The organism is Pontibacter sp. E15-1 (assembly GCF_022601975.1).
GTDB lineage: Bacteria > Bacteroidota > Bacteroidia > Cytophagales > Hymenobacteraceae > Pontibacter.
Genome location: NZ_JAKVIR010000015.1, coordinates 114,177 through 159,612, shown reverse-complemented (window position 1 = coordinate 159,612; position 45,436 = coordinate 114,177). Strand labels below are relative to the sequence as shown.

Here is a 45,436-nt window from a genome sequence, read left to right as displayed (position 1 = left end):
GGGAGCGCCGATGGTACTGGGGTCACACCCGGGAGAGTAGGTGGCCGCCAACCCCACCACGGGCGGGGCAGCATCCACACAAGGACGCTGCCCCGCCCTTTTTTTGTGCCCGCCCGGGCGGGGAGCTACAAGGAGGCAGTATAGAACAGGAAAGCCGCAGTCACTGATAAGGTGGCTGCGGCTTTTCCTTTATGGGTATACTGTGGTCCCAGAGATTTTCGCAGCTAGGCCAGCTTACTTAAAAGAAATAAAAAGCTAACTAGCCCTGACCCCAAAGGTAGAGCTGTTTTATTCTAATACTATTATCAATCGATTGGTTCGCATAGATCTGCTCTATGGCGTCCCGAAAGCTTTCGGGGTGCCTTCCCGTGCAATGCATCCCACCTGCCGCACATTATATGGAAGCACAAGCGGACGCTTACGCCAGTGTTTACAGTTTCCAAATTCACGAAATGAAAAAACTCCAGTACACAGAATCCATTCGATAATGGTATAATATTGCCATTGCTCGCGTGTAAAAGGAATAATTTGGCCTCTGGCGCAGTTGAGTTACAAACGCGACATTATTTTTAGACACCCCGAAAGCTTTCGGGGCGCCAGTAAAGTCTTGCGTTAGAAAAAATAGAGGATAAAGAGGCCCTGCTCCAGGAGGGCAATCTTATAATTTGAAATGGAAGGTTATACCAGATAGTCAACAGATAGGGCATGTGGTATAGGAAGCAGCTTTATTTCTGCAATTCAAGTTGTTCGCAAACAGGTATAAAGAGAAAGGCCCTGGATGCAGCTGCATCCAGGGCCTTTCTCTTTAAATTTGTTCTGAATTTATGCTTTTCGGCCAGCCACAGCAACGAAAAGATCCTCTGGCTGGAGATAGCGTTGTGCCAGGGCTTTTAGCTCCGGAGCAGTGGTTGTGCGAATGGTTGTGACGAAGTCATTGTAATGGTTTTGCGGAAGGTCATATAGCACGATCTTCTTGTAGCGGTCACACTGATCGAAGATCGTGTTGATGTCGTTCAGGAACTTGCCCAGCATATAGTTTTTCACGGTTTGGAGTTCATCTTCCGGCACTTCCTCCTGCTGCAACAGCGTGATCTCTTTGATAATCTCCTCAATCGTCTTGTCCGTTACGGCGTAATTCACGTCAGTGCCGATGTAGAACATACTGTCCTGCTCTTTCGGGGAAATGACAGAGTAGATGCCATAGGTATAGCCTTTATCTTCCCGAATGTTGCGCATAAGCCTTGAGCCAAAGTAGCCACCGAGTATCTCATTGAGCACGGCAAGCTGCAAATAGTCTTTGTCTGTGATCAGTGGAAACCTGCGTCCCATCCTAATTGAAGACTGTAGACTATTCTCTACCAGCACCAAACTCGATTTTTTGCCTGTGTCAGGATGTATGGCGATCTCCTTTTGAGCACTTGTGTGCGATGCTTTCGAGGGCTGCAATTGCAACTGCTGAATCTCATGCTCCAGATAGCGTTGCGTTTGTTCATTGATGTCGCCACACGCCAACACCTCTAACTCCTGGGTCAGGAACCTGCTTTTATAAAACTGGTGTAAATCCTCCTTCGTAAGTGGCTCCAAGGCTTCTTCATCAAACCCAAACACATAGGGATGCTGCTCTCCGAAAACATGTTCTGTGAAACTGTGGGTGGCAAGGTAGCTGGTTTTCTGCCGTTGTACTTTTATGTTCTGGGTAGTGCGCTGCTTCAGGAGTTTGTATTCTTCCTCCGGGAAAACCGGGTTTTGTAGGACATCTAGAACGAGGGGAAGTAGTTCCTCTACGTATTTTGAAAGGCAGTACAGCGTGAACTCCGTTCGGTCGTAGCCGTGGCTATTTTCAAAAGAAGCACCGTAAAAGGCAATTTTGTCTGCTATTTGTTTCGCCGTATGATTCAGTGTGCCCTCTAGCAGCATTCTCACAGCCAGGTCCGACTGGCCCACCTTCTCTTCAAACCATTTACCGGCCTTAAAAACAAAATCCAGCCTGATGACAGGCTGGGTTTCGCTTTTGATGAGATGTAATTTCGCTCCGTTGCTTAAGTTTGTCACTTCAGCTATCTGCAGCGTAATGGCATCTATTTCGTATGTTTCTGGTGCTTTTGTTCTATCCAGCATTCTATATTGTTTAATGTCTAGTCAAGGTTCAGGGCCAGTGTAAAGCGCCAGGTGTCGGCCAGCGGGTTGCTTTGGTCGCTAGGCACAAGGTATGCAGCGTCCAGACCAAACTTCTGATAACGCAGTCCTATACCTGTGGAAAAGTACTTCCGGCCACCCTTTTCCGGGTTTTCATAGAAGTAACCGGCACGGGCCGCGAAAAGTTTGTTATACCAGTACTCCACACCTGCTGATATATTCACTTCTTTCATTTCCTCGCTTGCGCCGCCCTCTGCATCAGAGAAAGAGGAGAAAATACCGCTTACAACACTTTGGTTGCTGTCAGCGCCCGGAGAGGGTACCAGAAGTTTGTTGGCATCTACCACCAGCGTAAGCGAGTTATACGCATCCAGGTTATACGTGACAGCCGTACCGACTTTCAGGTTGGTTGGCAGAAAACTCTTATCCTCGTTCTCAGAATAGGCTATCTTACCGCCGATATTCGAGATGTTGGCAGCCAGGCCAAGGTTCAGGTTCTGGCCAAGGTCTTTGTTATAGTATACGCCTACATCCACTGCGGCCGTGTTTCCGGGCTGCGACTCTATGTTGCTTCCGCTCACGTTCACGTCACCGGCAAGGTTGGAGTGAATAAAGCGCGCGCCAACTCCCACACTGAAGTTCTCGCTCAGCGCCTGACCATAGGCCACAGACAATGCATATTCTTTCGGATTGTAGTTCTGCAGCGGTGCCTGGTTTGCATCGATAAACTGGATCTCACCCAGGTCAAAATACATCAGGGAAGCAGAGATTGCCGAGGTTTCGTTCAGCTTCTTGTAGCCAGACAAATAGTTCAGCGACATGTCGTCCACGATATTGCCGAGCCATTTGGCATAAGAGAAGGCAATACTCGCATCGTTCTCCACAAAGCCAAGCTTGGCAGGGTTCCAGTAAGCCGCGTTCGCATCCGGCGACAAGGCCACGCCAGCGTCGCCGAGGGCTGCCGAACGGGTGTCAGGGGCCACGGTCAGGATTGGAACGGCTGTGGTAACGGCGTTTAGGTTAGAGCCTGTTGAGGTTGCAGGAGGTGGAGTGGTCTGTGCAAAAGCAGCAGGGGCTGAAAATAAGGCGAAGGCAAATGCTGAAGCCTTTAGAATCTGACGTTTATTGTACATATATAAGGTGAATAGCTGTATCAAATATAGAAATTAAGAATAACTATGTTAATTTAAAATTACGAGTTTGTCAAATTTGGATGTTTTTGAGCCATCCTGCTGCGACCGCACACTCATTCTATACACATAAACGCCGCGGGCCAGTGTATCATTGTATTCGTCTCGGCCATTCCAGGATAAATCGGCCACATGCGCCTTGCTGGCATACGAGGTAGTTTGCAAGGTTTTTATGAGCTTGCCAGAGATGGTATAAATCTGCACCTGAATGTCAAGGTTTTCACCGGCCCTGTTGTGGTCAAAATGGAAAGTGGTGTGTGTCGAAAAAGGATTTGGATAGTTCAACACATGCTCTAACGCAAGATTAGCGTCATTAGATACAAAAAACTCTATATATTCTTCGGAGGAATTATTATGGGTGTCCCACGCTTTCAGTCGCACAGAATGCGGTCCGGCTTCCAGGTCTTTCAGGGTGTATTTTATCTGTCCTTTCTGGTAGTTGTTCTGCGTTGCGGTATAGTAATCGTTTAGCACGATCACATTGTCGCGGTTCTCATCCAGTATGGCCGTAATCTCATGCCCGATGCCCAGGCCAGCAGTGTTGATGCCATTGTCGTCGAACAGGTTTGCCAGCAGGACGGTGGTTTTGCCTGTGCTGCCCCCGTTCGCAAACGACTCGTCGTCCATATACAGGTTAACGGTGGGCGGCGTGTTGTCTGTGGGCACATTGGTGGCGGTGCCGCCAATCACCACAGATTGGTTGGCACCCATGGCATCGGAGGTGCTGTTGCTGGCATACAGGGCTATTTTCCCGGTACCATAATTATAGGCGATGTCCTTGGGCACCACAAACGTGACCGTGAACTGCCCCTGCTGCACGGAGGCTTTGCCGTCATAGATCACGTTCTCGCGTACCTGCACCGGCACGACCTGCGAGTTTTCGTCGCCCAGGGTATACCGCGTGGTCGACTTCTCATACACGGTCAGGCGCAGGTCGCCGCTGAAATCGGAGGCAAGGCTGCCTGCGCCCGTTACTACCTGCCCCTGCAAGGTTACCTTGCCCAGGGCGCTGAGTGTGTCTGTGGCTGTCTCAACGCCGTTGATGTGCGTCAGCTGCACCTGCAGTTTTGGATAAGCCAGTTGCAGCGAGGGGTCGCTGAGGAGGGAAAAGTTGCGGTTGTTTACTCCCGTTGAGCCACTTACATTATCCGTGATGCTGTTGTTCTTGGTATGGAGCACCAGATCGCCGAGGCGGGGCATACGCCCGTCTAGTGGCGTGAAGGCGCTTTTAAAGAAGTTCCGGTTGAGTACCCGGTTGCCGTTGGAGTACACAGGACGCGTGGTGGTGACAAGGCCCACGGCTCCGCCGCCTTCGTGGAGCAAGGCTATTTCCGCGCCCGATGTGCGGGCAGGGTCGTCATAGCGGCCAAACTCGCAGGTGGCCGTCAGGATAAAGGTCAGGTTCTCCTTGTTCGTCCAGCCTTTGATCTGCTGCAGGGTCAGGATCTGCTCCTCCGCCAGGCTTACCTCATTGCCGTGGCCGGTATAGTTCATGATGAGCGACCCTTGCTCTACCGCTTTGTTGATGGCAGCCGTGGCAGCAGGCACACGCTGCCCGTTTGGCAGTGCCTGCTGCGGGTATAGATCCACGTATATTTTGTTGGGGGTATACACCGGAAAAGTGCTCTCGATGTAGTTGGCCAGGTACTCAGCGTCTTTCTGGTGCTCATTATAATCACCGTCGTCGGCCATAAACGTGATCTTGCTGCGCCAGCCCCCGAAATGGCTCGGGCTGTCGTAGGCGATGATTTTGTCGACCACAGTCGCTGCCTCTGCCGCCGACTTTACGGGCAGCCGCCCAATGCCAATGTCCAGCAGGTGATCCCCGAACGAGTCTTCTGCCCACTCACCCTCATCGGCATCCAAGAACCCGTAATAGTCTTCGGAGGAATAACTGGCGATAGGGTGCAGCGACTGCCGGGACTCATAGATCGGCACAAAGTTCGTGTTGTTGCGGGAGCGGTCTTTATAATCGTAGGAGGCATCGCCGAAAAGCAGGAGGTACAGCGCCTCGTCGCCACGCTTGGCACTGCGGCTGTGCACCATCCGCATAAAGTCGCGGATAGCCGTCACGTCCTGCGCGCCAGAGGAAAACTCATTGAAGATTTGGCCTGGCGTAACCACTTCCACCCGCATGTTGCTGTGCTGCGCACGATGGGCCGCAAGTCGGTTCGCCTCCTGCAGAAACGCCGGGTGCGCCACAATCACAAAGTCCAGGCTGCCGTCCTCGTTCAGGCGGTGCAGGTTCTGGTTGGCCACTTTGCCAAGGGCTGTGGGCCGCGTGCTGATGTTGCCGCCCTCAAACACCACAAACTCCCGGAGCGTGGCGGTAGGGGCGCTAAAGCTGCCATTGCTGAACTGCCGTGCCTCGGGCCGTTGCGGCTCGGTTACATCCCACACGGTGGCGCTGGCCGCTGCCCCGGCTATGCGGAAGTCACTGACAGGCGCAGACAGGCTTTTCAGGGACCGGAAACTGGTCTGCTCGCCATAAAGTTTCAGCTGCCGCTCATACGCAAGCTCCAGATAGTTTAGGTAGCCGACGGAGGAAGAGCTGCCGCCGGGGCTGAAGGTCAGCTTTACCTCATAGGCTGGCACATTGCCCAGCTTCTGTTGGCCGATGCTGTAGGTATGGGTGCTGTTGGTGCCCTCGGGGTGGTAATTATAAGTGCCCCTCGAGGGAATCGTTTGGGAGCCAAGCGCCTGGTCGTTGAGTCTCAGGCTAAAGGAGCTTTCGGCAGGCGAGTTCGCCATGAGCGCAGCCGTGAGCTTTACCGTTGCGTTTGGCACTGCGTCGGATACGGCAAAAGAGACACTGCGGGAAGGGGCGAAGCTGCTGAAGTCCTCGCCATACCACTCCCTGCCCGAGTATACCATGTTTTTCAGGTCCTTTTCGTGGAACAGGCGCTCGTTATACGTGCTGATTGTCTGGGAAGCCACCGAGACGGGGCTGGCGGAAGCAACGCGCATGCCCGCGGAATGGTTGACGCGGAGGAAGTAATAGGCCGTGTCGGAGTAGAGGTTATAGGTATGCTCAAACTGCTCCTGGGTTTCGTTGTAGGCCCAGGTATGGGGCCCCTGGGCATAAAACAGGGCATAGTCTGCATCGTCAAACTTCCCGTCAGTCTCTCCGGCCACCCAAATGGCGTTCTCTACCAGGTCGTCGGGGCGCGGGGCGCTGTTCGGTTGTGGCAGCATGCCGCCGCCGTTACCAAATACCTGTATTTTTTTTGGGTCGATGCTTTGGGTGCTGAGGCCTAGCGTCTGCAGCACGCTTTTGTCGATTTTGTATACCCCGGAGGCGGTGACGGCCAGTTTATACCAATCGCCGGTGCTGAGCACTGAGTTTGTGGCAAAGCTGCCAGCGGAGCCAGTGCGGGCATTGGTTGCGTTGGTGCCGCCGGAGGTATAGGTATACCTGAAGCTGACCAGTTTCTCCAGCTGGTTGCTGCCGGGGTTAAGCCGGACAGGAAGAATAGCGATCAGGCTTGCGGGCACTTTGTTCTGCATGCCCTGCCGCACGTGCACCTGCGGCTCTGCCGGAAACCTGTACGTGCCAAACAACTGCTGCTCGGCTGCACTGAAAGGCTGATACTGGGGTTCTGTCAGTTGAAAGGCGCTGGCGTGCACTCCGGGCAACTGCAGGCGGTAGTATGGCAATCCCTCCACAGGGTCTATTGAGGCACCTGCAAACGTGGGCACCTTCCCGTCGGGGGTGCGGGTGGGGAGTATGGCAGCCTGACCTTCCCACTGCAGCGTTACGCTTTCGGTGGGTGCCTGTGCCCCGGCCTGCATTGTCAGTAAGCTCAGCAGAACCAGCGCGCATACAGAAACAAGTCGGGAAGGCCACATCATAAAATCTGTGTAGTATAATAGGGAAATCAGCCTGCCACAGATAGAGGCCGTGGCAGGCTGATTTCTTTTAAGATACAAAATACGGCTGAAAAGTGCTACGCCGCCGGAGTTTATGCCTGCTGCAGTTCATACGCAAACGACTCCATGATCAGGTTGGCCAGCAGCTTACTACAGGCTTTGTCCACCTTCTCACGGGCAATTTCCTCTGTTTCGGCTTCCAGGTGCAGGGTGATGTGCTTCCCGATGCGGACATTGTTGATCTGGTCCAGGCCAAGGTGCTCGAGGCCAAGTAGTACCGCTTTTCCTTGTGGGTCCAACAGTTCCGGGCGGGGCATTATATCTATTTCGGCTACAAATTTCATGATGAGTGCGATGTTTTTTTGATGATGGACAAAAGTATATACAGAACGATAATCAAAGGTATCGCTGCGAATTTAAGAAGAGCCACCAAGATAACCGACAATCCGAGGAAAATAAACCGCATGGAGTTGTCCTGCCACCTTAGGTTGGTGAACTTGAGCGCAAACAGCGGCAACTCCGCCACCAGCAGGAACGAGAGCAGAACCGTGAGGGCCAGCAGCACCAGCGGGTTAAGGATAATCTCGTAGTGCAGCAGGCCGCCATACTGCAAAATAAGCGGCAACGAGGCTACAAAGATGGTGCAGGCTGGCGTGGGCAAACCGATAAAGGAAGTGGTCTGGCGGGTGTCGATGTTGAACTTGGCCAGGCGCAGTGCCGAGAAGATCGTGATCAGGAAGCCGAAGAAAGGCAGGATGTCGGAGGGTATACCCAGCACCGAGGCATCGGCGCGCTGCAGCAGCATAAACATCACGGTGCCCGGCACCACGCCAAACGACACCATGTCGGCGAGCGAGTCCAGTTGCTTCCCGATCTCGGAGTAGGCTTTCAGCACGCGGGCCAGCATCCCATCCAAAAAATCGAACACGGCGGCAATGCCCACCAGGTAAGCCGTGTATACCAGTTGATCCTGGAAGGCAAAGTACAGCGCCAGGCAACCCGAAAAGAGGTTGAGGCAGGTAATGGCGTTGGGGATGTGTTTTTTCATGTATGGTCGGGTTGCAGCAAGCGCTAGCGCAGGAACGGGTTGTGTTTCTTTTCGTGCCCGATGGTCGTCTCGGGGCCGTGGCCAGGGTATACGGTTACCTCGTCGGGCAGGGCGAACAGCTTGTCTTTTATACTATTTATGAGCGTGTCGAAATCGCCGCCCGGCAGGTCGGTGCGCCCGATGCTGTTCTGGAACAGCACATCGCCCCCGATGCAAATCTTCTCGGGGCCGTTGTAAAACACGACATGCCCCGGGGCATGGCCCGGCGTGAAGAGCACCTGCAGTTCCGTGTTCCCGAACTTCACCGTGTCGCCCTCCTTCAGGAAGGCGGCAGGCAGGGCCTCGGCATACTTCGGAAAGCCATACGAGGCGGCATAGGTTGGCACGGCGCGCAGGGTCTGCTCATCTTCGGGGTGTATCTCGAGGCCAACCCCGTAAGTGTCGGCCACAAACGCGTTGCCCAGCACATGGTCGATATGGCAATGGGTGTTGAGGAGGCGCACTACTTTCAATCCATTCTTTTCGATGTAGCCTCTCAGCTGCTCCTGCTCCTGCCGCTCGTAGCAGCCCGGGTCTATCACCACGCACTCGTTGGTGTCGTCGTGCAGCAGGTAGGTGTTTTCCTGGAAGGGGTTAAAGGTAAAGCGGGTCACTTTCATGGTTATGCTGCGTTGAGGGGCATGTACAAAATTGGCTTTCAAAGTTACTAAATTCACCTGTACATCTCGTAACTTGCTTTGATGAAATACGATTTTATAGTGGTAGGGCACGGGTTGGCCGGTGCCATACTGAGCTATACCTTACGCAAGCGCGGGCATCGGGTCTTGGTTATAGACGAGCCGCGGCCGAGCAGCGCCTCGCGGGTGGCGGCCGGCCTGCTGAACCCCGTGGCGGGCAAGCGCTTTGCCAAGTCGTGGCTGGCAGACGAGTTTATACCTGCCGCCGATGCCTTTTACGCGGAGCTGGGCACCCACTTTGGGCGCGAGCTCTACACCCATAGGCCGATCTATAAAATCTTCTCGACCATTGAGGAGCAGAACACGTGGATGGCAAAATGCGCCAGTGAGGGCTGGCAGGACTATATCCTGGGCACTTATACCCAGGGCGCAAGCCAACCGGCAGTGCAAAACCCCCACGGCGGCATCCTGATCGGGAGGGGCGGGAGCCTGCTGGTGGCCGAGATGCTGGACCTGCTCACCGCAGAGCTGCTGGCGCAGAACCTGCTGCTGCCCGAGCGCTTTGAGATGGACCAGCTGCAGCTGACCGGGCAAGGCGTGCGCTATAAGAATCTGGAAGCCGGGCATCTTGTGTTCTGTGAGGGGTTTCAGGTAGTAAACAACCCCTACTTCAAGTGGCTGCCCATTCAGCCCACCAAGGGCGAGGTGCTGGAGGTGCAGGCCGATAATTTTAACCCAGATTGCATCTATAACAAAGCTGTTTACGTTGTTCCGGTAGGTGCAGGCCGCTTTCGGGTGGGGGCTACGTACAATTGGCGGGAGCCCAACGAGCAGCCCACCGAGGCAGGGCGGCAGGAGCTGGAAGAACGCCTCAGTCAGATCACGCCAACGCCTTTTCGTACCATCCGCCACTTGGCAGGCATCCGGCCAGCCGTCCGGGACCGTAAACCACTCATAGGGGTACACCCGCAATTCTCTCAGTTAAGCGTTTTTAACGGGATGGGGTCGAAGGGGGTACAGATGGCGCCCTACCTGGCGCAGCAGTTTTCCGCTGCCCTTGCCGGGGAGGCGGAACTGCTGCCAGACATACGAATTTCGAGGTATTTATCGTTATATTACGACTACTTAAAACACCAAAACACTCAACTGTAAGCGCATGCGTTTTTCTACAAGGTTTCTGCTGCTGTTCGTGCTATGCTCCCTGCTGGGGGCCACCCTGCATGCGCAGCCAAACCGGGATACGTTCGGCAAAAGCCGGATCCAATACAAGAACTTTGACTGGAAGCTTTACGGCACGCAGAACTTCAACATCTACTTCTACCAGGGTGGGGAACAGACGGCCAAAAACGCGGCTGAGTATGCCGAGAAAGAGCTGCGGCGCGTCACCAGCCTGATCGGGTACTATCCCTACGCCAAGGTCACGCTGATCCTGTATAACTCGCCCACCGATTTATTGGAGAGTAACATCGGCCTGAACAACGACCAATACCAGACGGGGGGCGAAACGCTCTTCATGAAAAACAAGATTGAGCTTGCGTTTCAGGGCACCCAGACGGAGTTTAAGCGCGACCTGAGCTACCAGCTCACGCAGCTGCTCATGAACGATATGATGTATGGGGGGAGCCTGAAAGAGGCCTTGCAGAGCAGTTACCTGCTGCGCCTGCCCGAGTGGTTTATTGGCGGTGTGGCGGCTTACACGGCAGAGGGCTGGAGCGTGCGGATGGACAACTACGTGCGCGATATGCTGCTGAAGCAGGGACAGAACAAGCAACGCCCCGAGAAGCTGTTCGCCGTGAACGCGGAGCTCACCGGCCAGTCCGTCTGGAACTACATCGCGGAGCGCTACGGCTACACGGCCATCCAGAATATCCTTAACCTGACCCGCATCACCCGCGACGTGGAGATTGGCATTACCAGCAGCCTCAACATCCCGTACAAGCGTTTCCTCCAGGATTGGTATAACTACTACGTGCAGATAAACACCAGCGCAGACAGCCCGCTGGCTTCGCTGCAGGACGCGAACAAGCTATTCAAGAAAAACAAAGAGGGCCATTACTACGGCGAGCCTGTGCTGAACCCAAGCGGCACGCTGCTGGCCTACGTGAAAAACGACAACGGCATCTTCAAGGTGTTTGTGCAGGATGTGCGCACCCGGAAAGACAGGGTGGTATGGCGGGCCGGCTACAAGAGCATCGACCAGGTGGTGGACTACAAAATGCCGGTGCTGGCCTGGCGCTCCAACACCCAACTGGGCTTTATCGAGGCCAGGAGAGGCAAGATGATGCTGCGGCAGGTAGATGGCCGTAGCCGTTATTCCTTTATTCCGTTTGTGGAGAACCTCACTACGCCGGGAAACATCCTGGAGCAGTTCTCGCAGGTGCGCAGCATGAGCTACTCCGAGAACGGCAGCGAACTGGTGGTGAGCGCGGTGCGCAACGGGCAGACCGACCTGTTTTTGCTGCGCGCCGATGGCCGCCTGCAACGGCAACTCACCAACGATATTTATGACGATATCGACCCTGTCTTCCTGAAAGGGGCTAGTGGAATTGCCTTCAGCTCCAACCGCCTCCCCGACAGCACGGGCCTTGCGGCAACGGCTACCTTCAGCAGTGTGGTCAACAATTACGATATCTTCCTGCTGCAGCAGGAAAACGCGGATGCCCGCATCCGGCAGCTGACAAGCTCCATCGCCAGCGAGCTGCAGCCCCGGGCGACACAGGACGGCAACCTGGTATACCTGAGTGAGCAAAGCGGTATCCGTAGCCTGTATAGCTATAACCTGAGCACGAACAGCAGCACACCGGTCACCGGCTTTGTGCAGGGCATCGAATCATACGATTATGTGCCGTCGGCCAACGTGCTGGCCCTGGTGGCCAAAGACGAGTCCAGGAGCTTTGTGTACCTGCTGCCGCAGTTTACGCCCTCCACGCTGGCGCAGCTTCCGCGCACCTCCCGGCAAATCATCCTCGAGACCCGCGCCCGCACAACAAGCAACGCAGCCTCCGGCACCCGCAAGCTGATTGAGGAAGATAACACCACCGTGAAAAGGCGCTCCAGCCCGAAGCGCAAGAATGGCGAGGTAGACATCGATGACTATGCGTTTGAAACAGACTCTGCTGCCACCGCCGATACCCCCAAGACAAGCGCCAAGGCTCCGGTGCGGAGAGTGACCACCGCCAAGCCATTTCAGATGACCGGGCCTCAGGAGTATGATTTGCGGTTTAGCGTGCAGGAGATCGTTACCTCGGTGCATGCTGACCCGCTGCTGGGCTTTGGCCTTGTGGCAGGCGTAAACATGAGCGATCTGTTTGAGAACCATCACATACAGGGCACGGCCTTTATGCGCACCGACCTGGGGGCCAGTAACTTCTGGGCGCAGTACATGAATCTGAAAAACCGGCTGGACGTTGGGGTGGAGTTTGAGCGCGAAACACTCGAAGGAGGCTTCCGGAACGTGCCGAGCTCGCAGGTGCGCTTTACCAAGAACGAACTGAGCCCAACCGTCGTGTTCCCGCTGAGCCACAGCACCAGCATACATGCCATCCCTAAGTTCGTGAGCACGCGCTTCACAAACATGAGAGATTTTATCACGCCGGACAGCGTTGAGAATTTCTGGGGCGGAAACGTAGAGCTAGTGTATGACAACAGCGTGCGCACAGGCATCAACATGCTGGAGGGAACCCGGCTCAAGGCAGGGTTCCTGTCGCTGAAGGGGTTTAACGGAGCCAGCAGCAACTTTAACAAGGTATACATCGACTTCAGGAATTACCTGAAGCTGCACCGGCAGATCGTGCTGGCCACACGCATTAGCTACGGAGCCTATTTTGGCAATTCGCGCAAAAAGTTCCTGATCGGGGGTATGGACAACTGGCTGCTGGCCGACCAGGACGAAAGCGCAGAGCTAAACGACGTGGAGATCAACGCTCCGGCCGATCTGTTTTACCTGGAGTACATTACCCCGATGCGGGGATTCAATTACAACGTGCGAAGCGGCAGCCGCCACCTGCTGGCCAACGCCGAGCTGCGCGTCCCGATTGTGCAGTATATTTACAATGGCCCGATTGCCTCCGGCTTTTTCCGAAACCTGCAGCTAACGGCCTTCGCCGATGCCGGTTCCGCTTATGACGGCGCCAACCCCTTTACCGGGAACAACTCCATCAACACCCGGGTGATTGGCGGCGTCATCAACGAGGCGCAGCAGGATCAGGACCCTTTTGAGATTACTGTCGTGAACTACCGCAACCCCTTTTTGGTGGGGTATGGCGTGGGCGCACGCACCACCCTGCTCGGGGTATATGGCAAGCTCGACATGGCCTGGGGGCAGGCGGAAGAGAACCGTACCGGGCCTAAGTTTTATGTAACCCTGGGTTACGACTTCTAACAGACGCTATATGAGCCGCAAAGCCAGGCGATTTGGTATAGGTGCAGTATTGGTGTTGGGGCTGCTGGCCTCGTGGGTGCACATGGCCGATAAGAACTATGTGTACAAGGCCGTTTTCTACAACTTTGCCGACATAGACGACAACAGGATATTTGAGCAGCGCGAGATTACAGCCCCTGTAACAGCGCAGCCGTGGCCTCTCGCGGCAGCTTACAATACCCTGGAGCTACCGGAAGAACTGGAGCGCCTGCACCGGGACTTGGAGTCGGTGGCGTTTCTGCTGATCAAAAATGACTCCATCCTGTATGAGCAGTACTGGCAGGGCTATTCGGACGCGTCGCTGAGCAATTCTTTCTCGATGGCCAAAAGTGTGGTGAGCATGCTGCTGGGGATTGCCATCAAGAACGGGGAAATCAAGAGCGTGGAGCAGCCCGTAGGCGATTTTTTGCCCGCGTTTAAGGAAGGGGCCAAAGCGAAAATAAAGATCAGGCACCTGCTCTGGATGAGTTCCGGCCTTAACTGGGACGAGTCGTACAGCAACCCCTTCTCGATGACCACCGAAAGCTACTACGGCACAGACCTGAAAAAAGTGATTGACCGACTGGAGGCAGTAGAGGAGCCCGGCAAGGCCTATACCTATAAAAGCGGCGACACACAGGTGATTGCCTTTGTGCTGCAGGCGGCCACCGGAAAAACCCTGAGCGAGCAGGCGGAGGAACGGCTCTGGAAGCCCTTGGGCGCAGACCACAACGCAGAATGGAGCGTGGACGAGCTGCCCGACGGTATAGAGAAAGCCTACTGCTGCTTCTTCTCCAACGCCCGCGACTTTGCGCGCCTCGGTAAGTTATACCTGCACCGCGGCCTCTGGAACGGCGACACCATCGTGCCGCCCGCCTACGTAAAGGCCTCGCTCACGCCGAGCGGGCTGCCCAAGGCCGACGGCGGTGGCAAAGTCGATTTTTATGGCTACCAATGGTGGCTCATGCCAGGCTACAAGGGGCAGGATATTTTCTACGCGCGCGGCATTCTGGGGCAGTACATCATCATGATACCGGAAAAGGAACTGGTGATTGTGCGGTTAGGGAAAGAGCGGGGAGAGATGGTAGACAACCACCCAGCCGATGTACGAGTACTTGTGGATGCGGTGAACAAGATGGTTGAATAGCGGCAGACAACATGTATAAACCGAAAAAACGGCCACGGATCCAGTAAGGATCCGTGGCCGTTTTGCATGTATAACGGGCAGGGGTTAGTCGCCCATCACCGCATAATTCGGATCTTCCAGGATATTGACGTCAATCACCTGATCGGCATTTTTAAGCAATACCAGACAATCCGGGCTCAGGTGCTTCAGGTGCAGTTTCTTGCCAGCTTTGTGGTAGCGCTCCGTCAGCTTGTTCAGCGCCTCTATACCCGACATATCCGCCACGCGGCTTTCCTTAAAGTCGATAATCACTTCCTGCGGGTCGTTCGGCACATCAAACTTTTCGGTGAAAGCGGCCACAGAGCCAAAGAAAAGCGGCCCATACATCTCGTAGTGTTTCACGCCCTGGTTGTCTACGTATTTTCGGGCCCTGATGCGCTTGGCGCTCTCCCAGGCAAACACCAGTGCTGCGATGATCACACCAATGAGCACGGCCAGAGCCAGGTTGTGCAGCCAGATGGTGATCACAGCCACCAGAATGCCCACAAACACATCATGGCGCGGCATTTTATTGATAATCTTAAAGCTGATCCACTCAAACGTACCAAAGGCCACCATGATCATCACACCTACAAGGGCAGCCATCGGCACGCGCTCAATGATCGGGCCCCCAAAGAGGATAATAAGCAGAATGGTGAAGGCAGCTACGATCCCAGCCAGGCGCGCCCTTGCCCCGGCCGAAAGGTTTACCAGCGTCTGGGCAATCATGGCGCAGCCGCCCATCCCGAAGAAAAAGCCATTGAGGAGGTTGGCGCTGCCTTGGGCCACGCACTCTCTGTTGCCGTTGCCGCGTGTGCCGGTAATCTCATCCACCAGGTTCAGGGTCAACAAACTCTCCGTCAGGCCCACGCCCGTCATGATCAGGGCGTAAGGGAAGATCACCTGTAGCATTTCCATGGTGAGGGGCACCTCCGGGATATGGAAAGGAGGGAAGCCGCCACTTACGGAGGCGATATCGCGCACAATCTTCGTGTCGATGCCAAAGCCAAACACGATGGCAAACACTACGATGATGGCCACCAGCGAGGGCGGCACGGCCTTGGTTACTTTCGGCAGCAGGATGATGATGGCGATGGTAAGGGCCACCAGGCCAGCCATGATGTATAACGGGGTGCCCGACATCCAGGAAACCTCGCCATTCACCACCGTCTTAAACTGCTCGATCTGCGACATGAAGATGATCACGGCCAAGCCGTTCACGAAGCCGAACATAACCGGTTGCGGCACCAGCCGGATAAACTTGCCCAGCTTGAAGATGCCGATGATGATTTGCAGCACACCGGCCAGCGCCACGGCGGCAAACACATACTCCAGGCCATGCGACTGCATGAGGGCGATGAGCACCACCGCGGTAGCACCCGCGCCACCCGATACCATACCTGGCCGGCCACCCAGCACCGCAGTAACCAGGCCCATGATAAAGGCAGCGTATAAACCGACGAGGGGAGGGAACCCGGCTAGTATGGCAAAGGAGAGGGACTCGGGGATCATGGTCATGGCGACGGTGAGGCCAGCCAGGATCTCAATTCTATAATCGACTTTTTGGCTGAAGTCGAAGAGGCGTAAAATAGGTTGCATCCTTAAAACTTAAAGAATATTAAAAAAGGGAAAACAGGTTCAGCGGCACGCAGCCAGTGCTGATAGTATGGGTGACCGGGGGAATGTTCTTCAGTGCCAGTTTAGTGCAGCACTAAAAAAGAAAAAAGAAGGTACGCAGCAAGAGCTCACGGTGGAGTAACTGTCAGAAATGGCGTTCCTTCTTTCATAGCGGGTGCAAAGGTAGGGCTTTTCAGCCGAATACCGAAGGGGTGTTTTCAGGAAGACATGCCAGGCGCCTGTACAACCCCCTGAAAAACAGCGCTCCCCGCTTGCAAAAAGGCAGGCGGGGAGCGCTGAAGAGGTATAATCGGAGAACTAGGCGTTCACCAGGTTAAGAATCGATTCGAAGATGGCGAGGCCATCGGTGTTGCCCAGCTCAGGGTCTACGGCGCGCTCGGGGTGCGGCATCATGCCAAACACGTTCTTTTTGGCGTTGCTCACACCGGCAATGTTCAGGAGGCTGCCGTTGATGTTGTACAGCTCATGCGTGTCGGCCACGTTGCTGCTGTACTTAAACATGATCTGGTCGTTATCCTGCATTTGCTTCAGCGTTTCCTTGTCGGCATAATAGCAGCCTTCGCCATGCGCCACCGGTATCTTGTAGGCCTTGTTCACGTCCAGCAGCTGCGTAGGCAGCAGGTTTGTGGTCACAGGCTTGATGTATACGTTGTCGCAGATAAATTTCTGGTTCACGTTGCGCAGCAGCGCGCCCGGCAGCAGCCCGGCCTCAGTCAGAATCTGGAAGCCGTTGCAGATGCCCATCACGTACCCGCCGCGTTCGGCATGCTGGATCACCTCCTGCATAATAGGCGAGAAACGCGAAATAGCGCCGGAACGCAGGTAATCGCCATACGAGAAGCCACCTGGCAACAGTATAAAATCACAGCCTTGCAAATCGTGGTCTTTGTGCCACAGCTTTACAACTTCTTGCTGCACGCCAATGCTGATGGCATCAACAAGGTCTTGGTCGCAGTTGGACCCCGGAAAAACGACTACACCAAATTTCATACGGCAAAGTTAAGCAAAATATGCTAGGCTACACACTTGGAGAAGCGCTTTCGTGCAGGCAGCCAAGCAAAACTGGATAAATTTCCTTACTTTGCAGTGTATCATCTGATGATTAGCTTATGTTGCAGTCCATGACAGGCTTTGGCAGTGCACGCCTCGATGCCGACCAATATTGCATATCCGTTGAAATCCGCTCGCTGAACTCGAAGAGTATGGACCTGAGCGTGCGGCTCCCCAAGTTTCTTTCAGACAAGGAGTATGATATCCGGAACATGGTGCAGAAGGCGTTGGTGCGCGGCAAGGTGGGTATTAACATCGAGTTCTCGAAAAACAGAGCCCAGAAAGCGAAGAACAACATCAATAAAGAGCTGCTGCAGGCTTACTACAGCGAGCTGAACGCCGCCGCCGACATGCTGGGCGCGTCGAAACACGACCTGTTCCGGTTGGCGCTGCATATGCCCGAGGTACTGCAGCAGGAGCAGGAGGAGGAGGTAACCGATGCCGACTGGGCCAACGTGCAGCCGCTGGTTGAGGAGGCACTTCACAACATCAATGCGTTCAGGACCGACGAAGGCAAGGCGCTGACAGCCGAGATCATGTCGTATATAGACAGGATCCGGATTCTGCTGGCGGAGATCGACAAGCACGACCCGGCGCGCATGGAGCATATCCGGGGCCGTATCCGGGGCCATCTCAATGAAATCTCCACATCAGAGCACTTCGACAAGAACCGCTTTGAGCAGGAAATGGTATACTATATCGAGAAGCTGGACATTGCCGAGGAGAAAGTGCGCCTTGTCAACCACCTGCATTATTTCACGGAAACGGTATACTTGCCAGAGCCAACCGGCAAAAAACTAGGCTTCATCTCTCAGGAAATCGGCCGCGAGATCAACACCATCGGCTCCAAAGCCAACGACGCCACCATCCAGCACCACGTGGTGGACATGAAAGAAGAACTGGAGAAGATCAAAGAGCAGATCAACAACATTCTTTAAAACAGACACAAGACGTTAGACACAAGACACAAGACTTTTGCCCCCATACTAGGGGCAAAGAAGGACTCCTCCAAAGACCTCACAGTGTTTGCAAAACCTGTGAGTGTCTGACGCTAGTATCATGTGAGTGTCTGACACTAACATCAACAGCAAAGCCACTTTCACACTTCATATATGGCCTGCTATAATATATAGATTATTATATATGGCTTGCCTAAACCCAAATCACTCCAGATTCGTCTGCATCAGGATATATGGAGGATTGATTACCCGACACGTCTGACACAAAATTGTTCTTTGCCCGACCGATAGAGGTATTAAAATAAGAGTCGGCTTCATACCACCTGAACCAGGGCTATACCTCCTTCCCTTGAATCCTGCTAAAGGCAACTACTCCTGCAGCCTCTCTGCAAAATCTACAATCAGCTTAAACACATTTTCAAATTTGGTGAGGGGCAACTGCGTGGCGTAGTCGTTGGTGTTGTGGTAGGCGGCGGTGCCCCCGAGGGTATAAAAGAAGAAGGCCGGAACACCTTTCTCGGAGAACGGGTAGTGGTCGGAGTTGGCGGCTTTACCCCGTGCCTTTAGCTGGGACAGGTATTGCTGCGCCTCATTCAGTTGTTGCAAAAGCCTGAACTCAGCTTCGTGCACTTTCCCGTTCACTACCATCATCCCTTCGGAGCCAGTGCCCAGCAGGTCTAGGTTTACCAGGAAACGGATACGTTCAAGCGAAAACAGCGGGTGCGTGGTATAATAAGTGGAGCCCAGCAAGCCCGCCTCTTCGGCGGCGAACGCGATAAACGCGATGCTATAGCGGGGCCGGTGCTGCGGCTGACTGTAATAGGCCGCCAGTTCGAGCAGCATGGCCGTGCCGCTGGCGTTGTCGTTTGCCCCCGGGAAGTATACCTCCTTTCCCTGGCCGCCGAGGTGGTCGTAGTGCGCCGTGAAAACCAGAAAGGAATCGGGTTGGGCTGTGCCTTTTATATACCCCACTACGTTCTGTGCCTCATGCTGCGGCATTAGCTGGGCTTGCACAGCGAACGTCAGGTTTTTAGGGCTGGTAGGCCAGGCTGACTCCAACACCTCCAGCACTGGCAGCGGCGCCTGCACCTGCGCCACGGAAGTGAGCAGCGCCTTTGGCTGCAGCACTACCTGCAACTTGGCCTGCTGTAGTTGCTGTTGGTATGGCTGGGGCAACTGGCTGATGCGCTTCTGCTCGCGCTGCCGATACACGATCGCCTTGTCCTTGAAGTTTTGGGAGAAGAACTTGCGGGCAGCGGCGGCATCACTGAAAACGGCCGTGTCCAGCGGAAGCACTTGGGTTTTTCCTTTGCCAGATGCGGAGGCAGCGTTTGCCACAAAATCCTGCCCAGGCCTTAATACGCAGCCCGCTACCTTTAACTGTGGCGTTTCTACAATTGTATTCACCGGGAACCGGAACGGCTGGAAGTAATCCTGGCTTAGCGCCTGTAAGACCAGTTGCCTGAACCTGTTTTGTATATAACCGGCTGCTTTGGCATCGCCCTGGTATATATAGCCCCGGCCATGCATGGCGGCGGAGGTGAGGGTGTCGATGGTATGGCGCACGCGCGGCATGTCCTGTGCCATACCAGTGCTGGCTGCCATGCAGAGCAGTAAGAGCAGGGGAAAGAGTCGCTTCATCTCCTAAAGATAGGATTTAGCGGGCAATACTACAGGATACCAGGAAGTAGCCTTTGGAGGTATGGAAGTAAATTGTAATCGGTTATGCTGGGGGTATAAACGCACAGTGGGCCTACCAGACGTATACCCACTTAAACAGCACGATGCCGATCAGGCAGCCAAAGGTGTTGGCCAGCACATCGTATATGTCGCCTTGGCGGCCAGGGATGAAAAAGTGCTGCAGCAACTCAATGCTGATGCCGAAGGCAGAGCTGAATAGGAGGGCGTAGCGGATGGGGTAGTGCTTTATCCGTAGAAAGGTAAACTGCTTGGCCAGGCCCACAATCATCAGGAAAATGAGGATGCTGAAAAGGAAGACGTGGGCAAAAGAGTCGAAAGAGAAAAGCGCCCAGACAGAAACAGCCGGTAGGGAAGATGAGGGCAGCAGTGTTGTCAGCAAAATCACTGCTGCCCACAAAATTGTAAATAGGTTGTATCGGAGTATCAAGCCTGAGCCGTGTAATGTTACTGCCCTATTGCCTCACGGTAGCCTTCTGCCGTCAGCAGGCTGTCCACCTGACTTGCGTCTGCAACAGACATCTTGATGATCCATCCGTCGCCGTAAGGGTCAGAGTTCACCAGCTCGGGGCTGTTCTCCAGTTTCTCGTTCACTTCCAGCACGGTGCCGTTCAAGGGGCTGAAAAGGTCAGACACGGTTTTCACGGCCTCCACTGTGCCGAAGACTTCCTCCTGGCTAACTTCTTTGTCCACGGTGTCGATATCCACATACACAATGTCGCCTAGCTCGCTTTGGGCAAAATCAGTGATTCCAATAAAGGCTACGTCGCCTTCAACGCGCACCCACTCGTGGTCTTTTGTATACTTTAGGTTGTCAGGTAGATTCATGAGTAATTATGTAAGATTTTAGTTGATGCCCAAAATTACGGTCTTTTTCAGAATGCGAAAACTTTATTGCAAACTAACTCGCAACTGCACGCCCCCCTCCGTCACGCTGTTGCGGAACGAGGTGGAAATCTTCGGGTCGGACACCGTGCGCAGCACATAGAACTGCAGGTTCACGCGCTGGCTCAGCACGTAGTCTACGGTGGGGCGCAGCTGCAGTTGGCGCGTACCGTTGGTAATCTGGTTTTGAATGCGCTCCGTGCCCTCGTCGTCCGTGGAGATGGCCCGCTGCACCGTCTGGTTGTCGCGCACCGACATGTCGAGGCGCATCGTCAGCTCATTGTCCAGCACTTTGCGCTCCCCGGCGATCTTGAACGGGATCCGGAAGTTGTTGGTGGTATAGCCAAAGCCGATCACGTAGTCCTTCACGTTGGTTTCCGTCACCTGCGCGTTGGTCAGGTTCAGCGAGAGGTTGCGTTCAATCTTATACTCGATGCGACCCGTCAGGTTCGTTTTGGTCCGGAAATTTATACCTAGCAACGGGGCCAGTCGCTCCACCACCGTCAGTTGGTTCACGATGTAATACGGCTCCACGCGGCCAAACTCATTGAGCTGTGATGGGAAGCCGCCCGGTTCCTGGGTATAGATCAGCGAGGTGCTGAAGCTGGTGATGTTGTAGCTGGAGTTATACGCGTGCGAGATGTTGATCTGGCTGAACCACTTGCTGAATAGCGGCAGGCGCTCCAGTCCGTTGTAATCCACGCGCCAGTTCGGAATCGGGAGGCGCTTGAACGGGCTCTCGGCCTTTGCCTGGTACCCGTTGATGTCGCGGCCCTGGTAGGCATACAGGAACGATTTCATGAGCACCTCCTGCGAGTTGAGGGTATAGCCCGAATCGCCTGCAAACTCGTTGGCCAGGCTCAGCTTGTCGCGCACGTTGCGGCGGTAGGCCACAAAGTTGTCGAAAGCCGCCGACGTGCCGTCGCTGGTAGACTCAAACAGGGTGCCCAGCGCCATAAACGAGGTGCTGAAAGCCCCGGAGGTAAACGGGTTCTGGCGCATGTCCATCTCGCTGATGTCTCCGAAATCGTCAAACTCCTTGCGGTAAAACACCTCGTCTATTACTGATTTGGTGCGCCGCGCATCCAGCTGCACGTTAAAGTTGCGGAACGGCTCCAGGTTGGCGCGCGCTGTAAAGGTCTCGGTGTTGAGGGCGCTGAACGGCGTGTTGAGGTACTGGCTGCTGTCGGTATACCAGCCGTTGCTGAAGGCGCGGTCATACAGCTCATTCAGCGGATACTGCTTGCCCAGTATAAACGGCAGCCCCGGCGCGTCGAATCCGTCATCGAAGCCAAAGAACGACGATTTGGGCAGGTAGCCCGGCATCATCGAACCGCGGTTCTCGAGGTAGGTCACGTTCAGGGAGCGCGTCATCATCAGCAGCCTGGCCAGCGTCTTCAGGCCCTTCAGCTCGGGCTTTGGCTTTTCGGCGATGGCTGCGGAGTCGGTTGGGAGCGGGGCGGCCGACGGCTTGGCAGCCGTCGGAGAGTTCACTGCCTTCAGGAACTTCACCTTATTGTAGAGCTTCACCATATCGATCTTGCCGTTCACGCTGAACTCGGAGCTGTTCTCGGCGGTGTTTCCCAGCCGGAAGGTCGTGTCCTGGTTCAGGGCCGTGGAGCCAGCCGTCCAGATATAGGTGGTGGCGTAGCGCGTCTCGGCGTTCAGCCAGTCAGTGAGCGGAAACTTGTCCAACGGCAGCTTATAGTTCAGGGCCACCAGTTGGTTGAAGTTGGTGTTACGGCCACCGTCCAGCAGGTTGTTCCAGATCACCTTGTTCTTGTACTGCAGCGAGTCGATCTCGTTGTTGATGCGGGCGTATGGCTCGTCTACCACGGCGCGGTTGGTGGCCGTGTAGTCCAGCGACAGGCTTTGGGTCAGGTCCCAGCGCATGTCGTAGATGCGGTTGAAGTAGAAGTACTTCTGGAAGGTTGGCGCAATGCCGCGGTTGGTCACAAAGCCCGTCTCCGCATCGGGGCGCTGCAGGTATACCTCGTTGTAAAAGCGGTTCAGGTCGGCGCGCACGGCAAAGCGGCTTGGCACCAGCGAGAAGTTAAAGTCCTTGATCGGGCGCAGGTACGGCGACTTCAGCCCCTCCAGGTCGGCGAAGGGGGTATAGTTCTTCGGCGTGTTGGTATAGGTATAGGCCACGCCGCCGGTATAGGTCTTGCTGTAATCGCGGTCGGTTTCGATGTTGGTGAACAGGCGCTCGGCATAGGAATAAGAGAAAGCCAGGTTCTCCACATCATACAAATGCACTTTGGCCTCCGGGTCTACCCGCTCTTTGCGCACGTTCAGCAGGCTGATGCTCTTGCGGGTCTCGCGGGTGGTCACTTCCTGGCGGTAGGCTTTGCGCTCCTCAGCCGTCTTAAACTTAGAGAGCGACTGCTCCAGCGGAACGTCTTTGTCGAGCGGGTCAAACTGCGGCTCGCTGTTCATGGCCCCGTACTGCACGGTGAGCGGCACCTTCACGCCCCACTTCTGCGGCAAGAACTTGTCCATCACCACGTTGGCGCTCACGTCAAAAAGGGCCGTGTTCTCGCGGGTGCGCTGCGCTATTTTCTGCTGCAGCCCGCCAAAGCCGATGGTGGTATAGGCGCCGGTGGCGGTGATGTTGGCGAAGTCGGCCAGCTTCGTGTTCAGGCGCGCGTTTCCGGCCCACCCGGTCTGGTTGCGGAAGTCGGTCACGCGCAGCTCATCGGCCCAGATACACACCGAGTGGGCGCGGCCGTCGCTGTTTGGCTGGCGCGGGTTGCGCACCCCGATCATGATGCCCTCCACCTCGCTGAAATCTGGGTTGCCCACCACGCGTATCAGCTTTCCGTCCGGGAGCGGCACCTCGTACGGCACATAGTTAAAGGTATGGTCCGGGTCGTTGTTGCGGGCCACTTTGGCATCCACGAGGGCCTGGATCGCAATCTCAATCTGGTTTCCCTCCGGCCATACAGCCCGTTCGTCGCTGCTGCCGGCAGGGGTCAGCTTCAGGGGCACCACATACTCATAGTAGTTCTGGGTAAAGTCGGTACCGATGCGGATAAAGGCCTGCACATCGCCGTCCTGCGTAGACGGGTCGCTGGACTCGGCGTGGATAAACATCTTCAGCTGCTTGTAGATGAGCATGTCCAGGGAGATGTTTTTATATACCGCTTTGGAGAAGGAGTCCTTTAGGTCTTCGACGCAGATTTGCAACGACTGCTCGTTCTGGCGGCGGTTGTTGGTAGAGGCATAGTCGCGGAGGCGGTCGATGCCCGGGGGCACCCGGTATGGCGTGTTGTTAAGGCCTTCCACTGCCTGCCCGTTCTCCTCAATGTTCACGGTGGAAACGGTAAAGCTGCGGGCATCGTCGGTACAGGTCAGGCAGGGGCTGCCGTCGGTGATGGGCTGCTCGAACTTGCGCCACTGGTTGGCGATGAACTGGAACTGCACAAAGCGGAGCACCACCGGGTCGGCAAACTGCGTGAGGTACATGCGCATAAACCGGATAGACTTATACCCGCTGATGCCGCCTACCGCGTTGGTAGGCTGGCGCACCGGTATACGGAACTGGTACCAGGTGGCGTTCTTGTCCTCGCTACGCACAGCATCCACAATGTAGTTCTGCCCGATTTCCAATTGCCCTGGCTTCAGGTTGATCTTATACTCATAGTACTGCTCCAGGTCGTTGATCACGTTGTCGCGGTTCAGGTCCTCCTTGTCCGGAAAGGCGTAGTTGGCCAGGCGGCTGTCTTCCGGGGAGTTGTTCTCCATACCGTTATAATTCTTGTAGCGGGCAAGGATGCCTGCGTCTCGCTGGTCATACACGGGGTCCAGGTGGTGCAGGAAATTGTCGGCGGAAGGGTCGTCGAAGACAGACTGCGGCGGCGTGCCCGGTATCTGGTTCAGGAAACCCTGGAAGTAGGTTCTTTCGGCGTCGTTGTTCAGTCCGTCAAGGCCCACATCCTGGTTGTTGCGCGCCCCCGGTATGGCGGAGAAGGCATCGGTCAGGAACTGCTGCTGCGTCACGCGGCCCCAGATCGTCTCCTTCACGTTTTGCAGATCCGTGGAGGAAGTGGGCAGGCCATTCTCAAAGGCATATTCGTTGTCCTTCAGGATGTCCTCAGATATGTTGCCCAGGTTCAGGACCAGCTCTCCGCCCTCGTTGTTCGTGATCTCGTTGCCCTGCGCGTCCTTTCGGCCGTTTGGCCCTTTAATGAACGGGTCGAGGAGCCAGAATTCCACATACTCGATGTTGGCGTTGTCGAAGTCGGTGTCAAAGGCAATGTCGCGGCTTATACCTCCCCAGTTGTTGCGAGGGTTGTCAGCCAGGTTGCCCTCCTGCGTCAGGTTCGGGTTATAGTTATACTGCCCCCGCTCAGCTGGGTAGTAGGCCACATCGAAGGTATACTCAAACGTGTTGGATGTCTCGGCGTCTCGGCCCGGGAACACCTCTGTGCGCCTCACCGGGCGCACATACTGGTTCTCCAGCTCTTCCTTTCCGATATTGCTGGGCTTCAGGTTGTCGCTGTTGCGGTAGAAAATCTGATCGATGGTATACCAGGCGATCTTCGCGCGATTGTAGGAGTACTGGATGCCCGGGCCTGGCACCAGCGGGGCCGGGGTGGCCGCCAGCCGCCAGTTGGTGTTGTTAAAGCCGCCGAGGCTGTAGGGTGTTTCCGATCCCTCAAAGTCGTCTATGTAAGAGGCACCGTTCTCGTTGGCGTTGGATTTCGTCTGGCCCGGTATGAGTTGCGCGAACTCGCCGCTGAAGGTAACCAGCGATGGCTCCTTGGTCTGGATCAGCGGAATCGCGTCGGTCATCTTCGTCAGGAAGCGCGACTCTTTCTGCAGGTTCACATCGAAGCCGTAGATGGTGTTGTTGGTCGGCTCGTCGCCGATGCTCACGCGGTTGATGTAGGCCTGCTCATTGATGTGCAGCACCGTGGCACCCAGGTTCACGTCATCATTCAGGCGGTAGTCGAAGCGGGCCCCCAGCATGGTGCGGGGCTGGATGTTCAGCAGCTCGGCCTTTTCGTAAGTGATGCGCAGGTCGTTAGCCGAACTGATATAGCTCGGGTTCAGGATTTTGATGCGGCCCAGGTCGTAGAACACCTGGTAATCGGTGCCCTCCACCAGGCGCGTGCCGCCAGAGTATACCGCCACAGAACCCTCCGCAATCCGGAAGCCCGGCAACATGATCTCGTCGGCGGAGGAGGCCTGAAAGCGGCCATTCAGATAAAATTTGGCCTTTACGTTGTTCTGCTGCGCATCGGTCTGTGTCTGCTCATACAGCTCCCGGAACACGTATTTCTCGATCAGCTCAGGGCGGCCCTCCAGCTTCGAGGCGAGGTAATCGCCAAACGGCTCCACCTGCGGGAAGAAGATGCGGCCCGTCTCCGGGTCGATGGTGATGCCCGACAGGAAGTCGAAGTTTCCGTCGCTGGGTTTGTCGTTGTTCGTGTTCACGTTGTCCAGGTTCATCACCTCCACCAACGGGATGTTCTGGATAGGGCTAGGCTCTTTTATACTGGTAATGTCCACCCCGGACTCATCGTCCTTGTAGATGATCTGCAACTGGAAGTTCTCGCGGTTGAGCTGCGTGGCGTCTAGGCTGTAGACGTTCTTCATCATCAGGTCCCAGGTAGGGTACTGCAGCGAGGGGTTGGTGGCGCGCAGCAACTTCATATGGATCACCTGCTCCGCGTTCAGGTTCTGGTAGTCGTCCACCAACTCACCCACCTGGTAGGTCTTTCCGTTGTAGGTATACTCAAAGGCGATACCCAGCACCTGGTCCGGCAACAGCACCGTGTTCAGGGAGATGTAGCCCAACTGTGGGTTGAATTTATACTCCCGCGGGTCCAGCTTGCGGGCACGCACGTGCTCGAAGTCAACGCCCTTCTTCAGGCCAAGGCTGTTCAGATAATTGTCTACCTGAGAGTTGTCGCGGGCCTGGCTGTTGCGGGCCACCTGGCCATACAGCGTGTTTGCGCTGTTGTCGGCGGGGGCGGCGGCTGGCCGGCCGTTGCCAAACTGGTCGCGGAAAGGGTCGGCCTCGCCCAGGTCCATATAGGCCACCATGTTGCGCAGGTTCTCGGTCGAGCGGTTGTTGTTGGTCACGTACAGCTCCAGGCGGCGGATCACGATGCCCGAGTTGACCAGCGGCAGGTTGCGGAGCGACTGGTCGTAGCGGCCCCTGAAAAACTGCGACAGGAAGAAGTGGCGGTTGTTGTCATACTCATCCACCCGGATGGAGAAGCGCCTGTTCTGCGCCCCGTTCTGCACCACCACCTCGTCGTTGGTGCCGCGCACGCTACTGGCGATGGTGGTCACGCTCAGGCGGCCGAACTGCAGCTGGGTTTTTATGCCGAACAGGTTCTGCGCCCCCGAAATGAGCGAGTTGTTAAGCGGCAGACTCACGTTACCGGCCTCCACCTTGCGCACGATCTCCTCCTCGTAGCCGGTATAGTCCAGCTTCATGTTGTTCTCGAAGTCGAAGTTGGCGTTGTTGTCCCAGTTAAAGTTGAGGCGCATCTTTTCCCCGATCTGGCCCACCAGGTTCAGCGAGATGTTCTGCTCGAAGTCGAAGTCGCCGGTGCGCTGCTGGCTGAGCGGGATGCTGGGGTTCTGGTTGCGGTTGAAGCGCGCCCCGAACTTGAGCGACACGTTGCCGTTGGGCTGGATGTCCACGTAGTTGCCGCCGAAGATGCGGTCGAACATCGGGCTGATATATAGCTTCGGGATCAGGCGGTTGCTGCTCACCACGCTCTCGCCGTCGAGGCCACCGGACTTGGCGCGCCAATAGCTGCGTATGGCCTCGCGCTGCTGCCACTCCGAGTACTCGCGCAACGACATGGTGGAGGGCGGCCTGTAGTTGATGTCGCCGATAGTCTCCGATATTTTGTACTGCTGCAGGCTGTCGTCCAGCTCCACGTTCAGCTTGAGGTTGCTTGGCTGCCCCAGCAGCAGGGGAGAGGTACTGGGCCGGGTGCTGAACGGGCTGCCGCGCCTGTCAGAAGGGGTATAGGTCGGCCTCCGGCTCGGGATGTAGGGCTGCACCTTGGCGGTATCGGTGCGTGCCGTGTCCTGTGCCAGCAAAAGGTTTTTAAGAATGATGGATCTGAACCGGCCTGACGCGCGCAACTCTTCCGCCTGCGACCACCAGCCCAGCATAGAAATAGTAGCAACCGTGGCCCACAGCAGGTTGTTCTTAGTGCTCTTCCAGATCAAAATAGGATATATTCTCTTATGAAGATTTCAACGCAAACTTAATCAACTCCTCCACACTCAGGTTTCCGCCTTCTCGTTTAATGATGGAGTCTAGCGTTTTCTCGGCCACGTTCTTGGCAAAGCCCAACGTCACTAGTGCTGATAACGCTTCGGCCCGGTTTGTATTGTGCGCCACGGCATGGCCCGCAGAATCCGTGAGCAACACGTCTTTGCGGACTTTGTCTTTCAGCTCCAGAATGATGCGCTGCGCCGTTTTGGCCCCGATCCCCTTCACGTTCTGAATGGTGCGCACATCCTCCCGCACGATCGCCTGCTGCACCTCGTCTACCGAGAGCGAAGACAATACCATCAGCCCGGTGTTGGGGCCCACGCCCGAAATCGAGATCAAAAGCAGGAACAGGTCTTTCTCGGCCACCGTGGTAAAGCCATACAGCGTGTGCGCGTCCTCCTTGATGTTCAGGAAGGTATGCAGCTTGCACCGCTCCCCGCCTGGCAGCGACGAATACGTGTTGAGGGAAACCTTAATCTGATAACCAACGCCACCTACGTCGATAATGACGTAGGTGGGATCTTTATACGTTAGTTTACCGTCAATGTAAGCTATCATTTATATATGCTGGTTGTTATAGTTCTGCGCATCTACCACCGCGATGGACACGATATTCACAATCTCCCGGATGGAGCTGCCCAACTGCAGAATATGCACCGGCTTTTTCATACCCATCAGCACTGGGCCGATAACCTCTGCGCCACCAATCTCCTGCAGTATTTTGTAGGCGATGTTGCCGGATGCCAGATTTGGGAACACCAGCGTGTTGGCGCCCTTCTCGGCCAGTTCGCTGAACGGGTAATGCTCGCGCAGCAGGTTGCGGTTCAGGGCGGTGTTGGCCTGCATCTCGCCGTCAATCAACAGGCTCGGGTAACGCTCCTTGGCCTTGCGCACCGCCTCTGCCGCCTTGTCGGGCACCTCGCCGCGCACCGACCCGAAATTAGAGTACGACAGCATGGCCACGCGGGGCTCCGTGTCGAAGAACCGTACCGTGCGCGCCGTCAGGCCAATGATGTCAACCAATTCATCGGCGGTAGGGTTCAGGTTCACTGTGGTATCGGCAAAGAAAAACGGCTCGCGTTGGCTCAGGATGATGTACATACCGGCCACCTTGTTGATGCCTTCCTCTACGCCCACCACCTGCAGTGCCGGGGTAATGGTTTTAGAGTAGTCGCGGGTTAGGCCGGAGATGAGCGCGTCTGCCTCGCCACTGTTCAGCATCATGCTGCCAAAGTAGTTGCGGTCGCGCATCAGGCGGTTGGCGTCGAACAGCGTCAGGCCCTTGCGCTGGCGCTTCTCAAACAGCAGCTGCGCGTACTCGGCGCGTTTCGCCTCCTCCAAAAACGGATCGATGATGGATACGTCTTGCAGGTCCATATTGTTCTCGGCGATGATGGCCTCAATTTTCTCGCGGTTACCCAGCAGGATCGGCTGCGCAATGCGCTGCTCTTTCACGGTCTGGGCGGCCTTCAGGATCTTGTAGTTGTCGGCCTCTGTAAACACCACCGTTTTCGGGTCTTTCTTGGCCTGGTTGGTGATGCGCGTCATCAGCTTCTGGTCGATGCCGATGCGTTCCTTCAGTTCCTGCTCGTAAGCCTCCCAGTCGATGATGGGCTTTCCGGCCACGCCACTTTCCATGGCTGCCTTCGCCACCGCCGGCGATATGGTCGTGATCAGGCGGGTGTCGAGCGGTTTCGGGATCAGGTAGGTGCGGCCGAAGTTGATGGTGGTGTCGCTGTATGCCTTCAGCACCACATCCGGCACGGGCTCTTTGGCCAGCGCCGCCAGCGCGTGCACCGCAGCCAGTTTCATGGCCTCGTTTATCTCGGTGGCGCGCACATCCAGGGCTCCCCTGAAAATGTAGGGAAAGCCGAGCACGTTGTTCACCTGGTTCGGATGGTCAGAGCGCCCGGTGGCCATGATCAGGTCATCGCGGGTGGCCATGGCATCCTCATAGGGAATCTCCGGGTCTGGGTTGGCCAACGCGAAGATGATCGGGTCCGGGGCCATGGTCTTCACCAACTCGGGGGCCAGCACGTTGCCCGCCGAAAGGCCCACAAACACATCGGCTCCTTCCATCGCGTCGGCCAGGGTGCTGATGTTGCGCATCGTCACGAACTGCGCCTTGTAAATGTCCAGGTCATCTCGCTCCGGCCGGATCACGCCCTCCCGGTCCAGCATCACGATGTTGTCCATCTTCAGGCCCAGGGCTACATACAGCTTGGCGCAGGCAATGGCGGCGGCACCGGCCCCGTTCATCACCATTTTCACTTCCCCTATCTTTTTCCCCGTGATCTCCAGGGCGTTCAGCAGCGCCGCCGCCGAGATGATGGCTGTGCCGTGCTGGTCGTCGTGCATCAGCGGGATGTTCATCTGCTCTTTCAGGGCCATCTCAATCTTGAAGCTCTCCGGCGCTTTAATGTCCTCCAGGTTGATGCCGCCAAAGGTTGGCTCCAGCGACTTGACGATGCGGATGAACTCATCCGGGTCCTCGCAGTCGATCTCGATGTCGAACACGTCGATGCCCGCAAATTTCTTGAAGAGCACGCCTTTCCCTTCCATCACCGGCTTGGAGGCATCCGGGCCGATGTTGCCCAGGCCCAGCACAGCCGTGCCGTTGGAGATGACACCCACCAGATTGCCCTTTGCGGTATATTTATAAACATTGCTCTTGTCTGCATAGATTTCCTTGCACGGCTCAGCCACACCCGGGGAGTAGGCCAGCGCCAGGTCATGCTGTGTGCTCACCATTTTGGTCGGGATCACCTCAATTTTACCGGGCTTGCCCTCCATGTGGTAATTCAGGGCGTCCTCTTTGTTGATTTTAATCATAAATGCGGTAGTTGTATGTCTTTTTGTCTGGCAATCCGGCTTTTCCGCTTTCACGGATACTGCTGAAGACCAATTTTGTAAGAATTTACTGGTTATCCAAGTTGAGTCTCCAAAGATAAGGCGTGCGGAAGTTTTGTGTGCAGCATCCCGCTATTTTTTAACCCACGGACGACGCCTCAAAACTGGCGGCAAACAAAAAGCACCTTCATGCTGAAGGTGCCTTGCGTGTAGGGGTATGCCTATATGGCTAGCTTAAAATAAGCTTTTGGCCTGGCCTCAGGTTGTCTGACTTCAGTTTGTTCAGTTTCTTGATCTGCTCGATGCTGATGCCGTTGTATTTCTGAGAGATGTTCCAGAGTGTGTCGCCGGGCTGCACATGATGGATGACCTGCTTCTGCTGCGCGTCTATGGCCTGCCTGCCCGCGGATTTGGCGACTGGCTTGGGCGTGTCGTTGCTGGCAAGCGCCGTCTCCTGCTTCTCCTCGCCGGCAGCAGGCAGGTATAGCGCCAGTTTCTGGTTAGGCTGTATGCTGCTGCCGTCTATGTCGTTCCACTCTTTCAGTTGCGCCAGCGTTACCTGATGCCGCAGGGCAATCTGGATTAGGTTATCTCCCCGCTGCACGGTATAGTATGTTTTGCGGGGAGCGCTGTTGGTCTCTTTCTTCGGTTGGGCGCGGTCTGTGGTGTCCTCTGCGGGCTGCTCTTTTCGGGCTGAGGCCATCATCACCGGCAATTCGGCAAGGTCCTGCCGCTTCACTGGCTCGCGCACGGGGGCAGCGGCCATCAGGATACAGCTTTTGTCTGCGGCAGAGGCCATCAGCATGGCACGCTCCGCCGGGATGCGCAGTTTATACTGGCGCATGTGCTGGGGTATAACCGACTGCTTCAGCTCCGGGTTCAGGGCCATCAGCTGCTCGGGGGTTATATGCAGTTCCCCGGCCAGGCGCGCTACGTCCAGTTCCTGGGTCACCTCCAGGTAAGCCACCTGCGGCTGGTACAGGATAGAGTCGGAGAAGATGTTGTGGTCTGTGGCGTGGTGCATGGCATAAATCACCGCCGTCATCGACGGGATATAGCCGCGGGTCTCTTTGGGCAGGTATGGGAAGATCTCCCAGAATGTCTTTTTACCGCCTCCGGCTTTGCGAATGGCTTTGTTTACGTTGCCGGGGCCACAGTTGTAGGCAGCCAGGGCCAGTTCCCAGTCGTCGTAAGTGTTGTGCAGGCGGCGCAGGAAACGCAGGGCGGCATCCGTGGACTTCTCAGGGTCCAGGCGCTCGTCCACGTACTGGTTGAACTTCAGGCCGAAGTCGCCGGCAGTGGGTTTCATAAACTGCCACAGGCCCGCCGCGCCCACCGGCGACTGTGCCTTGGGGTTAAGGCCCGATTCCACGATGGAGAGGTACTTCAGCTCCATCGGCATATTGTGCTTTTTCAGATACTGCTCATACATCGGGAAGTACACGTTTTCGCGCGTCAGCATGGTGCGCATGTACTTTCTGTTCCGGATGGTAAAGTAGTCTATAAAATTCCTTACATAGCTGTTGAACTCCAGCGGAATCTCCGTCTCGATGCAGCTTAGCCTGTCGGCTATCAGATCGTTGGGCTCGTTAGGGATATACTCCACCAGCAGCGCCAACTCGTCCGGGGAGAGGAGGGAGGTGTCAGCCTTGGGGCGTGTCAGCGTGTCGCCGATACTAGAAGATGGTGCAAGCAAACGGCTGTGGCCGGAGGCAAGGGCAGCGGATGCCGCCAAGCTACAGACCACAGCCGAGAGCAGTGTAAGGTATTTTTTATAGATCATGGCATTAACTAGGCTTCAACGGAAATCTTATCCAATATCTGATTCGAGAAAGCCAGCAAAGATGCCTCCTCGAAGGAACGGGTCAGAAGCTGCAATCCGATAGACAGGCCGTTGGCATCGCGCCCAACCGGTATGGAGATGGCTGGCACGCCCGCAAGTGAGGCCTGAACCGTAAAGATATCAGCCAGGTACATGGCTAACGGATTCGTGGTGTTTTCCCCTACCTTAAAAGCAGTGGTAGGAGCAGTAGGCAAGATAAGAAAATCATATGCCTGAAGCAACTCATCCGTCTTCTCTTTAATTAAACGTCTAACCTTCTGTGCTTTCGTATAATAGGCGTCATAATAATCGGCACTAAGTACAAAAGTGCCCAGCATGATGCGGCGCTGCACTTCGTGGCCAAAGCCCTCAGACCTTGTCTTCTTGTAAAGCGAGGTGAGGTCGGTCACGTTTTCGGAACGGAAGCCATACCGCACGCCATCGTAACGACCCAGGTTTGAGCTTGCTTCAGCCGTTGTTAGGATATAGTAAGTAGGCACGATGTAGTCGAGGTATGGGAAGTCCACGGCCTCCACCTGGTGGCCAGCGTCCTTCAGCATCTCCTTCACGCCCAGAATCGTGTCTTTCACCTCGGCATCCAAACCCTCGCTGTCGAAGCAATCCTGGATATACCCGATCTTATACTTCTTGTCAGCAGAAAGCAACTCGCTATAGGCAGGCACCTCGCGTTGGCTGGCAGTGCTGTCCATACCGTCGGCCCCGGCCATTACCTCTAAAAGCAAGGCAGCGTCGGGCACGTTTTTCGTGATCACGCCAATCTGGTCGAAAGACGAGGCGTACGCGATCAGGCCATAGCGCGAAATGCGGGAGTAGGTCGGCTTAAAGCCCACCACCCCACAAAACGAAGCCGGCTGCCGCACAGACCCGCCTGTATCAGAGCCGATGGAGGCAAGGCACAAATCGGCCTGCACCGCCACCGCGGAACCCCCGGACGAACCGCCCGGCACGCGGGAGGTGTCATCGGCGTTCAGGGCATTGCCAAAGGCAGAGGTCTCATTTGAGGCACCCATGGCAAACTCGTCGCAGTTCTGGCGACCGATGATGATGGCGTCCTCCTGCAAAAGCCGCTCAATTGCCGATGAAGTATACAGAGACTTAAAGCCCTGCAGCATGCGGCTGGAGGCCTGCAAACTGTGGCCTTTGTAAGCAAGCACGTCCTTAATTCCGATCACCATACCAGCCAGCTTTCCGGCATTGCCGGAAGCAAGTTTCTGGTCCACGGTATCGGCCTGAAGGAGCGCCTCTTCCTCAAACACTTCCAAAAACGCGTTAAGTGCCGCCTTTTCCCTGATGTTGTGGAGATAATGTTCTACTAATTGCCGGCATGATACCTGCCCGTCGGCGATGGCAGCACGGATGTCGTGTAAAGAGTTATACTGTCTCAATCTATTTTTGACTTTTTGTCGTCTTTGATGGATTGCTCAAGTTCGTTTTTGATTTCGTTCGTCGCGTCTTTAAACTCGCGGATGCCACGCCCAAAGGAGCGTGCAATGCCCGGAATTTTGTCTGCGCCAAACAACATTAGCACTGCTGTTAACACTACCAGCATTTCGCCTCCTCCAAGGTCCCCCAGGAAAAGAAGCACAGTACCGCCGTACATAGAGCTATTAAACGCTTAATGTGGGATTACTTGGTCGCGCTGTGATTATCGTCCTTCACGGAGTTCTCAATGTCGCTCTTGATTTCTTTCGTCGCGTCTTTGAACTCACGTATACCACGGCCCAGGCCCTTAGCCAGTTCAGGGATGCGCTTAGCACCAAAAAGGAGCAGGATTACAAAAAGGATCAAAAGAATTTCTGTGCCTCCCAAGCCTCCTAAGAATAAGAAAATGTTGTTGATACCCATCTTTTTTCGATTTTAAATGAATGCTACAAAATTAGAGTTAATATTTAAATTAAACCCATAACCGCTTATATAAGTTTAATGTACTGCTTTTTATGCAGATAGCTGCAGCCTGAAACAAAAGAATGCCATACCTGTTCCTATTGGTAGGTACATAACGCGGCAGACGTGTTTTTTCGTGAGCCGCCCGGCAGAAATAACATAGCTCCTGGCTTGTTTCCAAAATATGGAATATTTTCCTGGTTTTATTCCCAAATCAGGAATAAGCATTAGCAAGATAAATAGAAGTGTGCGACAAGTCAAGCACTTACAAACGGATGTGTGTTTGGCACAGCGCTTGTTATGCTATAAAATACAAGCATATACCAAAAGGGTATAAACAGCACGCAGCTGTAGGTGCAAATACCGGAAATTTTCTGGATAGGTATACAGGCTACACGTTTTTAATTTATTTCAAAATAAATTAAGCCGAAACCATAACCTTTTTAATAGATATAAGTATATATATACATATATTATCTAATGGTTTAGAGTGTTGCATTTGTGTTGCATTTGTGAATTGTACATTGTACATTTGAATTAGAAATCACTGCAGGCTTTTGAAGCCGCATTTTGATATAAATATTAAGTTTGTTTTCATAGCTTGGAAAGGCACCCTACACTGTAGGGTGTTTTTTTATTTTATCCTTTCCTTGTTTTCCTTGCCGCCTGCGCACATGTAGCATCCCGCTACTGTTCCAGTTTCTTTCCGATCACATACATAGCGAATCACAATTAAGCTGACACTGGTCGGTATGCCTTAAAATAAAGAAAGCCACAGGGGGTGCGGCTTTCAGGGTGGGGAGGTGTTTAAAGCTGTGCGTTACTTCGGAGCAATCCAGCCTTCGGGGTTCAGGTTTTGCTGGTTCTTCCATACCTGAAACTGCAGGGCGGTTGTGCCGTCGCTGTCAGTGTACACGGTACCGATGGTGTCTTTCATCTTTACCGTTTGCCCCGTCTTCACGCTCACGGATTTCAACTTGGCATACACCGTAAAGTACTCGCCATGCTGCACCATCACGATGTTGTTCATACCGGGCACGGAAGCCACCGTCAGCACAGTACCCTCGAAGATGGCGCGGGCATTGGCCCCCTGTGCAGTCTGGATGTCTACGCCATGGTTTTCGACTACCACGCCCTTCAGCACCGGGTGGTTGTGCCGCCCGAACTTCTGTGAGATAAAGCCGCGCTCCACGGGCCAGGCCAAACGGCCCCTGTTACCCGCAAACGAAGAGGAGATCAGCGCCGCTTCCGGGGTTAGGGTTACTTTGCTGGAACTGCCGCTTGTGGCTTTGCCAGCTGCCCGGGCAGCACGCGCGGCGCGCTCAATTTCTTCCCGCACCAGGTCCGCAATCAGCTTGTCCAGTTTCCGGACAGACTCCTGCCGACTAGCCACTTCCTGTTTCAGGTTGCTCTCCTGCTTGGTCAGCTTCGTAATCACGCTGTCCTGCTGTTGGCGCAGCGAGTGCAGGTTCTTGCTTTCAGCCACTTGCTTGCCGAGAAGGTTCTGCTTCTGCCTTTTCTTCGATTCCAGGATTGTGAGCTGCCCTGTCAGGACGGCTTGCACCTTGTCGATCTGTTCTACTTGTTTCTTGCGGGATTCAGAGTATTGCTGCAGGTAGCGCATGCGCCGCACCAGTTGGTTAAAGGAGTCAGCGGCGAACAGGAACATGAGCTTGTTATAGCTGTTGGCCGTTTTGGAGGCTGCGTACACCATGGTGGCATACTCTTTCTTCAGCCGCTCAAGGTCGTTCTGCAAGGCACCCACAATGCCTTCCGTCTCCTTTACGTCTGACTCAATAAAGTTTATTTCGCGTGAGATGTTGCTGATGACTCCCTTCTGTACCGTGATTTTCTCCTGAATGGCGTTGAGCTGGCCAATAGAAACCTCCTTCTGCTTTTTGGTTTGCTGCAGAATGCGGTTGGCTTCTTTAATACGGCTCAGGTTTTCTTTTTTCTCCTTTTCCAGCTGCGCCTTGCTCTTTTTCTTTTGGGCCTGGGTGGCCAGCGGCAGGCAAAGGAGCAGCAGGAAAAAAGTGAATCTGTAAAGGGCGTTCATCAAGGGGCGGTTCTTCTACTCTAAAGGCTACAAATATGGCAAAACTATACCTGAAGAACCAACAGCCCCGATGATTTAATTGAGGGCAGGGCGTTTGTAATCGGCTGGTACGCTGAACGGAAAGGAGAGTGCCTCATCCGTGACGCTGATGCGGCTGTAGTTGAGCGTGAAGTCTGAGACCTGTCCTTTCTGCAGCACCTGCGCCGCCATGGCATGCGCAAACGGCACCTGGCCTATCTGTGCAAAGCTGTCATACCTCACTGTGATGGTGTTGCCGGTGTTGTTGTCCTGCACGTTCAGTTGCTGCAGCTTGCTGGTCAGGCGGCCAATGAAATAGTCGAAGGTCAGGTTCTGGCGGAGTTGCTGTATATGCTGCATCGCCCCCTCCTCAGAGGCTTTCTCTTTGCCCTGCGACTGATAGTTGCCCAGCAGGATAGACTGGAGTAGTTCAAAGCTCACATCCACCTGCAGTTTGTTGCGCAGAAAAGTATAATCCGACGCCACATACTCTTTGTGCAGCCGATTGATCATATACACGGAGTCCTGCGTCAGCATCATGCGGGCGGCCTCAATGCCGAGGCCCGGCTGCACCGATACCCAGATCACGCTGTCTTTCTTCATCCGGATACTGACGCCGGAGGACAGGTTGTCGTTATTGTCCTTGAGCGTAATCTGCCCTTTGGAGCTGAGGTAATTGAAATCGAGATTGTTGACCTGTATGGTGCCGATACTTTCTGTAGTGGCGGAGGCTGTACCGGGTGCCAACTCTTTTTTGCAGCCTGCCAGCATGACGATGCCCAGCAGGCAGAGCAAAATATGTTTACTCATACAGTTTTTTGTCTTTTATTTTTTTGTCAATAAATGCAGATGCCTCGCCTTTAAGCTTTGCTTTCTGCCACTGGCTCACGGCTTCTTCCTTTTTCCCGAGCTTAAAAAGCACATCGCCGTAATGCTCCACTATGGTGGCGTCATCGGAGAGAGCGACCGCCTGCTCCAGGAATTTGCGTGCCTCCGTGTACTTGCCGTTTTTGTAAAGCACCCAGGCATAGGTGTCCAGATAGGTGGGGTTTGTGGGATGCTTGGCTACCAGGCGCTCTGCCATTTCGATGGCTTTGTCCAGGTTTTCATTCCGCAACGACAGGAAATAGCTGTAGTTGTTGAGCACATGCTCATTGTCTTTGTCCTGGGCCAGCACGGCGTCATAGGCAGCGTTTGATTTTTGGAAATCTTTCAAGGAGTTATACCCATCGCCCAGTTGCATGTTAAACTGCACCAGAAGCTCCGGCTCACTGGCCGAAAGCCGTTTCCCGTACTCCAGCGATTTCACGGCTTTGGTAAAGTTCTTTGTAATCAGGTGGCCCGTGCCATTGTAAAACCAGAATACCGCTTGGTTTGGGAAAAGCTCAAGCGCCTGCTCTGAGTGCTGCACCATCGCCTCTTCCTGCGAGAGTTCCGCATCCAGCAAGACAATCTGTTGCCAGATCTTGAAATGGGATTCGTCTAGCTTCACCGCTTTCAGGTAATTGTCCCGGGCGGGCTCTTTCTGGTTCACGATGGTTTGCAGGTCGCCGGCAACGGCATAGGCCTTGGCTTCCTCAGGGTGGGTTTTGATGGTTAAGCTCACCAGTTCCAGTGCCACGGGCTCGATCTCCGGGTTTGGCAGTTGACGTATAAAATCCACCAGAATGCGCACCTTGGTGTCGATGTCCAGCTCCGGGCTGGCGAAAGCAAACTTCACCTCTTCCTCGGCTTTTGCCTTGTTGCCTTTCTGGCGGTTCAGGTCAGAGAGCATGAGGTGCGCAAAGGGATTGTTGGGCTCCATACGAAGCGCCTTGTCCAGGATGGCAATGGCTTCGTCTGGCTTTTTGGAGGCGTTCAGGAGCTCTGCCTGCGCCAGAAAGTAACGTACCTCGCTGGGGTTGGTGGCCAGTAGTTTGTTTCCTTCCTCAATCGCCTTGTCGATGTTCTTCTGGCGGAGGTATATTTGCTGGCGGTTCACGAGCAACTGCTCCATTTCCCCGAAGCGCTTCTCTATGCGGTCATACGTTTTCAGGGCATCGTCAAACCGGGACTGCGACAGGTATAGGTCGGCCAGGTTGAAGAGGTATTCCTCGGAGTTGGGGACATTCCGCAACAGGTCGTTGAAAGCCTGCGCTGCCGCATCGTACTGTTTCTGGCCTGTGTGCAGCTGTGCCACCAGAAGATAGTAATAGGCGTTTTGCTTTTCCAGAAGCACGGCGGCCTTGGCAAAAGGCATGGCGCCCTCCGGATTTTTCAGCTGCAGGTATGTCTCCCCGATCTTGTAGTTGAGCGCGGCGTTGTTGGGGGTAACGGTATAGGCTTTCTGAAAAAGCTGGAGGGCTTGTTGGTAGTCCTCCAGCATAAAATATTTCATCCCATCCAGAAACAAGGCCTCGCTCACCTGCCTGTCGCGCTCCGAGGGCTCCTGCACCTGCGGTGCGGCAACTGTTTCGGTGGCGGCTTTCGCCTTCTTTTTTTTGGAAGACTGGGCGCTGCTTTCGCTGGCGCCTACAAAGGCCAGGCAGCAGGTGGCAAAGAGGATGTTTCTGAATATGGTCATGGTCTACTCTGTAAGCGTGTTGAAGTCGCCGAGGCTGAGATCCGTCGGCCGTCCTTCAAACACAACAAAGTTACCGAGCATTGAGTTTGCAACGTTGCTGTTTTTGAGGGAAGTGTCTTCCTGAATGATCGAGTTGCTTATCACTGAGTTGTAGACATTTGTGTTGTTGCCGATGGAAACGTGCGGGCCCACCACGGAGTTTGTGATGCGGGCGTTCTCACCAATGTATACAGGAGGGATAATTACCGAGTTCTCCAGCTGCGCCGACGAAGCTACTAAGCCTTCCTCATCTTTTATATACTCCAAATAGCGCTGGTTAGTATAAACGGTGGCATTTTTATTTCCGCAGTCGAGCCACTCCGAGATCACGGCAGGTATAAACGTGGTGCCTTTGTTCTTCATGTTCTCCAGCGCGTTTGTCAGCTGGAACTCGCCCTTGTCTTTGATGTCGTTGTCGAGGAGGTACTGCAACTCGCTGCGCAGGTACTCGCCGTCGCGGAAGTAGTAGATGCCGATGATGGCCAGGTCAGACACAAACTGCTCGGGCTTCTCCACGAAATCCGTGATCTGGTTCTGCTCGTTCAGCTTGATCACGCCAAACGGGCGCGGGTCTTCCACGCGCTGCACCCAGATGGTGCCGTCGGCGTTGGTGTCGAGCTTAAAGTCGGCTTTGAAAAGCGTGTCGGCAAACGCTACCACTACCTTGCCCTCCAACGCCTCCTGGGCGCAAAGGATGGCATGCGCCGTGCCCAATGCCTCTTCCTGGTAACAGATCGTGCCTTTGGCGCCAACGGCTTCGGCGATTTTTTTCAGGTTTTGCTCCACCTTCTCGCCGAAGTGGCCGATGATGAAAGCCACTTCCTCAATGGGTTCATGACACACTTTGGCAATGTCCTCTACAAGGCGCTGCACAATGGGTTTGCCCGCAATCGGGATGAGTGGCTTGGGAACAGTAAGGGTGTGGGGGCGCATACGCTTGCCCATGCCTGCCATTGGTATGATGATTCTCATAAGCTGTTTTTATTTTAAGTTCTGAGTTTTGTTTCTCTGCTTTTGTATCGTAATTCGTGTCTCGTTGTTCGTTAATTGATTTTATTTATTATCGGAGAACGATCAACGAGTAACGACACACGAACAACGTCATTTTGTGCCCGTGCTGCCGTAGCCGCCAGCGCCACGCGCTGTGTCCGTCAATTCCTCGGCTTCCTGCCACGCGATGCGCGCGTACTGGGCCACCACCATCTGTGCGATGCGCTCTCCATCCTCCACCACAAATTCCTGATCCGAGAGGTTTACCAGCAGCACCTTAATCTCGCCGCGGTAGTCGGCATCAATGGTGCCCGGGCTGTTCACGATCGAGATGCCGTGCTTGTAGGCCAGGCCGCTGCGGGGGCGTATCTGCGCCTCGTGGCCTTCGGGCAGGGCAATGTGTAAGCCCGTCGGGATGAGGGCGCGCTGCAGTGGCTTCAACGTAACTGGCGCCTCGAGGTTTGCCCGCAGGTCCATGCCGGCAGCATGTATGGTTTGATACGAGGGAAGCGTGTGCTTCGACTTGTTTATAACATGAACCAAAAGGTCATCTTTTTGCATCATCATTCAATATAAGCATTAAAATTTAAGGAACCGCGGGCGCTCCCGCAGCACAACCACTGCACCGAATACAACACAGGTACCCAGGTGGTATGCGTGGCGCAGCCAGAAATTATCAATCTCGACCTCAAGCGCCAGCCATACCAACGCAATCGCAAGGACGATATAGCCCAGGATGGTTTTGACAGGGTAGGGGATGGGGTAGTGCCGGTTGCCCAGCAGGTAGCTGGCTAGCGCCATACTGAAATAACAGAGAAACGTGGCGATGGCCGAGCCCATATACCCCAGCACCGGGATCAGGAGCAGGTTAAAGGTGATGGTGATGGCCGCGCCCCCGAAACTGATGTAGGTGCCATACTTGGTCTTGTCTGTGAGTTTGAACCATACCGAGAGGTTGTAGTATACCCCCAAAAACAGGTTGGCCAGCAACAGCACGGGCACTACCATGATGCCCTCGCGGTAGGCTTCGCTGCGCAGCAGCAGGGCAAAATCCTCTAAATTAACCGAGATAAACAGGAAGATGGCGGCGCAGGCAATCACGAACCACTTCATGATGAGGGCAAACGCCTGCGGGGAGTCTTTCTCCTCGGCCTGCGAGAAGAAAAAAGGCTCGGCGGCGTAGCGGAAGGCCTGTATAGCCAGCGTCATGAAAATGGAGAGCTTGTAGCAGGCGCTGTAAATTCCGACGGCGGCCATGTTGCTCTTGCCGGGGTAAAAGCCCTCGGGCAGCCACTCCTCCAGCAAAATCCGGTCAAGAAGCTCGTTTACCGCCCCTGCCATACCCATCAGCATCAGCGGATAGGCATACACCAGCATGGGGCGCAGCAGCTCCTTGTTCAGCTCAAACCGGAACCGCGAGAACTCTTTCCACAGCATCGGGATAAGGAGGGCATTGGCAACCAGGTTGATCAGGAAAATATAGCCTATCCCGAATTCGGGGTTGTAGAGCTTGCCTACCAACGGCCGTAGTTCCTGCAGGTAATTGCCGTTATAGATGTCGCGGCACAGCACCAGGAAGAACATATTGGCCCCTACGGTGAACAGAATGTTCGCTAGCTTGATAGATGCGAATTTAACCGCCTTGTTCTGGAGCCGAAGCCGTGCGAAAGGTATGGCCACAATGGCGTCGATAGCCAGCACGATGGCGAGCCACACGATATACTCCTGCTGGTCGGGGAAGCCGATATACCTGGCGATTGCCCCGGAAGCCAGTATGAGCAGCATCGTGGACAAAAGGCTGCTGCTCAGGATCAGGCTGAGGACCTGGTTGTAAAGCCTGACTTTGTCGGTGCCGGGCTTGTTGGAGAAGCGGAAATAGGCCGTCTCCATACCATACGTGTACAGGATATTGAAAAAGCCGACAGCGGCGTACAGGTATGAAACCACCCCGTATTCCTCCGGGAGGAACACTTTCGTGTAGATGGGTACGAGCAGGTAATTAAGGGCCCTGCCCACGATACTGCTTAATCCGTAGGCGGCAGTCTGCCCGACCAATTTCTTGGCTATACTCATGTGATGGGGTTGAGAGGCGGGGAGAAGAGGTGGCTTACTTGCCTGTGAAGCTTGCCTTGCGCTTCTCCAGGAACGCGCTGGTGCCCTCTACAAAGTCCTTGGAGGCGCACAAGCGGGCAAAGGCGTTGGCCTCCGTCTGGTAGCCGTTCTCGTCTTTGTTATACACGGCGTTCACGCCTTCGATCACCAGGCCCACGGCCAGCGGGGCCTTGCTCATTATTTTCTGCAGCAACTCCACGCAGCGCGGCATCAGTTCTTCGGGGGCCACCACGTGGTTTACCAGGCCAAGCGCCTTTGCCTCTTCTGCGCCTAGTACGTCGCCGGTCATCATCAGTTCCATGGCTTTGCCCTTACCCACCAACTGCGTCAGGCGCTGGGTGCCGCCATACCCTGGCAACAGGCCCAGGTTTACCTCGGGCTGGCCGAAGCGGGCACCGGTGCTGGCTACGCGCATGTGGCAGGCCATCGCCAGTTCGCAGCCGCCGCCCAGGGCAAAGCCGTTCACGGCGGCAATCACAGGCTTGTTGCAGCGCTCAATCATGCTAAACGCCTCCTGCCCACTCTCGGAAAAGCTGCGGGCGGTTACCTCCGTCAGCTGGGAGATCTCGGCAATGTCGGCTCCTGCGACGAATGCCTTCGGCCCGGCCCCGGTAATGATGACGCCCTGCACGGTTTCGTCGTCATACACTTGTTGCATGGCGCTATGTATCTCATTAATCGTTTCTGAATTCAGTGCGTTTAGCTTGTCTGCCCTGTTGATGGTGATGGTGAGAATGCCATTTTCCTGGCGCAGCAGCAGGTTATTATATATAGTCATAGGTCGATCCTACTCCGGTTAAAAACAAATTTCTTCTTTCGCAAATATAATCATTTCCTCCATTCGGGAAAGCGCTAAATCTGTGGCCCGCCCCAACAGAGGTGCCCGCTAAGGTGGGGAAAGTCTTCCTTATTAGCTAAGTTTGCAGAATCATTTTAACACGAAAGAACACAAGTACATGGCATTTTTTTCAGAATTTAAGAAATTCGCCGTCAAGGGAAACGTCATCGACCTGGCTGTCGGTGTGGTGATTGGCGCTGCTTTCGGCGGTATCACCAAGTCGTTGGTGGATGACATGATCATGCCCCCCTTGGGCCTGCTGATCAGCAACGTGAACTTCTCGCGCCTGCACGTGCTCCTGCGCCAGGCCGTGATCGAAAACGGTGAGGTGATAGAGCCGGCCGTTACCCTCAACTACGGAAACTTCCTGCAGGCCGTCGTTAACTTCCTCATCATCGCGATGGCTATTTTCCTGCTGGTGCGCACCATCAACCGCCTGCGCGAGAAGGAAGCGGCCAAGCCCGCGCCTGCCATCAACAAGCAGGAAGTGCTGCTGGCTGAGATTCGCGACGTGCTGAAAGGACAGCACGATGCCACCCAAACCAGCCCGGAAAACCAAAAAGTAGTATAGCCAAACGCCCGCTCATGTATAATTTTTTACGCAGATCCTTTTTTTGCCTCAGTCTCCTTTTTTGTCTCAGCGCGCACATCTCCGTCGCCCAGCAAGCCGACACCACCAGCCTTTGGGACCTGGGCGGAACCGGTACCGTCAACTTCAGCCAGATCAGCCTGAGTAACTGGGCCGCCGGGGGCCAGAACTCGGTATCGGTGCTGGGCATTGCCAATGCCTTCGCCAATTATGAGCACGGGAAGAACTCCTGGAATAACTCGCTGGACCTGACCTATGGCCTCGTGAAAGTGGAGGACCGGCGCACGCAGAAGAGCGACGACAAAATTGAGCTGAACCTGAAGTACGGCCACCGGGCCTCCCAGAAGTGGTTTTATACCGGCCAGCTAAATATAAAAACGCAGCTGACGCCCACGTATACCGTTACCCGCGACACATTGGTGGCTGCGTTTCTGTCTCCGGCCTATATCCTCACATCGGTGGGTATGGACTACAAGCCCAACAAGAAACTGTCGGTTTTTCTGTCTCCGTTCACGGGCAAGTTTACCGTGGTGAACAACCAGGCCCTGGCCGACCGGGGTGCCTTCGGGGTATCGGCTGCGGAGAAGGGCGTGGAAGGGAACCCGATTCCGGGCACCGGGCAGCGCTTCCGGAAGGAGTTTGGCGGGTATGTGAACGTGCGTTACAAGAATGAGATCCTGCAGAACGTCACGCTGCAGTCAAAGCTCGACCTATTTACCAACTACCTCCGGGACCCCCAGAATGTGGACGTGGCCCTGGAGAACCTCGTGAACTTCAAGGTCAACAAATTTATATCCGCCACATTGTTTGTTCATATGATCTATGATGATGATATTAAGATACGCCTCGACCGGAACGACGACGGAAAGGTAGATGGCAGGGGGCCGCGGCTGCAGGTGAAGCAGACACTGGGCATCGGGCTTTCATATAATTTCAAGTAGGCGAACTTTTGCCTCGGAACCGCGTGTTTAGGGGAAGTACAATTTTATTTGCAAAATAAACGTTATATTTCTGACCAAGAACGAGGCTGCTATGAAGAAATTACCCCTGCTGTTGTTATTCCTAGGAATTGTGTTTTTCTACACGGAGGCGAACGCCCAGACATCTCAGAGCAGCACGGTTTCTACCACGGATGAGTACTGGGGAACCGGGAAAGTGGAGACCAAGGCCGCCGCTGCCGATGCGGTGGGCAACCGTTCCGTAGGCTTAGACACCCGCTTTAACACGTATGAAGACGATCGGCGCAAAAGCTTCGACAAGAAAAGAATCGCCAACAGCAAGCGCATGCAGGAAATCCTGAATAAAGAGGAAAAGATGATGAAAAAGCATAAGCGCGATAAGCGGCGGCTCCGCCGACAGCGCCGCGCCCAGTAAACGCTTTCACTAGTATATAAACGGCCTGCCATGGTTTCATGGCAGGCCGTTTTGCGTTTTACCTGAGGTAGCCGCTGCAGGTGTTATTCCGATTTCTCAGTGCAGTCTTATACGTGTGCAGCCCATACCCAGCAAAGCCATCTACACACGTATGCGCCTGCTCCGGGGTATGGGTTGCACGCAAAAACGCCCCGGTAGCTTTGGCTGCCGGGGCGTTTATACTGTTCGTAATTCGCTGCTATACTATAGCGTGCGCTTCACTTCTTTCTCTACGTAAGCCTCGATAATGTCGCCTTCCTGAATATCGTTGTAG

33 protein-coding genes (1 of these 33 running past the window's edge) are annotated in these 45,436 nt (G+C 54.8%); 7 read left to right on the top strand and 26 right to left on the bottom strand.

Annotation, left to right across the window (positions count from 1 at the left end; genetic code table 11):
- Positions 1 to 822: 822 nt before the first annotated feature.
- The 6 genes from MKJ04_RS12435 to MKJ04_RS12410 form a co-directional block, all read right to left on the bottom strand.
- Positions 823 to 2,118 carry a M16 family metallopeptidase gene (locus MKJ04_RS12435; protein WP_241641967.1) on the bottom strand — a complete coding sequence of 432 codons (1,296 nt, stop codon included), beginning with the start codon at positions 2,116 to 2,118 and terminating at the stop codon, positions 823 to 825.
- A 17-nt stretch (positions 2,119 to 2,135) separates the two neighbouring features.
- Entirely contained in the window at positions 2,136 to 3,269 is a 1,134-nt protein-coding gene (porV, locus tag MKJ04_RS12430) for a type IX secretion system outer membrane channel protein PorV (RefSeq protein WP_241641966.1), read from the bottom strand.
- Between the two features lie 48 nt (positions 3,270 to 3,317).
- Entirely contained in the window at positions 3,318 to 7,178 is a 3,861-nt protein-coding gene (gene porU, locus MKJ04_RS12425; protein WP_241641965.1) for a type IX secretion system sortase PorU, read from the bottom strand.
- A gap of 110 nt (positions 7,179 to 7,288) precedes the next feature.
- Complete coding sequence (gene purS, locus MKJ04_RS12420) at positions 7,289 to 7,540, bottom strand: phosphoribosylformylglycinamidine synthase subunit PurS (RefSeq protein WP_241641964.1); 252 nt, start codon at positions 7,538 to 7,540, stop codon at positions 7,289 to 7,291.
- Complete coding sequence (locus MKJ04_RS12415; protein ID WP_241641963.1) at positions 7,537 to 8,244, bottom strand: CDP-alcohol phosphatidyltransferase family protein; 708 nt, start codon at positions 8,242 to 8,244, stop codon at positions 7,537 to 7,539. Before MKJ04_RS12415 ends, purS begins: the two co-directional genes overlap by 4 nt.
- A 23-nt stretch (positions 8,245 to 8,267) precedes the next feature.
- Entirely contained in the window at positions 8,268 to 8,903 is a 636-nt protein-coding gene (locus MKJ04_RS12410) for an MBL fold metallo-hydrolase (RefSeq protein ID WP_241641962.1), read from the bottom strand.
- Between the two features lie 81 nt (positions 8,904 to 8,984).
- Here MKJ04_RS12410 and MKJ04_RS12405 point away from each other — a divergent pair, with 81 nt between their 5' ends.
- The 3 genes from MKJ04_RS12405 to MKJ04_RS12395 are packed head-to-tail and all read left to right on the top strand — an operon-like array spanning position 8,985 to position 14,467.
- The gene (locus MKJ04_RS12405; protein WP_241641961.1) at positions 8,985 to 10,073 is read left to right on the top strand and encodes an NAD(P)/FAD-dependent oxidoreductase; all 1,089 of its coding nucleotides are present in this window, start codon (positions 8,985 to 8,987) and stop codon (positions 10,071 to 10,073) included.
- Between the two features lie 4 nt (positions 10,074 to 10,077).
- Entirely contained in the window at positions 10,078 to 13,302 is a 3,225-nt protein-coding gene (locus MKJ04_RS12400; RefSeq protein ID WP_241641960.1) for a hypothetical protein, read from the top strand.
- A gap of 10 nt (positions 13,303 to 13,312) precedes the next feature.
- Positions 13,313 to 14,467: a serine hydrolase domain-containing protein gene (locus MKJ04_RS12395; RefSeq protein ID WP_241641959.1), complete on the top strand. Its 1,155-nt coding sequence runs from the start codon at positions 13,313 to 13,315 to the stop codon at positions 14,465 to 14,467.
- A gap of 84 nt (positions 14,468 to 14,551) precedes the next feature.
- On the opposite strand, the gene MKJ04_RS12390 is transcribed toward MKJ04_RS12395, so the two are convergent.
- Both MKJ04_RS12390 and purQ read right to left on the bottom strand, forming a co-directional pair.
- The gene (locus MKJ04_RS12390) at positions 14,552 to 16,084 is read right to left on the bottom strand and encodes a SulP family inorganic anion transporter (RefSeq protein ID WP_241641958.1); all 1,533 of its coding nucleotides are present in this window, start codon (positions 16,082 to 16,084) and stop codon (positions 14,552 to 14,554) included.
- A gap of 336 nt (positions 16,085 to 16,420) precedes the next feature.
- Entirely contained in the window at positions 16,421 to 17,113 is a 693-nt protein-coding gene (purQ, locus tag MKJ04_RS12385; protein ID WP_241641957.1) for a phosphoribosylformylglycinamidine synthase subunit PurQ, read from the bottom strand.
- Between the two features lie 119 nt (positions 17,114 to 17,232).
- On the opposite strand from purQ, the gene MKJ04_RS12380 reads away from it, so the two are divergent.
- Entirely contained in the window at positions 17,233 to 18,111 is an 879-nt protein-coding gene (locus tag MKJ04_RS12380) for a YicC/YloC family endoribonuclease (RefSeq protein ID WP_241641956.1), read from the top strand.
- Between the two features lie 390 nt (positions 18,112 to 18,501).
- Here MKJ04_RS12380 and MKJ04_RS12375 read toward each other — a convergent pair whose 3' ends face one another.
- The 17 genes from MKJ04_RS12375 to MKJ04_RS12295 form a co-directional block, all read right to left on the bottom strand.
- Entirely contained in the window at positions 18,502 to 19,773 is a 1,272-nt protein-coding gene (locus MKJ04_RS12375; RefSeq protein WP_241641955.1) for a M28 family metallopeptidase, read from the bottom strand.
- Positions 19,774 to 19,885: 112 nt separating this feature from the next.
- On the bottom strand, positions 19,886 to 20,218 hold the full coding sequence (locus MKJ04_RS12370; RefSeq protein ID WP_241641954.1) for a VanZ family protein: 333 nt from the start codon (positions 20,216 to 20,218) through the stop codon (positions 19,886 to 19,888).
- A 59-nt stretch (positions 20,219 to 20,277) separates the two neighbouring features.
- Positions 20,278 to 20,658: a glycine cleavage system protein GcvH gene (gene gcvH / locus MKJ04_RS12365; protein ID WP_241641953.1), complete on the bottom strand. Its 381-nt coding sequence runs from the start codon at positions 20,656 to 20,658 to the stop codon at positions 20,278 to 20,280.
- 63 nt (positions 20,659 to 20,721) lie between these two features.
- Complete coding sequence (sprA, locus tag MKJ04_RS12360) at positions 20,722 to 27,918, bottom strand: cell surface protein SprA (RefSeq protein WP_241641952.1); 7,197 nt, start codon at positions 27,916 to 27,918, stop codon at positions 20,722 to 20,724.
- A 16-nt stretch (positions 27,919 to 27,934) separates the two neighbouring features.
- The gene (gene ruvA, locus MKJ04_RS12355; protein WP_241641951.1) at positions 27,935 to 28,525 is read right to left on the bottom strand and encodes a Holliday junction branch migration protein RuvA; all 591 of its coding nucleotides are present in this window, start codon (positions 28,523 to 28,525) and stop codon (positions 27,935 to 27,937) included.
- Positions 28,526 to 30,799, bottom strand: a complete 2,274-nt coding sequence (locus MKJ04_RS12350) for an NADP-dependent malic enzyme (RefSeq protein WP_241641950.1) — start codon at positions 30,797 to 30,799, stop codon at positions 28,526 to 28,528.
- Positions 30,800 to 31,046: 247 nt separating this feature from the next.
- On the bottom strand, positions 31,047 to 32,600 hold the full coding sequence (locus tag MKJ04_RS12345; RefSeq protein WP_241641949.1) for a lytic transglycosylase domain-containing protein: 1,554 nt from the start codon (positions 32,598 to 32,600) through the stop codon (positions 31,047 to 31,049).
- Between the two features lie 8 nt (positions 32,601 to 32,608).
- Positions 32,609 to 34,045 carry an Asp-tRNA(Asn)/Glu-tRNA(Gln) amidotransferase subunit GatA gene (gene gatA, locus MKJ04_RS12340; protein WP_241641948.1) on the bottom strand — a complete coding sequence of 479 codons (1,437 nt, stop codon included), beginning with the start codon at positions 34,043 to 34,045 and terminating at the stop codon, positions 32,609 to 32,611.
- Positions 34,042 to 34,260, bottom strand: coding sequence for a twin-arginine translocase TatA/TatE family subunit (locus MKJ04_RS12335; protein WP_241641947.1), 219 nt, complete (start codon positions 34,258 to 34,260; stop codon positions 34,042 to 34,044). The genes gatA and MKJ04_RS12335 overlap by 4 nt, the downstream gene beginning before the upstream one ends.
- Before the next feature lie 26 nt (positions 34,261 to 34,286).
- Positions 34,287 to 34,505 (bottom strand): twin-arginine translocase TatA/TatE family subunit, encoded by a 219-nt coding sequence (locus tag MKJ04_RS12330; protein WP_241641946.1) that lies wholly within the window; start codon positions 34,503 to 34,505, stop codon positions 34,287 to 34,289.
- Positions 34,506 to 35,364: 859 nt separating this feature from the next.
- Entirely contained in the window at positions 35,365 to 36,600 is a 1,236-nt protein-coding gene (locus MKJ04_RS12325) for a murein hydrolase activator EnvC family protein (protein WP_241641945.1), read from the bottom strand.
- Between the two features lie 75 nt (positions 36,601 to 36,675).
- Complete coding sequence (locus MKJ04_RS12320) at positions 36,676 to 37,428, bottom strand: DUF4292 domain-containing protein (protein WP_241641944.1); 753 nt, start codon at positions 37,426 to 37,428, stop codon at positions 36,676 to 36,678.
- Positions 37,421 to 39,181, bottom strand: coding sequence for a tetratricopeptide repeat protein (locus tag MKJ04_RS12315; protein ID WP_241641943.1), 1,761 nt, complete (start codon positions 39,179 to 39,181; stop codon positions 37,421 to 37,423). Before MKJ04_RS12315 ends, MKJ04_RS12320 begins: the two co-directional genes overlap by 8 nt.
- Positions 39,182 to 39,184: 3 nt before the next feature.
- Positions 39,185 to 40,192, bottom strand: a complete 1,008-nt coding sequence (locus MKJ04_RS12310) for a sugar phosphate nucleotidyltransferase (RefSeq protein ID WP_241641942.1) — start codon at positions 40,190 to 40,192, stop codon at positions 39,185 to 39,187.
- A gap of 129 nt (positions 40,193 to 40,321) precedes the next feature.
- Positions 40,322 to 40,771 (bottom strand): dUTP diphosphatase, encoded by a 450-nt coding sequence (gene dut, locus MKJ04_RS12305; RefSeq protein ID WP_241641969.1) that lies wholly within the window; start codon positions 40,769 to 40,771, stop codon positions 40,322 to 40,324.
- 18 nt (positions 40,772 to 40,789) lie between these two features.
- Positions 40,790 to 42,283, bottom strand: coding sequence for a lipopolysaccharide biosynthesis protein (locus MKJ04_RS12300; protein WP_241641941.1), 1,494 nt, complete (start codon positions 42,281 to 42,283; stop codon positions 40,790 to 40,792).
- 34 nt (positions 42,284 to 42,317) lie between these two features.
- Positions 42,318 to 43,100: an enoyl-CoA hydratase/isomerase family protein gene (locus MKJ04_RS12295; RefSeq protein ID WP_241641940.1), complete on the bottom strand. Its 783-nt coding sequence runs from the start codon at positions 43,098 to 43,100 to the stop codon at positions 42,318 to 42,320.
- A 178-nt stretch (positions 43,101 to 43,278) separates the two neighbouring features.
- Between MKJ04_RS12295 and mscL the strand changes: the two genes are divergently transcribed.
- The 3 genes from mscL to MKJ04_RS12280 all read left to right on the top strand — a co-directional run bounded on the left by mscL (position 43,279) and on the right by MKJ04_RS12280 (position 45,123).
- Complete coding sequence (gene mscL, locus MKJ04_RS12290; protein WP_241641939.1) at positions 43,279 to 43,731, top strand: large-conductance mechanosensitive channel protein MscL; 453 nt, start codon at positions 43,279 to 43,281, stop codon at positions 43,729 to 43,731.
- Positions 43,732 to 43,745: 14 nt separating this feature from the next.
- On the top strand, positions 43,746 to 44,690 hold the full coding sequence (locus MKJ04_RS12285) for a DUF3078 domain-containing protein (RefSeq protein ID WP_241641938.1): 945 nt from the start codon (positions 43,746 to 43,748) through the stop codon (positions 44,688 to 44,690).
- A 91-nt stretch (positions 44,691 to 44,781) separates the two neighbouring features.
- Entirely contained in the window at positions 44,782 to 45,123 is a 342-nt protein-coding gene (locus tag MKJ04_RS12280; RefSeq protein WP_241641937.1) for a hypothetical protein, read from the top strand.
- Between the two features lie 243 nt (positions 45,124 to 45,366).
- On the opposite strand, the gene infB is transcribed toward MKJ04_RS12280, so the two are convergent.
- Positions 45,367 to 45,436 carry the end of a translation initiation factor IF-2 gene (infB, locus tag MKJ04_RS12275; protein ID WP_241641936.1) on the bottom strand. The gene runs 2,972 nt beyond the window's last position, so the window shows 70 of its 3,042 coding nt (coding positions 2,973-3,042); the start codon falls outside the window, past its right edge; the stop codon is at positions 45,367 to 45,369.

Excerpts from the sequence above, each read along its gene's own strand:
- MKJ04_RS12395 (WP_241641959.1), top strand. The coding sequence starts at position 13,313 with ATGAGCCGCAAAGCCAGGCGATTTGGTATAGGTGCAGTATTGGTGTTG.
- MKJ04_RS12300 (WP_241641941.1), bottom strand. The coding sequence starts at position 42,283 with ATGAGTATAGCCAAGAAATTGGTCGGGCAGACTGCCGCCTACGGATTA.
- purQ (WP_241641957.1), bottom strand. The coding sequence starts at position 17,113 with ATGAAATTTGGTGTAGTCGTTTTTCCGGGGTCCAACTGCGACCAAGAC.
- purS (WP_241641964.1), bottom strand. The coding sequence starts at position 7,540 with ATGAAATTTGTAGCCGAAATAGATATAATGCCCCGCCCGGAACTGTTG.
- MKJ04_RS12280 (WP_241641937.1), top strand. The coding sequence starts at position 44,782 with ATGAAGAAATTACCCCTGCTGTTGTTATTCCTAGGAATTGTGTTTTTC.
- MKJ04_RS12310 (WP_241641942.1), bottom strand. The coding sequence starts at position 40,192 with ATGAGAATCATCATACCAATGGCAGGCATGGGCAAGCGTATGCGCCCC.
- MKJ04_RS12375 (WP_241641955.1), bottom strand. The coding sequence starts at position 19,773 with ATGAAGCGACTCTTTCCCCTGCTCTTACTGCTCTGCATGGCAGCCAGC.
- MKJ04_RS12405 (WP_241641961.1), top strand. The coding sequence starts at position 8,985 with ATGAAATACGATTTTATAGTGGTAGGGCACGGGTTGGCCGGTGCCATA.
- MKJ04_RS12400 (WP_241641960.1), top strand. The coding sequence starts at position 10,078 with ATGCGTTTTTCTACAAGGTTTCTGCTGCTGTTCGTGCTATGCTCCCTG.
- porU (WP_241641965.1), bottom strand. The coding sequence starts at position 7,178 with ATGATGTGGCCTTCCCGACTTGTTTCTGTATGCGCGCTGGTTCTGCTG.
- MKJ04_RS12410 (WP_241641962.1), bottom strand. The coding sequence starts at position 8,903 with ATGAAAGTGACCCGCTTTACCTTTAACCCCTTCCAGGAAAACACCTAC.
- MKJ04_RS12435 (WP_241641967.1), bottom strand. The coding sequence starts at position 2,118 with ATGCTGGATAGAACAAAAGCACCAGAAACATACGAAATAGATGCCATT.
- MKJ04_RS12320 (WP_241641944.1), bottom strand. The coding sequence starts at position 37,428 with ATGAGTAAACATATTTTGCTCTGCCTGCTGGGCATCGTCATGCTGGCA.
- MKJ04_RS12390 (WP_241641958.1), bottom strand. The coding sequence starts at position 16,084 with ATGCAACCTATTTTACGCCTCTTCGACTTCAGCCAAAAAGTCGATTAT.
- MKJ04_RS12285 (WP_241641938.1), top strand. The coding sequence starts at position 43,746 with ATGTATAATTTTTTACGCAGATCCTTTTTTTGCCTCAGTCTCCTTTTT.
- ruvA (WP_241641951.1), bottom strand. The coding sequence starts at position 28,525 with ATGATAGCTTACATTGACGGTAAACTAACGTATAAAGATCCCACCTAC.
- MKJ04_RS12350 (WP_241641950.1), bottom strand. The coding sequence starts at position 30,799 with ATGATTAAAATCAACAAAGAGGACGCCCTGAATTACCACATGGAGGGC.
- mscL (WP_241641939.1), top strand. The coding sequence starts at position 43,279 with ATGGCATTTTTTTCAGAATTTAAGAAATTCGCCGTCAAGGGAAACGTC.
- dut (WP_241641969.1), bottom strand. The coding sequence starts at position 40,771 with ATGCAAAAAGATGACCTTTTGGTTCATGTTATAAACAAGTCGAAGCAC.
- MKJ04_RS12380 (WP_241641956.1), top strand. The coding sequence starts at position 17,233 with ATGTTGCAGTCCATGACAGGCTTTGGCAGTGCACGCCTCGATGCCGAC.
- MKJ04_RS12345 (WP_241641949.1), bottom strand. The coding sequence starts at position 32,600 with ATGATCTATAAAAAATACCTTACACTGCTCTCGGCTGTGGTCTGTAGC.
- porV (WP_241641966.1), bottom strand. The coding sequence starts at position 3,269 with ATGTACAATAAACGTCAGATTCTAAAGGCTTCAGCATTTGCCTTCGCC.
- MKJ04_RS12315 (WP_241641943.1), bottom strand. The coding sequence starts at position 39,181 with ATGACCATATTCAGAAACATCCTCTTTGCCACCTGCTGCCTGGCCTTT.
- MKJ04_RS12295 (WP_241641940.1), bottom strand. The coding sequence starts at position 43,100 with ATGACTATATATAATAACCTGCTGCTGCGCCAGGAAAATGGCATTCTC.
- MKJ04_RS12325 (WP_241641945.1), bottom strand. The coding sequence starts at position 36,600 with ATGAACGCCCTTTACAGATTCACTTTTTTCCTGCTGCTCCTTTGCCTG.
- MKJ04_RS12335 (WP_241641947.1), bottom strand. The coding sequence starts at position 34,260 with ATGTACGGCGGTACTGTGCTTCTTTTCCTGGGGGACCTTGGAGGAGGC.
- gcvH (WP_241641953.1), bottom strand. The coding sequence starts at position 20,658 with ATGAATCTACCTGACAACCTAAAGTATACAAAAGACCACGAGTGGGTG.
- MKJ04_RS12415 (WP_241641963.1), bottom strand. The coding sequence starts at position 8,244 with ATGAAAAAACACATCCCCAACGCCATTACCTGCCTCAACCTCTTTTCG.
- MKJ04_RS12330 (WP_241641946.1), bottom strand. The coding sequence starts at position 34,505 with ATGGGTATCAACAACATTTTCTTATTCTTAGGAGGCTTGGGAGGCACA.